Genomic DNA, 43,008 nt, shown 5'->3' on the forward strand with positions numbered 1-43,008 from the left:
ACATTTTATGATAGAGTGCCTTTTCTTTTTTGGCTAGAATATCGCTCAAATACCCTCGAGAAATATTTTACACTTACTTATTTCTCCTTAATTATTGCATTTCCGTGGATAACCTATACAAGTGAACTATTCACCGCTTCAAACTCTAAGGATTATTAAGCTTCAAGGTGTTAGAGATCACCTAAAAAAGCACCTTTAATTGTTTGGAAGAAAACGGGCTGAATATGTGCAACTGCAGGCTTGAAACGTGCGAGAACAAGTTCGAAATAACAAGAGAAGACTAAAGCAGACGACAGCAAACCCGAATTGTATAAGATATAGCGTTTTTCGAAACGAATCTAATCTATTTCACTTTTTCAGCAACCGCAAATCTTGAAGTGGGGGTCTATTAAAAATGAGATAACACACAAAAAAGCAGGTGGCTGCTGCTCCTGCTTTTTTGTATCGCAATCTCAGAAATTTTGAACGGAATGCGCCGCTAACTTTCCTTTAAAATTTCCTCCGTATGTTCCCCTAGTTTCGGTGCTGGTGTGCGAATTTCACCAGGTGTTTCCGATAATTTAATCGGGATGCCAATTTGTTTTATCTCACCTGCTAGTTGATGTTTCACCGTCTGAATCATGTCACGCGCCATCACTTGCGGGTTTTTTGTCATTTCTTCAAGGGTTAAAACGGGAGATACACATGCTCCTATATCCTCAAACACCTCCATCCATTCCGCTAGCGTTTTTTGATAGATAATCGTCTGGATCTCATACTTAAGACGATGCTGTTCATGCAACGACCCTAATGAGCGTGGAATAAAATCACTCCTCCCTATGCCCTCGCAAAATGCTTGCCAAAACTTTGGTTCAATGGACCCAACTGAGAGCATACGCGCGTCCTTCGTTTCATAAATAGCATAGGATGCGAGTCCCCCAGATAATACCTGCCTGCCTCGTCTGACCGGCTTATGGTTGAGCAAATAGTTTGGAAGGATCGTTTGCAACCACGAAATCACCCCATCCATCATGGAAATATCGACAAACTGCCCTTTTCCAGAAGTTTCTCGTTCAAACAAAGCTAATAAAATACCTATAGCAGCCGGCAGCCCGCCACCACCAATATCGGCTATTTGTACAGCTGGAACAATTGGTTTTCCGTCTTCTTCTCCCATTAAATTGAGAAGACCAGCATAACTTAAATAATTTATGTCATGGCCAGGATGGTCTTTATAGGGACCTGTTTGCCCGAAACCAGTCACCGCGCAATAAATCAAACGTGGATTAATTTTCTTCAGTGTTTTATAATCTAAACCAAGACGTTCCATAACCCCCGGACGAAATGATTCTACCACGACGTCAGCCTTCTCAACCATTTTTAAAAAGTTACTTTTTCCTTCTTCTGATTTCAAATCAAGGCAAACACTTTTCTTATTTCGATTAAGTGAATGAAAGAGTGCACTATCCTCATCCAATTTAGGCTCATACATTCTTGCATAATCACCGGTCTTTGGATCCTCTACTTTTATTACTTCTGCTCCAAAATCAGCAAGCAGCATCGTACAATACGGTCCCGGTAACAAACGAGTCAAATCAAGAATACGAATGGACGTTAACGGCATATTAGCACCTCCAGGGGATGAGTGTCCATCAAATTAAAAACAGCGTGTCATTCTTTGAAAATCAGGTAATAAACAAACACTATAGGCTAACGTTAATCGAGCCGTTCCACAATCGTTGCATTTGCCATACCATGACCTTCACACATGGTCTGCAGCCCGTATCGCCCGCCCGTTCGTTCCAATTCATACAGCATGGTTGTCATCAGACGCCCTCCACTCGCACCAAGTGGATGACCCAAGGCAATTGCGCCACCATTTGGATTCAATTTTTTCGGATCAGCGGCTGTTTCCACAAGCCATGCCATTGGAACGGAAGCAAATGCCTCGTTCACTTCAAAAATGTCAATATCATGAATCCTCAGTCCTGCCTTTTGCAACACTTTTTCTGTTGCAGGAATTGGGCCTGTTAGCATGAGTGTTGGGTCAGATCCTACAACGGTACGAGCAACCACTCTGAATCTTGGCCTTAATCCAAGTTCTTCAGCCCTTTTTCGGGACATCAGCAAAAGCGCAACAGCACCATCACTAATTTGACTGGCATTACCCGCTGTTATACTACCATCTTCCCGAAAAGCAGGTTTGAGTCCCCCAAGTTTCTCAAGACTCGTATTTTCCCTTGGACCTTCATCGTCTTTCACCTTTGTTTTCGTTCCATCTGGAAGCGATACCTCCAAAGGCATGATTTCCTTAACAAAGCGCCCTTCCTGACGAGCCGCAACAGCCTTTTTGTGACTTTCCAGTGAAAATTCATCCATTTGTTCCCGACTAAAACCCCATTTATCCGCAATCCGATCGGCGGATAAACCTTGATTGATGATTTCATACTTGGACGCTAATGCCTCACTAATCCTCACTCCCTGCATATTGGATCCCATTGGCACACGTGACATACTTTCAATTCCGCCGGCAACAACCACATCCATATCCCCGCTAATAATTGCCTGTGCAGCAAAATGAACTGCCTGCTGACTGGAACCGCATTGCCGATCAATGGTTGTTCCAGGGACCTCTACTGGATAACCAGCAATCAATGCTGCTTGCCTGGCAATATCAAAAGCTTGCTCGCCAACCTGTGATACACAACCGAAAATAACATCTTCCACCAATTCTGCTCCAATACCCGCTCGATGTACCACTTCCTCCAAAGGTTTTGCCGCCAATTCTTCTGCCCGAATTTGACTTAACACTCCGTTTCGTCTGCCAATCGGTGTCCTGACTGCCTCAACAATTACAGCTTCACGCATAGCTATCTCCCCTTCTGTTCATCTTGTCTCAATCCCTTATAATCATATTCACAGGCCCGATGGAATTGACGTCCAACAAAAACTCATATTAGTATATATACATCTATAATGCAGTTTCATTCTTCTTCCCGTTAACTTACAAGCTTGATAATCCCATATTTTTAGCAATGATCACTTTCATGATTTCATTCGAACCTGCATAAATCGATGATACTGCCACATCACGATATCTTCTTGCAATCTCATATTCTTCCATATAACCATAACCACCATGCAGTTGCATGCATTCCCCTGCCGCTTTTTTTGCAAGATCTGTGGTCCACCACTTTGCCATCGATACCTCTGTCACTACGTCTTTGCCTGCCACATGATCCTCGATCAGTCGGTCAACAAACGTCCGGCCAATTTGAATTTCTGTTTTTAGTTCTGCAAGTTTGAATTGTGTGTTTTGAAACTGACTGATACTTTGACCAAACGCTTTTCGTTGTTTCACATAATCAATTGTTAAGTCAAGCATTACTTCTGATGCAGTTATACTTTGAATAGCAACCATCAGTCGTTCCTGCTGCAATTTTGCCATCAAATAGTAAAAACCCTTCCCTTCTTCTCCTAATAAATTGCTAGCCGGAACACGAACATCCTCAAAAATTAGTTCACACGTATCACTTGCATGCTGGCCGACTTTTTGCAGCTTCTTATTCTTGGTAAATCCCGGCGTTCCTGCTTCTGCAACAATGAGGCTGATTCCCTTATGAGCAGGCTTTGCTTCTGGATCTGTTTTACAAACGGCAACAACTAAATCGGCAATGTAGCCATTGGTAATAAATGTCTTTTCACCATTAATAATATAGTCTTCGCCGTCTTTTATTGCAGTTGTTTTAACTGCTGCCAAATCCGATCCAACACCAGGTTCAGTCATGGCAATTGCCGAAATCAGGTCCCCGGTGATTGCACCAGGCAGCCAGGCATCCTTCTGTGCATTTGTACCATATGAGGCAATGTATGGCATGACGATATCAGTATGGAGACCAAATCCGACCATCCCCGTACCAAGCCGTTCAAATTCTTCACTAAGCACAACACTGTACCCAAAATCGGCTTGAAATCCACCATATTTTTCATCCGCCCACGGACATAAGTAACCCTGTTCTCCAGCCTTTTTCCAAAAAGATCTGGGAACCTGTTTCTCTTTTTCCCACTCGTCATAATGGGGAGACGCTTCCTTTTCAATAAATTTCCGTAATGAACGGCGGAATATGTCATGTTCTTCTTGCAAACAGAATCTATTCATAAAGTAAAGTACCCTCCTTCTTTAACTCGATCCGTCTACTTTAGTTGCCAATAAACAGATACACACTTCACAAGATAATCCGCTCGGTATGAAAACGGTGTCATTTTACTCGTCATTGCAAATGATGAAATCGAACTTCCCAATATGTACATATGTAGTAATTAATTATTACTCTATAAGTTTATTTTTTGAATGTCAAGTTAATTTTTAAAAGTCACGCATTAAAATGAAATATGACGGTTTTAACTTCCCTGCTTGCATTTTATTTTTGGACTATATATAATAAGAAATATTAAATAGCATTAGCAATGAAAAAGGCGCAGTACAATTACCTGCTGGATTCTAGAGAGCTTGTGGCTGGTGGAAACAAGTACCACGGTAAATTGGAATTGGACTTTGGAGCGAATTTGAATTTTAAAGTGATCTAACTGTTGTTTCAGTAAGATAATTAGGGTGGCACCGCGGTTCATTCGTCCCTTTTTGTAGGGGATTAATGAACTTTTTTTGTGTCCAACATGAAACTGTATCCACGTACAAATCTAACTTATGGAGTGAAACAAATGAATACAATATTTTCAGGTATCCAACCAAGTGGCACATTAACCATTGGAAATTATTTAGGCGCAATGCAACATTTCGTCAACATGCAAGAAGATAATCAGTGCTTCTATTGTATTGTCGACGAACATGCAATTACGGTTCCACAGGATCGTTTAAAACTGCGGCAAAATATCCGTTCCCTAGCTGCATTATATCTGGCGGCAGGTATTGACCCAAATAAAGCGACGTTATTTATACAATCTGAAGTGTCAGCTCATGCGGAGTTAGCATGGATTATGCAATCGATCAGTTATATTGGTGAATTGGAACGAATGACGCAATTTAAGGACAAAGCTGCAGGCAAGGAAGCGGTTTCTGCTGCGTTACTCACCTACCCGCCACTCATGGCTGCTGATATTTTACTATACCAGGCCAATTTAGTTCCGGTTGGCGAAGATCAAACCCAGCATCTGGAATTAACGCGTAATTTGGCACAGCGTTTTAACAATAAATATAATGACATTTTTACCCTGCCGCAAATCAGCGTGCCAAAAATTGGGGCCCGGATTATGTCATTACAGGAACCAACCAAGAAGATGAGTAAATCAGACAGCAATGAAAAAGCGTTTATTTCGATGCTGGATGCACCGAAAAAGATCGAGAAAAAAATAAAAAGTGCGGTAACCGATTCCGAGGGTGTCGTTGAATTTGATAAGGAAAATAAGCCAGGTATCTCTAACCTGTTAACTATTTTATCTGCTTGTTCGAGCGAGTCAATCGAAACATTGGAAACAAATTTTGCTGGAAAAGGTTATGGAGAATTCAAGCAAGCGGTTGCCGATGCAGTTGTTCAGATACTGCAGCCAATACAAGAGCGATATCATGCTTTAATCGATTCGGAGGAACTGGATGACATTTTGGACCGGGGAGCAGACCAGGCATCAAGAGTTGCCAACAAAACGTTAGTCAAAGCAAAACGAGCCGTGGGTCTAGGCCGAAAGCGAAAATAAAGTGAAACTTCATTCAGTGGAGATTTTCGACGCACTCAGACGTGCTAACGCAGGTGAAGGCATAAGGACGGGACCGTTTTAGCCCTTTCTCCCCCACTAAGACAGGAGAACAAAGGCTAAGAACGGGAACGTCTGAGTTGCAACGCATTGTGACCTGCATCGTGCAGGCTGAGAACAGAATCGGACCTTTGTCATGCAATTGACCCCACTTATCTATTTTAGTTTCACCTCAACATCTTGAAGTGGGGGCCTTACTTCCCGTTAAAACAAAGGCTAATGTATCCAAAGAAAGACACTTGACAATATTTAAGCCAAGTGTCTTTCTTCATTCTCCAACTTTCTACTTCTGCTTCGAAGTCTGTTCCTGATTTTGTTCCAATTCCCACATTTTTTCTAAAAACGGTTGTCCTTTAATCATTTTACCGCATAATTCTTCATGGGCTGCACTCCATCCATGCTTGACCCCTTCGTACAATGCCTGCCAAACTTTTTCTTCATCCATATACCGGATGTATGGGTATTTCTTTGGGTTCCATTCGGTTAGCCAGTATCGCAGCTCTTCTAAATTATTCGCGGTATGCAACTGGTCGAGTGCCATCATTAATAAGTGTTTTAATTGTCGCTCGCGTCTTGTTAACCCGTGTACAAGTTCCGGTGGCATCGATAACATATGATATTCTTTTTTGTGAAGACTGCCATCAAATTTGAATGATTGTTTTTTTGTATTTTCAACCATATCAAAAACAAGCTGCTCCTGTCTTGGTATCAATCTGCTTTTACGAATCGGAATTTGATATCCGATCGTATCCATTGCAATAATATCAGTTCCATCGGTCACAATGCACGCATAATCAAGCACGGTTCGTTCCTGTCCTTTGCGTATATACGCACGCTTATATATGGCGTCAAGCATCGGTTTAGGCAAATCATGCATATCATTTTCAATATAATTGTAGAGGTCATCTGTTATGTACAACAGCGGAACCTGATCAAGCAGTTCAATACCATCCTGTTTCCGCCATTCATGAAAATAACATACACTATAGCCGTTCTCTTCTCCCTCAAACCAATTTACCCACACATCGTGCAAATACAACATAAACAACCCTCGCTTTTCAACTACCATTTACCATACATTATGACCATCCTGCACAAAAAATATTCTGGGACTTTTCTTTCAATGTGTGTTTGGATAACGGTAAATTGCAATCGCCATCAGGATAAAACCAATCGGCAAAAAATAGCTCTCCGGTCTTCCTTTCAAGAAAATAAAGTAATCTATCCAGCCTAAACCAGCCGGTAAAAAGTTTGCGTACGCAATAATGGTTACTCCGCCTGAAACAGCCATTCCAAATCCTAATAAAAAAATAAACAAATAAAACATTTTAACCCCACCCTGCATGTCCATACCATTATATTTATTACATTCTATGCTTGTACCATAAAATACATGATAGGGTTGTCCTATTTTAGAATCAGTTCGGTTACAAATGCGACTGTCCTGTTTCTGCCTAGTAAACCACTCCGAATCACCCTTACATAACCAAAAAAAGACCAACCAACCTGGCTAGCCTTTTTCGTAATACCTATGATGACTTATTCGTATTTTTTAAATAACAATGCGACATTATGCCCGCCAAATCCGAGTGAGTTACTCATCACGACCTGCACATCCTGCTTTCGGGATTCATTTGGAACATAATCCAGATCACATTCTTCATCTGGTGTTTCATAATTCGTTGTTGCCGGGATGATACCATCATCAATTGATTTGACGGCGATAACTGATTCCAATCCGCCAGCAGCACCCAACAAATGCCCTGTCATCGATTTCGTGGATGATACAGCAAGCTTTCTTGCATGATCGCCAAAAACAGTTTTGATAGCGATTGTTTCATATTTATCATTTAGTTCCGTGCTTGTCCCATGGGCATTAATATAATCGACCTGTTCCGGTACTAGGCGAGCATCATCCAATGCCTGTTGCATGGCTCGCGAAGCCCCTTCTCCATCGAGAGCAGGCGCAGTAATATGATAGGCATCACCTGTTGCACCATAACCGACAATTTCCCCATAGATATGGGCGCCCCGCGCTTGTGCGGTTTCGATTGTTTCTAGTACCAATAAGCCAGACCCCTCTCCCATCACGAATCCATTGCGATTTTTATCGAATGGCCGGCTCGCGGTTTTGGGGTCTTCATTCAATGATAATGCTTTTGCGGAACAGAAACCGGCAAATGCCATATTAGAAATTGGTGCCTCCGTACCACCGGCAATAATATAGTCTGCTGCACCACGCTGAATCGCTTTAAATGCATCCCCGATCGAATTTGCACCGGACGCACAGGCTGTTGTTGTACATGAATTAATTCCTTTTGCCCCTAACTGGATTGAAACCTGACCAGCAGCCATATCCGGAATCATCATCGGTACAAAAAATGGACTAACACGTCGTGGGCCCTTCTCTAAAAATTTCTTATGCTGGTCTTCCCACGTCATCATGCCACCGATACCAGAACCGATCCATACACCAACACGATCGGCAATCGCATCATCGATTGTCAAATGTGCATCTTCCACCGCCATTTTCGCTGCAGCTACAGCATATTGTGTAAATGGATCCATTTTTCGGGAATCTTTTTTATCGATAAACTGCAATGGGTCAAAATCTTTTACTTCTGCTGCAACTTTGGCAGGAAACAGATCCCTATCAACTTTTGTGGTGAAATCAATACCAGACTTTCCTGCAACAACATTTTCCCATGTCGTTTTAGCATCGTTGCCCAAAGGGGAAACAACTCCCAAGCCGGTCACAACAACTCTTCTTTCCTCCATATATTTGTCCTCCTAATCCATTATACTTCTATTATTATAATTCATTTTGTACGTTTAGGAAATGACGATGCTTCGGTGTTTGCATGCGCATTCTCCTTTACAAATTCAAATCTGATGAATCGATTTATCTACCCCAGCGAAGTGCAACCGATCCCCATGTCAACCCTCCACCAAAACCTACTAACACTAATAAATCATTATCCTTGATTCGGCCGTTACCAGCTGCCTCTGATAACGCCATTGGAATGGATGCGGCAGAGGTATTCCCATATTTTTTAATAGTTTGAGCCATACGGTCTTCGGAAACCCCTAGACGTTCCCGGGCAGCTTCCATAATTCGGATATTTGCCTGATGCGGAATAAGATAATCCACGTCTTCTTTGGCTAAACCTGTTTTTTCAATGACACTTATTGCTGATCTTGGCATTTGTCTAACCGCAAACTTAAATACTTCCCGACCATTCTGGATTAAGTAGTCCTCTGGCTTCTGATACAAGTATTTACCGCCTGATCCATCCGCACCCAATTCGAATGATAGAATTCCTTTTCCCTCAGACACCTTACTAACGAGTGCGGCGCCAGCACCATCACCAAAAAGGACACATGTATTGCGATCCGTCCAATCCGTAATTTTAGATAGTTTCTCAACTCCAATAACTAATACATTTTTATATACATCTGTTTCAACAAATTGTTTGGCTGTAATGAGGGCATACATAAACCCGGAACAAGCCGCACTTACATCCATGGCTGCTGCTTTGGTCGCTCCCAGCCGGTCCTGCAAGCGACACGCCACCGATGGAAATGGTGTATCCGGTGTAACAGTTGCCACCAAAATCAGATCGAGTTCCTCCGCATTCAGGTCCGCATCTTTCAAGGCGTTTTCTGCCGCATAAAAAGCCATGTCCGACGTATCGATACTGTCATCCGCTATCCGGCGCTCCTCGATCCCGGTTCGTGTTCGAATCCATTCATCATTGGTATCTACAATTTTCTCCAAATCTTTGTTTGTAACAACTTTCGGCGGCACATAATGTCCAACCCCTACAATTCCCACGCTCATATTTCCATCCCCTTATATCAAATGTTAATATCAATTATTATGACTTGGTGCTAATTTTAAAGTATCTTTCGCCTGCTTGCAAGTAAAAAAGGAATTTGTGTTATTCTTTACTATTGTTCATTTGGCAGTAGTCCTGATTCTTTATAATTGGAAATTGCCTTTTTCATTTTCTGTTGAAAAGCCTGTGGAACATCCGGACTGAACTTGCCGAGGGAAATGGCGTCATCCTGAAAATCAAACGTTAAGATTTGTCCAGTCAGCTTTCCTTTATTAAATTTTTCAGCAATCCGTTCATATAACCTGTCTGCATGCTGGACAGTACTAGTTAATACGGTCCGCTCGTCAATATCTGAGCGGTCGGAAACATAACCAAACGCATAAATTCCGTCCTGGCTTGCCAATTCAATCATATCTTCACTAAAGGAATCACCTGCAGGATAAACAACATCCACGTCGTTTTGGCGCATTTCTTTATAGCTCATTAATGCGCTTTTATCATCATTCCAGTCGTTTACAAAATCAACATGTACTTCTGCATCCGGATTTTGGTATTTAGCCCCTTCATAAAATCCTTCCACCTCAGGCTGCCACTCATACGCTGCTACTATTCCAACCTGATTTGTTGCAGTCATCTTTGAGGCAATCATTCCCCCGAAATACCCCATAGCCTGCGCACTGAAATTTAAACTAGCCACATTTTCCGCATAATAACCACCGTTAAAATAAACAAATTGCACCTCTGGGTATTCACTTGAAATATCTACAAATACCTTTCCATATGTGCTGCTGTGCCCAAAAATGAGATTTACTCCCTTGTTGACCAATTCCTCAACAGCGCGTTTCACATCTTCTTCGGTTGTAATGTCTTCTTGATAATAGACATCGACATCATATTTGTCACGGATCGCCAACAGCCCTTTGTATCCTTTTTGGCCCCATCCTTGGTCATGGATAGATGTTTCAACCAGCATGCCAACTCGTTGAATGTTGCCATGATCAAAGTAATGTCCGCAGCCTGATAATAAAAAGATGAAACCTAATAGAATGAATACGTAGCTTTTCCTCACGACGTGCACTCCCGTCCAACATGAAACTTCACATTACAGTGGGGTTTTAGATGCACAGGACGTTATAGAGAAGGCGAGACATAGGGACGTAACGTTTTAGCCTGCCTTCCCCCACTGATAATAAGGAACATGGCTAAATTCTCAAGCCTAAGTTGCAACCGCCTCTGTGACCTGCACGATACAGTTAATGCTCATTTTATCTCTTTTGATTTTATCTAAGACTCACGAAGCCAGAGTCTTAATACCCGTTAAGGCGGGATAAAAGTAACAAGGATATGTTAATGATTTCCTATTATAATTGTAGCGTTTACAAGTCTTGTCGTAAACGTTATTTAAGATTACAGTTTTGTTACAATTGAAAAACATACAGCAAACAAGTCAAACAAGCATACACGATCGTTGTCTATGGGGATGAAGGATACATTGCCTTAAATCGATTATAGTGATCAGATACTGCTTTTACCTGCTTTTCAACAGGTCTACTGTCACGCAAGAAAATTATTTGTGCTGCGTGTTCCGTCGCCAATGTACGCTGCCTTTCAGATTTAATTTTGAACTGAGATGGTAAATGGCTGGAGTGCAGACATTGCATCAAGCATTGTATAAAATCACCGATATATACAGCTTCATTCGTAAACACTTCCGAATTGAAGGAAATAAAATTACCTTGATCATATATCCCTTGTTCATCCATAGGCATCCATTCTCCAAAGAGCATTGGAAGAATGATCGCAGTTCTATCTAAATTCGTTTTATCCTCGTGATTACGACACAGCTTGAACGATTTTTTAGTTTTTATATGTTGCATCGCTTCATCTGACTGATTAATAATCATTAGCTGGTAATTTTCTTTTCTGTCACTTTTGTCCCTTATCAATGAAAATGCATCATTTCTCCCCACCATCAAAGCAAAATGCTCGGCACTCGTTGTCATACATGTCGCTTCCCCATCCACTTGATAGCCATTTTCAAGCAAATGATTCACGATATGAAACCCAATCCAATGAAAGCAATTTGTAACAAGAACAGTCATACTAACTCCTCCTATTCCCTATTATTATATTACGTTTAAAAGCGCATATGTTTTAAAAAAGGCTAGTGGGAAAATGTTGACATTATCACGCTAAAACGCTTTTATTTTTCCCCCTACTTTGATAAACTAGGTACAGTAGAAGAAAAATGAGGTGTTTTCAATGCGGTTTTTTTGGACATTCATTTGGGCACTAGCAATCGGCAGTGTTATTTCATACATCCTCTCCGCCATGGCTGGTGATGCCTTTAATGTCGTTCACACACTTGTACTTTCCATCATTTTCACGATTATTATTTTTATTTTAGGTGAAGGTGTATTAAAAGAACAAACAAATTAATATCAAAAAGTCACATGTAAACCCTTGCCGTCCATAGATAGCAAGGGTTTTACGATGCGTAACATATTATGTTCATGGAACAAGTACTCCCGCTAATACCACGGCAATAAACTTAAGGCAGTCAGCCCAGCTAACGGCAATATTAATCGTCGGAACCGTCTTCGTGGACCTCCTGGATAACCGTAACCGCCGCCGGGGTATCCATAGCCACCTGGGTATCCGAAGCCCCCTCCTGGATATCCAAAGCCCCCGGGCTGACCATACCCAAATCCAACTTGCCGATTTTGCTGATGTTCATGCATTTGGTGCATATCCTGTTCGTGTTGCGCAAGTGGAACAGCTAAATAAACGTATTCCTCGTCCAACCCCGTTACAATGCCGTCCACTTTTGATCCATCTACCATTTCAGCAAGGACATACGAATGCATATGTTGTTTACAAGTCTCGTATACATGATGATAATCTTGTTTCATATTCATCCTCCTCTGCAACCAGATTATGCAGACGCCTATTCTTTAGTGACTTGGCCCGTTAAGGAATTCTAATATGGACAAGAGGACCCACTCATCTGCAATAGGAGGCATTGTTTATGGAAACTGTAGCTTCATTTTGGTTATTGGTCAAATATATCGTCTTAGGGGTTTTTCAAGGAATAACAGAACCTATTCCGATCTCTTCAAGTGGCCATTTGGTGATTTTACGGGAATTATTTGGTATCGAAATCAAGGGACTTTCTTTTGAAATCATCGTCAACTTCGGCTCGCTTATCGCTGTTCTGATCATCTATCGACATGATATCTATCGATTGGTGAGCCATTTTTTCCGTTATCTTATCTCTAAGGATCTGTCGGCAAAATCAGACTTCCAGTTTGTACTATTTTTAGGGCTTGCGACGATTCCAACTGGTGTGCTCGGACTGCTATTAGAGGACTATATCAGCAGCACGTTAAGTACGGTAACGATTGTTGGTATGACACTGCTGCTGACCGGGCTGGCACTATGGGTTATCCGAAATTTGCATGGCAATAAAAACGACGGTGAAATAACGATAAAGGACGCGCTAATTGTCGGACTAGCGCAAGCTGTTGCCTTAATTCCCGGGATCAGTCGTTCCGGAGCGACTATTGTAGCAGCCATGTTGCTTGGAATGAAACAAGAGACTGCACTTCGCTTTTCCTTTCTTTTATACATTCCTGTCAGCATCGGTGTCACCATCATGTCTGCTTCTGACATTATAAACGACCCTGACTTTGATATATTAATGATCCCGTACTTACTCGCATTTATGGCAGCAATTATTGGTTCTTATTTTGCCTTAAAATGGTTTATGAACATTATGCGCAACGGCAATTTAATCTACTTTTCCCTGTATTGCTTTATTATCGGAGCTATGGTGATCGCATTTCTCTAAAAAGCAGCCATTCTCTTTTTTGTTGTAATCTGCTATACTGAACAAAGGAAACGATTTTCCTAAAAGGTGGTTATTACTTATGCTGCAGGCATATCTTAAGCCCGATCTATCCGATGATTTAAAAGCCGTTCTTGACTCCGTTGACCATACGAAACCAATCAGAAAAGACACCTATTTATTTTCGGAAGGGCAAAACGCGGAGGAATTATATATCATAAAATCAGGCAGAATCCAAATCGGAAAACTATCACCCGACGGACGTGAACTTACGCTAAGAATCTGTAACAAAGGCGATATTATCGGGGAACTCTCTCTATACGACGAGGTAAAATATATTCTGAATGCTAAAGTGCTCGAAGACGGTGAAGTAGCCGTCATTAAAAAGGCATATTTAGAAGAAGAATTGATCAATAATGCTAGTCTTGCAATCGAGTTTATGAAGATTATGAGTGAATCTTACCGCCGGGACCAGACCCGATTCCGCGATCTCGTACTACATGGTAAGAAAGGCGCCCTCTATTCCACATTAATTCGATTATCAAACAGCTATGGCCGTAAACAGGAAAACGGAGATATTTATATTGATATCCTTCTAACCAATCAGGAACTGGCCAATTTCTGTGGTACGTCACGGGAAAGCGTCAACCGGTCTTTAAATGACCTGAAACGAAATCTTATTATCTCCATGAAAAAAGGGCATATTATTATCCATAATCTAAACTTTTTAAAAGAAGAAATAAACTGTGAAGACTGTCCAGTAGTCCTGTGCAGCATTCATTAATACACATTGGATGTAAGGCAGCCATCACAGCTACTCAAATAGAACGTAAAAGCTTCCGAAGAGGGAGCTTTTTATTTTGATTGTACGGCCCTGTTTTTTCGGTTTTTTCCGCGCATTACTTTAGGAATATACACGCAATATGGCTCCGATTCCATATAATCTCCGGTCACATTGTATGCCCTGGATCTGGATCCGCCACAAACAAAACGAAATTCACAAACGCCGCATTTCCCCTTATATTTATCCGGATTCCGCAAATTTTGAAATACCTCTGACTCCCGATAGATTGTTGCTAGTGGTGTTGTCCGGACATTGCCAGCTTTAATCGGCAATAAACCACTTGGGTAAACATCACCAGTGTGGGAGATAAAAACGAATCCGTTACCATCATTAACCCCTTTAGGCGCGCGTCCGAGTCCATCAATCTGGCCTGTTTTCCCTGACATCAATGCGTCTTCATACATAATATGATCGGCATCACTTTTCCCCTTATGCTCCCGCATTTTCCCCTGAATCACCACACGCCGGTAGTGCTGTGCTGCCGTTGTCTTGATATCAAATGGCACCCGCTTTGACAAATTATATAGCCATCGCAACACACGTTCATGCTCAGCTGGAGAAATCATATCTTCTTCTTTTCCACGTCCTGTTGGAACAAGAAAGAAGACACTCCATAGCACACAATCAAGCCGTTCGACCATTTCTGCCAGTTCATCCAAATAATCAACGTTGTAGCGTGAAATGACTGTGTTAATTTGTAATGGCATATCCAACTCATGTAAATAGTTAATAGCATTCATAGTTAAATCAAACGAACCGGATGTACCGCGAAAATGGTCATGAACTTCTGCACAATGTCCGTCAATACTAAACGCCCAACGCGCCAACCCAACATCTTTTGCTTTTTTCATTGCTTCTTTGGTCACATTAGGTGTCGCAGAAGGTGTCATGGAAACGCGAACACCTTTATTTACCGCATATTCTGCAATCTCAAAGACATCTGGCCGTTCCAGTGGATCACCACCTGTAAAAACAAGCATGGGATTATCCATATCATAAATATCATCAATCAATTTTTTTCCCTCAGCGAGTGTTAATTCCCTAGGATCACGATGATACTGAGCCTCAGCGCGGCAATGCAAACATTTTAATGCGCATGCGCGGGTTAATTCCCAAATTACGATAAAAGGATTTTCATTATAATCCTGTGAAAACATGGTACCAGCTCCAATCTTTTTCATGCTTCCCTTACTGTACTACTATTTTCCTGTAGGTGATGTGATGAAGTTCACATAATAAGCGGGATTGAAAAGACTCTTGTTGGATCAAGAGCCTTAATTATATCTTATTTTTTACCAATTGCCACTCGCCATATGCCAGGTCCTTCTTCCGTATATGCCCATGTAAATGTTTCCTCTCCCCGTTCAATCATTAACTGGTAGTGGAGCGGTTTTGGGTCATGATCATTGGAAAGCTCCATATATTCTCCGGACTTTAAATTATCAAACACCTCGAAAATTTTTGGATGACGGTTGCGTGGATCAATTTCCGGTGCATGGATTTTGGTTGTATACTCAATCTTATTCATTTACGTTACCTCCTGTAGTCTATTTTTTATACACTATTATCATAAAGGTTATTTACGATCATAGATGTGAGCCTTAACATCCTTTTGCTATGATCTTTATCACGCTATCAAAAACTGTTCACAATTGGCGATTATATCATTGATGTTACGTGTTAGAATGAAGGTATTGATACCTCCAGGAAATTCGTTAATAAAAGTGAAACTTCATTCAGTGGGGTTTTCGACGCACTCAGACGTGCTGGTGCAGGTGAAGGCATAAGGACGTGACGGTTTTAGCCTGCTCTTTCTCCCCCACTGGGACAGAAGAACAAAGGCTAAGAACCCAGGCGTCTGTTGCAACGCCTTTATGACCTGCATCGTACAGGCTGAAAACAGAATCGGGCCTTTGTCATGCCAGTTGCCCCCCACTTATCTTTTTTAGTTTCACCTCAAAATCTTGAAGTGGGGGTCGTACTTCCCGTTAAGACGGGATAAAAAGGAGTGTGGTAAAATATGAACAGTCAATCCATTAAAGAACTTCTGCAAAAGGTACCATTATTTAAGGATTTAACCGATTATGAAATGGAACCTATTGTAGAACTCGCCAAATCTCGTATGTATCGTCATGGGACACATATCTTTATGCAGGGAGATCCCCTGACAAATGTTTATTTTATCCATGAAGGAAAAGTTAAAATATATAAAACCGATTTCCATGGAAAAGAACAAATTGTCAATGTTTTGCAGCCTGATGACATGTTTCCGCATCAAGGATTTTTCAGGAAGGATGACTACCCCGCACATGCTGAAGTCCTTGAGGATGCAGTCCTGATCTATATTCCGATTCGCTCCTTTGAAAATTTTCTCATCACTCATCCGGAAATTTGTGTGAAGTTATTCAAGGTTCTTGGTGACAAAATTGTCGATTTGCAGAATAGACTAGAAGAAAAAATCCTGCATAATACGTATGAGCAAATAATTATGCTGTTGTTACGCCTTTCGCGACATTATGGAAGCCAGCTGGAAGATGATCAAATCAGAATTGATACCCACTTTACGAATCGGGAGCTTGCCAACATGATTGGCTCCAGCCGAGAAACAGTCAGTCGTACATTAACCCAGCTAAAAAAGCAGCAACTGCTGACATCAGACAAAACAGGACTATTCATCTTAAACACCGAGAAGCTGGAGGATGAATTGTTTTAATATGAATGCTCTCAAAACATATTAAAGAGATAGGAACATCACGGAAGCTTTACACACTAAAGACGTACCGTTACAAAATGGGAATTTAAACTGTTCCCTTTTCAAAAAAAAGTTCTTAGGACGCAGTTGATGAAAACTGCGACGTAAAATGAGATGGCGATTAAATTGCCACTACGGAAAAACACTACGCTTTTTAGCGGGCGGCTGGAGTCTCTGTGTTTTTACTTCGCTGGTACGATGTGTGCAAGTGTATAAATAGCCTAACCAGTCCGGGATCGCTACGGGCGGTGACTCCAGCGGGAAAGCGAAGACGATGAGACCCCGCAGTGAGCGTTCTTTGCGATCGAGGAGGCTCATCGCGAGCCCGCGGAAAGCATCCGACCGTAGCGATCCCGGACGGCGGCAGCGGCACTCGTATTTAAAAATCAACGTCCTTTTTATGTCACAGTATATCTATTTACTGTCGTTAAAAAGAAAATCCGAACGAATTCGAGTTCCTATTGATGAAACTTGAATGATCGTTCGAATTTCTCGATAGCTACAACATTATCGTCCTAGCCCTTTATTCATTTTCTATTTCTGTTACTTATTACTTCCCCATCCCCCGTAAAAATTGCAATAACATCGTGATGCTTTTATTAATTTCCGGATCCTTTAGAGCCTTCAGCAGATCCATTGGTCGTGTGCGCTCGGTCCGTTCATATATCCGTGCTTCATCCAGGCCACGGTTAATTTTTTCAGTAAAATATTGAATGTCATCCATTCTTAATTCACCAATTAGAAATACTGCTTTTCCCAGGTTTTCCAGGATCGAAGTATATTGATCTTTATTTAACTCACTCATGACATTTTCGATTGCCTCTTCTTTATGAACAATAAGCGCATTTACCATCTCCAGGATGCCTTGGTCATGAAGCGATGCCAATAGTTCGATCCCCTGCAAAATTGCATCTTTATTTGCACTGACTGCTTTGACAACATCTTCCAGTTGGCGTTCTTGCATAACGTCCTCTGGAACCTCCATACGATTGATGGATGTAATTGGGTTTGCCATTATTTCTTCACCACGCTTCCCGGAAAAGTATAATCCCGACGCTCCCATTTACGCTCAACATTGACACTAATTTGCGGTTGACGATTACCCTTTCGATGGTTATGGGATGGAATAGGACTCTTTCCTTTTTTCTTTAACACTTTCATTTTTACAGCGATTTCTTTATACGCGGGTGTATTGGTATCTTTATCAACCGTATTGTTTGTTAAATAGTTAACCGCCGATTTACCATTATCATTTAACGGTAAATATAACTCATTTTTGTGCACTCGATCCGTGATATGAGCCGTTACCGTTGCATGCCCTTCTCTTGAAATCAGTTTTACGGTAGCTCCCTCTTCCACACCACGCTCATTAGCCAATTCAGGTGATAGCTCTACAAACGAACCAGGTAATTCATGTGTTAGTCCCGCAGATTTATATGTCATGTTTCCTTCATGGAAATGCTCCAGCACTCGACCATTATTGACATGCAGATCGTATTCTTCATCTGGTGAGTAATCATAATTAAATTCTAATGGATAAAGTCTTGCCTTCTTATCGTCAAATGGAAAGCCGTCAACATACAGCAGTGGCGTATCAGTTCCATCCTTTTCGACCGGCCATTGCAGACTGTTATACCCTTCCAAACGGTCATAGGTTACACCAGCAAATAATGGTGCAAGTGCGGCCGCTTCATTCATAATTTCCGATGGATGAGCATAGTTCCAATCATAGCCCATTGCATTGGCAACCTCCATGATAATTTGCCAGTCCGGTTTCGTATCCCCAATTGGATTTAGTGATTGATAGAGTCGCTGAATTCGGCGTTCTGTGTTCGTAAACGTCCCTTCTTTTTCCAAACTTGGGACTGCTGGTAAAATGACATCAGCGTACTCAGCTGTTTTTGTTAAAAACAAGTCCTGAACAATGAAGAAGTCCAGCTTTTTAAACGCATCGGTGACATAGTTAATATTAGCATCTACTACTCCTGTATCCTCACCTAAAACATACAAGGCATTTAATGAGCCCTCATGAATCGCATTAATCATTTCGTGGTTATCTTTTCCCGGCTCACTAGGGATTTCCGTGTTCCAGGCCTGTTCATACCGATTACGAACGTTATCATCTGCTACTTCCTCATAACCTGGGAAAAAATTTGGCATACTTCCGAAATCGCTGCAGCCTTGGACATTATTGTGTCCGCGTAATGGATAGGCACCCGTTCCATTGCGCATATAGTTGCCGGTAATTAATAGCAAGTTGGAAATGGCTGTACTGGTATCACTGCCCAACGTATGCTGCGTTACGCCCATTGCCCAGCAGATTGCCAGTTTGTCAGCACGGACAATTTGCTCGGCAATTTCGATTAAATCAGCTTGCGAAATACCAGTTACCTCTTCTGCATATTCCAACGTAAATTTATCCAGACTTTGTTTATATTCCTCGAATTTATTGACCCACTGATCAATAAACTCCTTGGCCTCATAGCCTTGATCAATAATATATTTTGTAACAGCGGACAACCAGACAAGATCCGTACCGCTTTTTGGCCGGAAAAACCTGTCAGCACGCTGCCCCATTTCGTGTTTCCGCAGATCAAAAACGTACAGCTTTTGTCCGAATAATTTATGCGAACGTTTAATTCTGGAAGCAAGTACCGGATGGGATTCGGCGGTATTGGAGCCAATTACTATCACCATGTCTGCTTCAGCAATATCATCAATCGAACCGGAATCACCACCATGGCCAACGGTCCGGAACAATCCCTTTGTTGCTGGTGATTGACAATATCTGGAGCAGTTATCCACATTGTTTGTTCCAACAACCTGTCTGGCTAACTTTTGCATCAAGTAAGATTCCTCATTAGTCGCTTTAGACGAAGAAATGAACCCTAACGCATCCGGCCCATGTTCACGTTGGATTTCCCGGAAGCGATTGGCAATATAAGTTAATGCTTCGTCCCACTCCACTTCGGCAAAATGATCCTCTTTGCGAATTAAAGGCTTCGTTAAACGTTCTTCAGAATTAACATAATCCCAGCCAAACTTTCCTTTGACACAGGTAGATATGTGATTAGCTGGTGATTCTTGTTGCGGCTGGACTTTTAATATTTTACGATCCTTTGTCCAGACATCAAACGTACAACCGACACCGCAATAGGTGCAAACCGTCTTCGTTTTTTCAATTCGTTCCTCTCGCATCGATGCCTCTGTATCGGAAACGGCAAATAATGGTCCATAACCAGTTTCTGCTTTCTTAGTAACTTCAATCATGGAGCGTAGCAAGCCTGGCTTATGATCCGTCATGTAACCAGCTTCCCCCTCCATATTGGTTTCGATCAGCGCGTTACAGGGGCAAACCGTAGCACACTGTCCACAGCTCACACAGGATGATTGATCTATTGGCACATCGTTATCCCAAATAACCCGTGGTGACTCCCGATCCCAATCGATTAATAGGGTTTCATTTACCTGGACATCCTGACAGACTTCCACGCAACGCCCACATAGAATACATTGGTCAGGGTCATAGCGATAGAATTTGGAGGAATGGTCCACCTTATATGGTTTCGCTTGAAAGGGTCTTGACTGATGCTCCAGGCCAAAGTCGGCCATGGTATTATGAATCTCGCAATTTCCATTGTTATAATCACAAACCGTACAATATAGTTCATGTTTTTCCAGAATGCGATCTAATGCTTCCTTTTGTGCACTATGTACGACTTCGGCTGCGGTGTCTACTTCCATTGCCCCTTCAATCGTTGTTCCGCATGCACGAACGATTTCACCATTAACCTTTACCATACAGGTATCACAGGTTTGAATGGGGCCCAATGATTCATTATAACAAATCTGCGGTACAAATTCGTCAGTAGTATTAAGTAGATCCAGTAAGTTCTGCCCTGGATCGGCTAAGTATTCTGTACCATTAATCGTGACAATGACATGTTCTTGCACGTCGTTCCCCTCCCTATTTTGATTCACGTTGATCCAGCATATCCCCATATATGCGTTCTTCATGTGTATAGATATTGAGTTTACTTTCGCGAATAAAGCCGACTGCTGTAATCTTTAAATCGACAGCCAATTTCAGCGCTAAATCGGTTGGTGCTGACTTCGCTAACAGGATACCAATCCCCATCTTGGAAACTTTTAAAACAACCTCAGAGGAAATCCGTCCACTAAATAGGATACATTTATCCCTCAGGGTAAGATGGTGTTCCAGAATATATCCATATAGTTTGTCAAGGGCATTATGCCGGCCAATATCGATAAACGCACAAATGATTTCGGTGCCATTTGCTAGTGCAGCTTGATGTACCCCGCCAGTGCGTCCAAACGTATCAGCCGTTTCGTCAAATCTGCCCATTAAACCCACAATTTGTTTACTTGATAGATTCGGTGCGCTGATAATCGTCTTTGCCGTTTGGACATCCTGTTTTAGATAAAACTCTCTACTCTTCCCACAACAAGAACCAATCCAACGCTCAGTTCGCTCCGTAAATGTCACAGGAAATTCAAGTTCAATATAGGCAAACCCTGACGTTTCATCGAGGGAAAGCTGTTTTATCTGATCGAATGTACGAATAATTCCTTCTGAAGCTAAAAAGCCGATAACCAACTCACGTAAATGCGTTGGTGTGCATACAATTGTTGCATACTGTTCTCCATTTATCATGACGGTTATCGCTGTTTCCCTGGCGATTTCGTCTTCTTCCACAGTTTGCAGATGATGATGAAATTTCGTTGTTTTCCATGTTGTTGTACTATGCCCGCTCACACCCATCCCCCTTTCTTCTACAGATATACACATCCTTAAATAAGTTACTTGTTCAAGAGAAGGATAAAGAACCGTCACTATTACTTGCCATATGAATACTATGAGCAAATACAACTTGACCGCTAATATTCTGTCATAAATTTCTTATGAGCTGATGCGGTGTCATTCATTTTATCCCTCAACTTGAACATCATCTTAAATTCTATTTCAAGATGTTTCTTATCGTAATATTAGCGCTGCTCATAACCAATACCCGAAAATGATATATTTAAATCTTTCTGCTGTTCTCTTAATCGTTTCATATCAACCCTGATCCATAACGAAAGAAGTAAGGCAATAACAAATAAAATTCCAAAAATAATCATAGTTAAATTATAACTTTTACTCGTATCATAGATCAGCGACAATAATAATGGTCCGACAACGCCCCCCATTGCCCAGGCAGTTAAAATGTAGCCGTGGATGGCACCGAGTTGTTTCGTTCCAAAAATATCACCAATGTATGCAGGAACAGACGAAAACCCACCACCATAACAGGAGACAATAAGAAATACCAATACTTGAAATAAGATAACATTAAAGGATATCGGCAACAGAAAAAAGGCGATTACTTCAATTGCAAAGAAGGTAGTATATATGTTTGGGCGACCAATATAATCCGATAATGTTGCCCAGCCAATACGTCCACCACCATTAAATAACCCCATCACGCCAACCATGGCTGCTGCTGCGGCAGGTGTCATACCCGCAATTTGCTGCGCCATTGGGGAAGCAACAGAAATAATAGCAATGCCGCATGTAACATTTAAAAACAACATCATCCATAGTATCCAAAAGCGGCGAGTCTTAATTGCCTCATTTGCAGTAAGCTGGGACAAGTCTGATTTGACCTTTATGGCACCGTTTTGTTCCTTTTCATGAAAACCTTTAGGCGCCCATCCCGCCGGTGGTGGAGATAGATACAAGGATGCAAGGGTCATGACGATGAAATAAATAATTCCAAGTGTAAAAAATGTATTGGAAATTCCTACTATATCAATCAGTGAAGCGGCAGCCGGGCCACTGATTAAAGCGGCAAAGCCAAATCCCATAATTGCTAATCCAGTGGCAAGCCCCCGGTGATCTGGAAACCATTTAACCAATGTTGAAACAGGCGCAATATAACCGATCCCCAGGCCAATTCCACCAATAATCCCATAAAAGAAATATAATAAGGTTAATGATTCCATCGCTGTCGCAAGTCCTGATCCCGCTACACCAACACCAAAAAATAATGCAGCCAGCATCGCTGATTTCCTCGGACCATGCTTTTCAACAAATTTGCCCATAAATGCAGCGGCAAACCCTAAAATAAAAATTGCAATGCTAAATACCAGCGAGATTTGGGTTGTTTTCCAGCCGAATTGATCTGCCATCGGATTCGTAAATACACTCCAAGCATAAGCGGAACCAATACAAATGTGAACGCCAACACCACAAATAGCGATCAGCCAACGATTTTTCACCTTTTCCACCTCTAAGCCCCCTTATTTTTTTCGTGACTTTGAACATTTTGTGAACATATTTTAATATCAATTTAACACTCTGGTTTTTCCAAGTCAATTAAATAATTTGAATTTTTATAAAACTAATCTCTATATATAGGTAACATAATGGATTAAACGTAATTCATGTACGTCATTTTTAATTAATTGGCTTTCTTTTAAACATCTGTTAGGTATTACCTTAAAAAACCATGAAACGTGAACTTGTGACACAAATCACTACTTCGCTAATTGAAAATGATTATCATGTAGATAGATGGTTTACAATTTCACAGACGAGGTGATTCGAATGGATACAAATGACCCGATCGAATTGGATGTTCGTGAGGATCTCCGTTTAAAAAAGGAGCCTTTTGACAAAATCATGGGCACCGTGAAGCAACTGGAGGACGGGCAAGCCTTTATTTTACACGCTCCCTTTAATCCCGTTCCGTTGCATGCGATTTTAAAACGAAAAGGATTTACACATGAATCAGAAAGAATTGAGAAAAAACATTGGAAAGTCATATATACAAGAAAGGAGCATTCTGATAGTGGAAATTGATAATCGTGGCCTTGAACCACCAAAACCAATGATGCGGACTTTAAAGGCGCTTGATAAGATGAACAGCGGGGAATCTCTGGCAATTATAAATGACCGCCGCCCCATGTTTCTATACGAGGAATTAAATGATCGTGGTTATTTACACGAAACCGAACCACAGGAGGATGGAAGTTTCAAAATTCTCATTACAAAGACTGGTGATTAACAATGATGCCCAACATGAGCATGAAATCAAACACAACGATCAAATTACCATTATTATTTATTCTCTATGCATTGATTGCCTTTGTGCTGGCACAAATTATTCTGTTGTTTCAACATGAATTATTGGCCGCAGGAAGTTTTCGTGTTCCCGGCGTCTGGATGGGAGCACACTTTCTTCTTTTGGGATTTGCCGTAATGATTGCCATGGGCGCGATGTACCAGCTTGTTCCGGTTGCATTTCTTACTCCCATCTGGAACCAAACGTTTGGTTTTATTCAATTTGGCTTTACAGGGGCTGGTATTACTGCATTTGCATTGTTGCTTTATTGGAAGCCCGACAGCGCTATTTATGGTGGAGTTATCGCGATCATCGGGATTATCATGTTTATCATCCAGATGGGCGTAACCATTATGAAACAGCAGAAAAAAAATACGATGACCCTGTTTGTTCTAGGTGCCATTACTTGCTTTTTTCTGACGATCATTGCCGGATTTTTACTGGCATGGAACGTGGCGTTTGGCGGAATCGGTAACCACCAAAGCTTTTTGTACACCCACATTATCCTTGGCGTTGCCGGATGGTTTACATTATTGATTTTTGGGTTTTCCTATAAACTGGTACCCATGTTTAGTCTGTCTCACGGCTTTACGATGAAATGGGCAAAACTAGCTTTTTCCCTTTATATTGCAGGGATATTTGTCTTAATTGCTTCCAGCTGGATGGCTAGTTCAATTGGAATTAAAATGGGATGGTTTTTACTGCTGGCCGGTTTTATCGGCTTTTTTCTTGATATGCGAGAAATTTTGAATAAACGGATGAAGAAAAAATTAGATTGTCCATTTATGTTTTCGTTGTTAGCCATAGGGATTGGACTGGGGCTTCATTTTAGTGCATTTGTGCTTTATTTATTTGGGGTAACTAAACCCGTCATCTGGAGTTGGCTGATCTTTCTCTATGTGATGGGGTGGATCATCTTTAGCATCTTAGGCTATTTATATAAAATTGTACCATTTCTGTGGTGGACACATCGCTATTCGGAAAAAATCGGCAAGGAAAAAGTCCCCACATTAAAAGAGATGATCAATGAAAAGTTGGCCGTACTCCTATTTATCTTATTTATCATTAGCAGTCTGGGAGTATTGGTCGGAGGAGTGACGGGAATAAGTGATATCGTTCTATTATCCCAACTATTGCTTACGTTAACATCACTTGCTTATGCCGGATCCATTATTCGTGTGCTGTTTGTCTAATGACCAGAAAGGAGAGTTTAGTATGTCACTAGCATCTGAAGTCGGTGCTTCATTATTTGATGTTATTGATCCAGAGCTTGGTATCAATGTGATGGACTTAGGATTGATTTACGATATTGAGGTGGATGAGGATTCAAATGTAAGGATTATTATGACCCTTACCACACCAGGCTGTCCAATGCATGATAGTATTGCCAATGGTGTGAAATATCGGGTCAGCCAATTGAACGATGTAAAAGAAATTGATGTGGATCTCGTCTGGGAACCAGCCTGGTCACCAGCTAACATGAGTGATCGTGCCAAAGAAAGGCTTGGTTTTGCATGAAACGTGCACTTTTCTGATCCAGTTGCGCATGGGGCCAACGACTTCCGCCATAGTCAATAGACACTCCAAACGCCTTAGTTCGGGCGTTTTACGGTCTCTTGGCTATGGCTTTTGTCGTTAAACGGCCACGCTGCACTTTTCTGATCCAGTTGCACATGAGGCCAACGACTTCCGCCATAGTCAATAGACACTCCAAACGCTTTAGTTCGGGCGTTTTACGATCTCTTGGCTATGGCTTTTGTCGTTAAACGGCCACGCTGCACTTTTCTTATTAGCCGCCACTAACTGGTGGGATAAAAGCAACGATATCGCCGTTCGTAAGCCCTGCATCTTCTGTTGCGTATTCCTCATTAACGGCTATCATGGCATTATCAAGGCCATCCAGTTGATAATCGGCTGCCAATTGCGCTTTTAATTCTTTTACAGATCCAAGATTGTCCGCTTTTATGGAAAGTCTATCTTTCCCCAGTTTCTCCTGCAGTTGAGCAAAAAGCAACACATCAATCATTACGCATTTCCTCCTCTGTTGGCACCCGATCCCGATAAGAGGTTGTTTCTAACTGATCTCCTATCCATTTGGTACCGTCTTTCCAATGCTCCTTTTTCCAGATTGGGACAATTTGTTTAATCCGCTCGATAGCATACCTGCTTGCATCAAACGCATCATTACGATGTGGTGTAGAAACCGCAATCACAACCGCAATATCAGATATCTCCAATCGCCCTACCCGATGCACAATAGCTGTTTTGGCACCCGGCCATTTATTATCGATTTCATCACCAATTTGCCGCAACATTTTCTCAGCCATCGGGATATATGCTTGATATTCCAAATATAATGTTTGTTTCCCAGCAGTAAATTCCCGGACCGTCCCAATAAATGTATTAATCGCCCCCGCCTCAGCGCGAACGACCTTTTCGATACAATCATTTAACAAAATGGGCTGTTGTGTAAGCCAAAAGTTTTGCTCCATTTTAACACCCTTCATTTATAATCTTAGCAAGCATGTCTAGTTGTGTTTCAATATTTGGAATCAAAAAAACCGGATAATCTGCATCCGCTAACACGTCCTTATTCCATGATCCCACAGCGATAACAGCAGAAAGATTACGGACAAGCGATACATCCTCTTTGTTCTTTACTAAAACAATTTTAGGAAAGTTCTTATGTTTAAATCCTTCCATCAGCAGAATATCGATTCCTATGGATGCATATAATCGCACCATTTCATTCAGTTCAATATTGGGCAGGATCAATTCTGTATTTGCTGCTCCCTCTACAGCACTAATACTGGCACCTGCAGTAAAATGCCGATAGCTATCAGTGGATGTTGCCATCGCCGGTTCTCCTCCATGCCCGTGATGTTTCAACGCACCCACTTTAAACCCTTGTTTCGTAAGGTGTTGAATCAACTGCCCCATTACCGTTGTTTTACCCGTATTCTTATATCCGACAATTTGGCATATTTTCATGATACTGACCCTCAATTGTACAATATTTCTTCGATTAAAAAGGCTGATCCATCCGCATGAACCAACCTTATATTAACAAAAATTAATCTGGAATACCTAATGCAATTTTGGCATATCGTGACATTTTATCTTTGCCCCAAGGCGGATTCCATACGATGTTAACGTTAATTTCCTTTATTTCAGGGATATCTGCAAGCGCACGTTTAATGTCAGCTTCAATATGTGCAGATAACGGGCATCCCATTGCTGTCAATGTCATCGTCACATCACAAACACCCTCATCATTCAATTCAACACCATAAATGAGGCCAAGATTTACAATATCGATTCCCAATTCCGGGTCGATAACGTTTTCGAGTGCACCGATTATATTATCCTGTAACGCTTCATCCATTGTTCATACCTCCCTGTTTGTTCTTATTCCATTTAAACATATTTCATCTAATTTTGAAATGATTTACCTCACAGGTTGTACCTGCTCTTTTAAAGGTGGGACGTAAACCAGTTTTCTGCTGCCAAGATAGCGCTACGGCTTACTTTATGATCACGGTTGGTCTCTTTGATAAATTGAATATGGTCCGGTTTGGTATAGTTCTGTTTGACATCGTTATAAAAGGTGTATGCATGATCAAACGGAACTACTGAATCCTTATCCCCATGCCAGAACAGCAGTGGACGCTGGTTTAACTTTTCCGGATGGACGGATAAATCAATTACTTCCAGATCATGATATAACTTATCAATCGTTGCATCAGATATAGGCAGCTTTCCCGTTTTTTTAAACCCTTCGACTAATATTTTTGCATAAGTAGTAAGCATAGGTGATCCCATTAAAATGGCCGCGGTTTTGACCCATGGATATTGGGTGAGCGCTGCAGCTGTTGTTATGCCACCCATGCTTGTTCCGGCTATACCAATTCGATCATCAAACAACTTCCCTTGTTTTGTTAGATGATCGTGAATTTCGTTTAACTCTTTCACATTTTGCAGCACAATATCCCAAAAAGCGATTTGTCGTTTCATTGGTGAAATATTCTCTTCACGCTCGCCATGATATGCACTGTCGGGCAATATAACCCGGTAACCTTTTTCAGCTAATAAATAGGCCAGTGGTAAATTATGTTCCTTGGCACTGGTGAAGCCATGAAAATAGACAACAACCGGCAAGGCTTTTGTTTCATCTTTGACATCCACCACTTCCAACGCTGGAATATTGCTAAAATACGTATGTAGTACACCAATCATCCTTGAAGACCCTCTCTTTATAAAGAATGTTCAAAAAGGAGAATAAAAAGGACCAAGAAATTCGAGAAGGCACAGTGTCGAGCAGCTAGCTTCCACAGAACGTGAACGGTTTTAGTAGAACATCCTTTTTAGCTACATGAGCATAAGTAATGCTTCACTGAATTCGTATCGCGAGCCAAAAAAGTGGTTATCCTTTCCAAGCAGTGGTGAAACAAGCCAACGAGCTTTCACAGGACGTGACGTTTTTAGCGGAAGTTTCCCTGTCGAAGGTCATTTTTACCGTTTTTTTGAACATCCTTTTGTAGAATTAACCTTATACTATCTTAGTATTAGTATGTACGCTTTTGCAAACAACATGACTGCAGAATCACAGCTCTCATATCGAATATTATCCTTTACTTTATTAGAAAACACTTATAAACTATTGGCATACGAGGTGAAATTATGGAAAATAAACAGCATTTAATCGCATTGGATTTAGATGGTACGCTATTAACGGATGAAAAAGTCATCAGTCTGCAAACGAAACAAACGTTAATGCGTGCGCAAGAACAAGGCCATATCGTTGTCATTTCAACAGGCCGGCCACATCGGGCAAGTATTGGGTATTATAAGGAACTGAAGCTGAATACCCCAATGGTTAATTTTAATGGCGCTTTGATTCATCATCCTTATGATGACAAATGGAAAGCACTCCATAATCCCATGCCCAATCGGACCGCATTAAAAATTGTTGATGCCTGTTATCAAATAGGTGTTCATAATGTATTGGCAGAGGTGCAGGACAATGTTTATCTGGATCAATACGACGAAAGAATCCTGGGGATATTTTCAAAAACGCAAAACGATCCCCCGTTTAGCATTGGAAGTTTAAAAAATAAACTCCAGGACGACCCAACATCATTACTCATTCATCCACAGGAAAGTAATATAACCACCTTACGAAACCATTTGGATGATTATCATGCTGAGTTCATTGAACATCGCAAATGGGGAGCTCCCTGGAACATCATTGAAATTGTTAAAAAAGGCATGAATAAAGCAGTTGGATTACAAAAGGTTGCCCATTACTACCATATACCGGAAGAACGAATTATCGCATTTGGTGATGAAGACAATGATCTGGAAATGATTGACTATGCTGGTGTTGGAGTAGCTATGGGAAATGCCATCGATGAACTGAAATCCATTGCGAAACATGTCACAGATTCCAATGAACAAAACGGAATCGGCAACTTTTTGAACAATTATCTAAACCTGCAAAAACAACCAATGTAAAGCAGCCAGGCCAAAAGTGGTATAGTCTGTTTCCCGGCAATTTCCTTTTATATTTTTTCATTGTTGTATCCATACTATAAGTGAACGTTACCTAGCGTTCACTTATTTTGTTGGGAGGAATCATCATGGGGAAAAACAGCAAGTCGAGACGTTTTGTACAACATGGCTCAGACTCCGTTAAGAAACATGATGAACGGTTTCCTTATCGCTCGCGTCTTTCTGATGCAGAAGCAAAAGATGAGGAATCAGACGACCAAACAATAGGGGGATTATAAATTGGAAAATAATCTTTTTCAACAGGCCAAAGACGCGGTTAGTCGTCTAACGAATGCTCAAAACGCACCGAGTGAACAAGATAAACAAGCAGCACAACAAGCTATCCAACAAGCATGTACTAATTGCACTGCTGAGGAAAAGCAACAGCTCGAGCAACTTGAACAAACGCTGAAACAAAAAAATCAATTGAGCTAACCTTCGCAAATATACTTGGTATGTAGTCAATATCTAATTCATTTACAATAATGAAACAGTATCGCTACTACTAAGTGATCCCTCCGTGGTACTATACTGTGGAGGGATAATTGTGTTTATACCTTTTTTCCCTGTCCTATTTCTGCTAATATAGATGTAAGTAGGTAAATTGAGGAGGGATTACTTAAATGGGAGTACGAGCTGAAGCAACACCGAACCCAAATGCACTAAAATTTTCAACCGATAAATTGATTTTTCAAGGAAACAATAGTATTTCTGTAATGCCCGGTGATACAAGTGAACACGCAATTCTGAATGATCTTATGGACGTAGAAGGTGTTGATAATGTGTTTGGTTATCAACATTTTATTACCGTGAATAAACAGTTCGATGCAGAATGGGACGAACTGCAGCCCGAAATTGAAAAAGTTTTTGCGAAGTACGGATATAACTAAAAAATGCTTGGAGTCATGACCGGCTCCAAGCATTTTTTAGTGTGTTGCCAAATCAGATCATTCATTTATATCCACCGGTACATAATTTGGATTAATCCTTTTCCCCGCTTTATCTTTTACATAAAAAGTGAAAATAGGAACTTCGTCGCTAGAGACTTCATTTTCGGGCTGGTCTAAATCCAAGTCGAACGCTCCCCATCCGGTATCATCAGGATCCAGTGTCACCTTTGTTTCATTGATAATCACATCATCACCATATTTTAACACATAGAAAAATTCATCATTCGTTGTTGATGCCTTTCCTTTCACCTTGATTTTACCATCGGGAGTTTGAATATCAAGTTCGGTTAAATTGAGTGAAGCCGTTTCTTTGTCTACAGATGCCGCTTGTTCTTTCGTGCTTTTGGAGTCATTAGCCACATCCTCATCCTGCTTGTCTTGACTGCTGCAGCCCGCTAACAGTACGATCACTGCAATAAAAAATAAAAACTTTTTCATAATAGTCGCACCTAACCTTATATATTATTATTAATCATTGCGTCTAAAGAAACCGAAAATACCGGTCGTTTGTACAATATTGGTAAATGCGTTTGGATCTACTTCGGAAATGATCTGTTCTAAATCATATAGTTCATAACGTGTTATGACCAGGTACATCATATTTTTATTCTCTTTTGTATACGCACCTGTTGCTGGTAAAATGGTAATACCACGCACCATTTTCCGATGAATGGCCTGCTGCAATTCATCAGCTTTATGAGTTATAATCATGGCTGTCACTTTCTCATGACGTGTATGAATCGCATCAATGACCCGTGTTGTTACATAAAGTGTTACCATCGTATATAAAGCATTCTCCGGCTCGTAAAGGATTCCAGCAAGGGCAATGATAATTGCATTTAACAATAGGAAATAGCCGCCGATAGGTTTGTCTTTCATTCGGGACAGAACCATGGCCACAATATCCATCCCACCTGTAGATGCCCCCAGTTTCAAAGTGATTCCAACACCAATACCGGAAATAACACCGCCAAACACTGCGTTCAGAATAATATCATCGGAAAAATGTACAACAGGGAGCAGTTCGAGAAAAATGGTTGTACATAACACGGAAATGGCACTATAAATCGTAAATCCCTTGCCAACTTTAAACCAGCCCAAGATAGCAACAGGTATATTAAGTATGAATAACAAAATACCCGTACTGATTTTCAACCCAACAAAGTCATTAAACACACTGGAGAGTAACTGCGCTGCCCCGGTGAATCCGCTCGCATAGACGTTAGCCTCAATAAGAAAGAAGTTCAGTGCAATCGCGCCTAATAACGCACCGAATATCACTATAATAATTCGTTTTGCCTCCACTAAAAACATTTCGTACCTCCTTGCCCTTATGAACATTCGTCATTCACCATATTCATTAGCGCAGTAAAAAATATGCTTTGACTAAACATACCGTTAGCTATAAACTAATTACAATGATTATTTTATGAATGAAGGTGAAAACATGAATGTAAAAATTCTTACCGATTCTGCATGTGATCTATCAGAACAACATTATAACGAATATAACATAGAAATGGTACCGTTAACCGTTCATCTTGATGGAAAAGATTATGCAGATGGCAAAACGATTTCCCCGAAGAAGGTCTACGATGCCATGCGTGAGGGGAAAGCGCCAAAAACGTCCCAAGCATCCTTACAGTCGTTTAAAACTATTTTTACCTCCTGCGCCAAAACAAATCAAGCCTTAATTTACATAGCATTTTCTTCAGAATTATCTGGTACGTATCAAGCAGCGAAAATGGCGGAACAAGAGGTAAAAGAGGATTATCCTAATGCTTCAATTCATGTTATAGACTCGAAATGTGCCTCACTAGGCTTTGGACTGGTTGTTCTTCGTGCTGCCAAACTCGCAGGAGATGGTGCAAGCGCAGAAGACATTTTGGAAACAGTCACCTATCTCACCAGCCACATGGAGCATATTTTTACTGTTGACGATTTAGAATACTTGTACCGGGGCGGCCGTGTTAGTAAGACAGCTGCATTCGTCGGTTCGTTATTAAAAATCAAACCAATTCTGCATGTGGACGAGGGGAGTCTGGTACCACTTGAAAAACTACGTGGTTCCAAAAAGTTACTCCAACGCATGTTAGAAATCACAGAAAAACGAGGCGTTTATTTAGAAAATCAGGTGATCGGAATTGCCCACGGAGACGACTGGGAGCAAGCGAAGAATCTAGCGGCCGCCGTTAAGGAGAAATTCCATCCAAAAGATATTATTATCGAGATGGTTGGCTCGGTGATTGGCGCCCATTCCGGCCCAGGTACCCTGGCATTGTTTTTCTTGAATGATGAAAATAAAACCACCAAGGCTATCTAGTACAAGTGATAGCCTTTTCCTCAGGTGCTTTGTTTTAGCTCCGTTCTATTACAAAAGTACCGTTTACGCCATATAATTGTTATCGTTTTTTGACATTATCTTGAATTCTATTGCATCTTTGCTCCTATTTCGCGACAATAAGTAATAGTGACTGAGATAATAGGAGCGATTAGACATGCCGCGGCTTTTTGTACACTTTACATTCTTGTTATTTACCTTGACAGCATTATCCGGATTATGGATGCGACTACACCCTTTTTATCCGGGCAGCACATTCACCTACACAAATGTGATGCATGGCCATTCGCATCTGGCTATTTTGGGTTGGGCATTTATGGGAACCTTTCTTATCTTTTTAACACTCTTTTGGAAATCAATCAAACAAAAGAAGCAAGCTACGGTACTTACGGTCACCCTGTTTATCATGTCGGTTTTTATGTTTGCCTCCTTTATTTATCAAGGCTACGGGGTTATTTCGATTATCTTCTCTACCCTCCATATTTTGGTGGAATTCTGGGCCGCCTTGTTTATGTATCGGCAAACGAGACGAATGCAGCAAATACCTTACGTGGGCCGATTATTTATTAATGGTGCACTAATTGCGTTACTTATCTCGGCTATTGGACCGTTTTCACTTGGTTTTATTTCCGCCAGCGGGTTAAGAAACAATCCTATTTTTGATATGGCTATCTATTTTTATTTACATTTTCAGTACAATGGCTGGCTTTCTCTCATGTTGATTGGCTTATTTATTATTGTGCTCCACCGCAGGAAAATTCCTTTTCAGCATATGTGGGTAAAGATAGCGTTTTGGTTTTATTTTGTTGCTTTGTTCCCCGGATATCTTTTATCCATCTTATGGAGTGATATAGGGAACTCTGGCAGCATTCTGGCTGATATAGGAAGTATCGGGCAATGGATAGGTGTTGTCTGCCTTGTATTTGCCTTTAAGGAAATATGGGTCTATCTTTACAAGCAGGCCCATGAAATTACCATCGTTAGTTTATGGATAACTTTCTTCCTGCTCATTGTCAAGAGCACCATGGAGCTAGGATTAATTTCACCTACCATGGCCGATCTGGTATACCAGACAAGAAGTATCATTATCGGTTATTTGCATTTTACCCTGTTAGGTTTTATCAGCATTTTTATCTTGACACAATACCAGTTGACAAAAATAATTCATACAAAGAAAAAACAAATGCAATCAGGTATGATTATCTTTCTTATTGGTTTTTTCTTAAACGAGTTATTTTTGTTTGGTGACGGACTGGCCCGCTGGTGCGGACTAGGCCCCATTCCCTATGCACCTCAAGGATTGCTCGGGGTAAGTGTGCTGTTAGTAATTGGTATAGTAATGATGTGGCTGGCCTTTTTTAGACAAAAAAAGCTGCGCTTATGAATGTATCTGCACCCTCTTTCATATATTTTAAGATAAGAACGGACTGGACAAGTTATCAAAATAGATGAAGGAGGATGTTTATGCAACTGTATGAGCTGGCTCAAGCATATGAACATAATCGTGGGGTGGCTTATCAATCGATCAATCAGCTATTGGATTTTTATCAGCAGAAATATATTAGTGGGGATATTGATATTACAACCTATCAGGAAGTATTTCACGTGTTACACGAACAAGGCGCAACCTCTTCCCATGATTATGCTTTCCAGCAAATCTAAAAGACAAAATAGCAGATAGCATATATTTCCGTGCTATCTGTTATTTTTATCCACTTTATCCTTGGATTGGTTTATTTTTGTGCTGTTTCCGGCTTAACAGGACGACGCCCAGGATAAACACAACAAACACTGCAACAATCATGCCAATGAACAACCAATTTAACCCGGTATCCTCTTCTGCAACATAGACTTCCACCGATTCACGATCAATCCCAATCTTGTAGGTGCCATCATCATTTTTCCGTACAATGTTATCACCTAACAAGCCGGTAAGCTGCATGCCTTCAGGGACATCATCAACCGTGACTGCTTTCGTACTCGTATCATTATTGATCGCAATATACAGGCTTTCCTTACCATCCGAACGTTTAAAAACACTCATCGCCCCGTTCGATCCAGCGAGTTCAAAGTCCCCATCTTGTAAAGCCGGAAATCGGGATCTTAGGGAAGCCATTTTATTGAAAAAGTCCCCTAATTCCTGATCGCTTTGGTTAAACTCAACCAGCCGCTGCCCTTTTTCAATTGTTGGACTATCCATTGGAATCTCAGATCCCTGGTAAATCTCAGGAATTCCAGGCGTCGTATATAAATAGGCAAGCACTAATTTCCATGTTGTTGCCGGATTTCTCTCATTCTCCACGGTGTCCTGGGTAAACCGTTTGGTGAATTTATTATCAATCGTTAGCAAGTCACTTTTTTTACCCGATGCTTTCCAGTTACGATAAAGTTTCTCAACCGGGGTTCCAGCATGGCTGAATACATCAGTCATCAATTCCTGTCCGGTTGGATCCTCGATAAATGGTATGCCCGCATCATAGGCATCTTGTGTTAAATCTTCAGCACGTAACACACTTGCCGTCAAATAAATGTCAGGTTTCGTACGTTTGACATGATCAACAAATTCTTGCAGGAAAGCGGTTGGTATCTGGTCAACTGCATGTAGATGATACCCATCAATATCCGTTTCTTCAAGCCAATAATCACCAGCTTTCAACAGCATATCTTTTACTTCCTTATTTTCCAGGTTTAGCTGTACCGCTTGATCCAGCCACATCGCATCTTTTGCGTTGTTAGGCACTGTCTTATTCGGATCATTTGCAAAAGAATGGGTCGATGCAACATAATTTGGAACAAACTCCAATAGCACCTTCAAATCGCGTTTATGCGCCTCTTTGACAAGCGTTTGCAGATCGTTTATGCTGCCAAATTGGTCCTCCACTTTAAAAAAATCATCGATCCAATAGCCATGGTAACCACCTTTGGCATTTTCCATGATGGATGATAATGAAATCGTTGTAAAACCTAATCCCTTAATATAATCCAGCTTATCCGTTATTCCCTTGATATCTCCCCCGTGATAGGCCTGTGGATCATCCACATCGACTTGATCACCAAGCTGCTGATCGCCATTATTAAAACGATCTACAAAAATCGAATAAATCATTTCATCCTCTATCCCGTTCTCCTCTGCATGAATTGAACTTGTCCAGCAAAGAAAGAACGGGATGATCAATACAAATAAACCAACCTTTTTCATACCTTTTCCCCCAACTTTTTAAAATGCTATATCTTATTATTCTCTTTTTGCAATAAAACACAATAGCCTGGATAAGATTGTTGAAAATCTTTCATATAAAGTGAACCTTCATTCAGTGGGGGTTATCGACGCACAGGACGTGCTAGTGCAAGTGAAGGCATAAGGACGTGACGGTTTAGCCTGCCCTATCTGCCCCACTGAATGTTAGTTAAACAGAATCAGACCTTTACGGGCAGTTGACCCCCCACTTATCTTTTTTAGTTTCACCTCAAAATCTTGAAATGGGGGTCTTACTGTCCATTAAGGCAGGATAAATGAGGAGGCAAAACGAGACAAGACAAAACACCTTTGCTTCTGTACAAAAATAGAGCCCCGCTGCATTTATGTGTAAATACAGCGGGGCCCTTTCCTGCTTTTTTAGAAAAATCCTAGGTGCAAGCGGCCGAATCCTAATATGAAGGTAATCACCACCGCGATCACCAATTGAATCCACCAGCTTTTTGCAGCTTCTTTTCTTCCGCTTTTCAACCCAATCATTTCCATTGCAAAGATAGCCCAAATTCCGGCAAGCCCTTTAAAAATAGCTTCCCCCATTTGCGGAGTACTAAAATAATAGGCAAGCAGTGTACCGCCTGAATATAGAATAAGTAAGAAATCCAGCCTTAATATCATGTGAACGATTTTCGCACCTTTAGCTTTTCCCTGTTTATTTAGAACGACCACAACAATAAACAGGATAAACGCCAGTATCCATGATGTTACGTGTAAATGTGTACTCATTTAATTTCCTCCCAATCTTTCATGTTCAACCTATCATAAGCTATCATACCATGTCCAGGAAATTAATTCATTGGAAAGTAACTTGGACACCACTGGGCGATTCATGATTTCCAGTATTGCTTTCATTATCAGTTTCAACAATTTAAGAAAATCACATAAACTAAAACAAAAGGGGGACGAATGACGATGCCAGCAAAAGTTGGGGCAGTTAAAGTTGTAACCGTTGCTTCATCCAGTATTTTTAATATTGGTGACGTTTATGCCATGTGTCCGGAAAGCTCAGCAAAAACGTACGCTGGCGGTGGTTCCTTCAACACTGGCGATGGGATTCGGGTTAACTTAGGCAATTCTAATACGTATGTATATGACAGAGACATCGTCGACCAGGGAATTGTGTAGTGAATGGAGTGAGAACATGAACATTACCATTCATCAATCTATTAATATTAACCTAATCAAAATTGGTGCGATCACCAACTCTTCGGTATTACAAATCGGCAGTACGGGGAGCATCCAGGCACACTCTGATATTCATAATACAGGAGAATACACAGAACCAGCTGAAAAAGCGGAGGCACTCACAACCGAAAACACACCATTAATTCCGCTGAGTCATCCAGGCGGGTAGCACAAATCGATCGTCGGTTGCATAATCTAATCATAGGCCTTTGCCTAAGAGAACAACTATCATCGCTAATTGACTAACCAAGGCAGATAGGAGGAGATTTTCATAAACCAGAATGAATGGATGAATTACTTTTACGACCTCCATCAGCATATCCAAGAACAGGATCACAAAATCAAAAATTTGGAATCTCAGTTAAAGAAAATAGAGCAATCGTCACAAGACCACCAACACACGACGATCGAGAAAATTGAATATAATTTTGATCAGCTAAAAATCGAACGTTTGGATGGAACCCTGCATATCGGCCTCTCCCCTGGTGACTTAGCCAACATGGACCAATTAGGAATAAATCAGAGGAATACTGTTGAAAATAAACCACCGATGAAGCAGACATTACAAACCGACCTTAGGCAGCATATCTATCAAGAAGGTCCAAAAATCATTCAACATTTGGCTGATCAGTATCAGCATCCGGTCGATGAAAATTTCCGAAATGTCATGCTTGCCGATATCGAAAAACAGCTTCCACAACGAATCCAATATTACGAACAAGAAGCCAGAAACAACCAGCATTTAGCGAATGAAGATCAAGTAATGGCCTATGTGATGGATCGGATTAAACAAGAAATCCATCAATCACTTATTACCTATATGCAAGGAAATGGGGAAAAAGGAGAAGATCAATGAATCTAGAAGTTCATAATTGGAATCTATGTGTCGGTGATGTTCAAATTGATGCAGTTACCGGTTCCTCCGTATTTTTAATTGGCGATAATGATGAAATGAAACTATCCTCGTTCTTTGATACACCTCCAGAAGCATTTACGATTGGAACGGTCGTGCCGTTAGCGCCACAGGGATAAGGGGATAAATGACATATAGAAAAGAATAAAGGTGATGCCACATGCAAAAGCGAACAGCTGATGTAAAACAAATAACAGGTACTTCTGTTGCCTTTAGTTCCATCCTGGCAGTAGGTGACACCGAAATTGCGCAGCCACAAACAAAGATATCCGCTGTCCAGGAGCAGGGACCTTTTTTCACGGAGCAGGATCAAGTTAAATTTAGTAATTATCCGATCTATTCCATACCTGCCAAATGGATCAAAAGCCCAGTTCCGGTGCACCAGCAAATCATTCACCACAAACACTCCATTCAAGTAGAACGGGTTCGATTTAATGGTGTTTCCTCCTCTTCTATCTTGCAAGCAGGCAGTATCGGAAAACTAACAGCAGATGCACGGATTAAACATTTCCGAATTTTAGAACCGACTGTTAACCATCCAGCACAAGAGTCCTAGGCCATTCATATCTTATATGGAAGATGTTCAAAAGGTCCGATAATAAAAACACAATCGCTTTTCGTAAAAACAGACAAATGATATTTATCACCTTTTGAACCTATTTTTATGGTGACACAATACAAAGATCAGGAAGGTGGAAACATGCCGTCTATCGTAGGTCCATTAAAAGTAAACAGTATTGATGGTGGGGTAGTGAATTTTGGCGATTCTTTTTACCTCTCACCAAAAAGCACTGCAAAAACCGCCGCTGGTTCCGGTTCCCTGAATACAGGAGATTTTATTAATACAAACACCGGGTTTAGTTCAACAAATCCGGTCGATCCAGATTTGTTTGATCAACTAATATCAGCAAATGCGTAAAGCGTTCGTCCTCCGCCTGTCCTGTAGCGGGGGATGAACGCTATTTATATGCCGACTGATCGGTAAACAATAATTGGATACCATAAATTATCATGCACGCTGCCATGGCAGCAGATCCCCAGCCAAGTGTTTTTTGATCCACTTCCAGATAATTATTGCATAGCTGTTCATCAACACCAATATACAGGATAGCCATTATCAGAAACACAAGCATGATAAATACATATAATACCCCTTTTCCAAAGGTATGAAGCTTTTTCCAACTATCACGTAACGCTACCCCGGCCAAGAACGGTAAACTAATAAACTTAAATATCTCCACGCCATATAAGGTAATCGCTTCATCCATTGCCCGCGGAAGCATCCAGTAGCTCCAAATAATTATGAAAAGTAATAGACCCGGTACGCCATTCGGATTCCATTTGTCGAAGAAGCTGGGAAGTTGCAGCTGAAAAAAGCGGGCCATCAGGAAACCAGAAATAACAAGCATAGGCATTTGCATATGCATATGCACAATCATAATCGATTCAAGCAAATGAGAAACGGGGGGCAGAATTAGAAAGACAAACAACAAAAGACCATAAGCAGACTGTTTCATTGACTATTCACCCACTCTTTATTAAGAATGTCTGTCACCTTATCAGCCGCATCCCCGATTTGCGTAAAATCCATTACCTCCAGCAAATGTCCCTCGCGTCCAATGAGATAAAAAGCGGAGTTGTGTGTAAAATTGCCGTTCCCGTCTGGAATAACGATAACTCCTAATTGTTTAAGCATATTATCCAGTTCTTCTTGATCATTAACACGGACCATGCGCCATGTGCTGCCATCACTATCAAACGCATTTTCATAATTTGCTAATGTTTTCGGTGTATCACGTTCTGGGTCAAAGCTGATACTTAAAAACAGAATATCCTCCCCGATATATTTTTCCGGGATTAAATCATATACTTCCCCCATGTTTTTTTCTAATATTGGACAAACATCTGTACAGCTAGTATACATAAACGTAATAAAGACATATTTCCCATTCGCGAGTTCATTGAATGTATATGATTCTTCGCTTGAGTCCTCCAGCGTAACAGCAGGGAACTCAGGCTTATCCTTTATTAATTCATAGGTCCGGGCACTTTCAGCAGTAAAAGCATGGAAACCGTCTGTGCCAACATAAAAGAGTACCACCCCAAAGATCAGTACGACCGTCATAGCAATCCAAGTGTGTCTTTTTGAATTCATATGATCACTCCCTAAAGCACAATCCAGAAGTCAGAACCGAAACTGTCTATTCATCCAGCATCTGTCCTCTGACTTCTGGTATCCGACCTCTGACTTTCAGGTTACCACGTCTTTATCGGTGGCGATCCTGGAGGTGCATTCACAATGAAGTCCACGATTGGAACGGCATACGCCATTGCAACAACCATCAGCATTAAGATAATCCAAAGACTCCAGCGTTCGGTCCACATCGGTGTTGGCAATGCATCATCTTCTGCTTCACCAATTGGGAATTCTGTCTCTCCTTTTGGTGCAAAGAACATCATGTTAAATACAGCATAGACCTGAATAATAATGCCAATTAGCAGTAACGTTGCGCCAATTCCCATGACATATTCATATGGAATCCAGCTCTGTGCAGTTGCATGATCACCATAGGTAGTAAAGGAAGTACGGCGTGGATCACCTAGCAATCCGACTAAATGCTGGGAACCAGACATTAAAATCATACCTGCCGTCCAGATAATCGTTTGAATGACACCCAACTTATTCATCTGTGGTGTTAACTTCCGTTTGGAAATATGCGGAATGAGCCAGTAACAAATTCCGAAAAATGTGAGTACTGCTGTAACCCCTACCGTTATATGGAAGTGTCCAACCACCCATAATGTGTTGTGAATAACCTGGTTCATCTGGTTACTTGTATTAATCAAACCACCCGCTCCACCAGGAATAAATGCTATCATCGCGATCATTGGTGCCAAAAAGCGCACATCGCCCCATGGCAATTTTGTAAACCAGCCAAGTAACCCTTTTCCGCCACGACGTCTTCCGGCACGCTCAAACACAGCGAACATAGCAAACGCGGTCATTAATGAAGGAAAGGCAATCGAAATACTCATAAAGACATGCAAGAATTTAACCGACTCCGAGATACCTGGATCAATAATTTGATGGTGAAATCCACCAGGTATATTCAAGATAACGAGTAAAATAACAACTAATCTAGCTAATTTATCACTAAACACTCGCCCGCCGATAACCTTTGGAATAACGACATACCATGCAGATGTTGCAACAAGGTACCACACGTTAACAAGTGTATGACCGAAGCTCCAAAACAAGGTCCGGCTAATCATGACATTAATTGTTTCTTTCCAACCTAACGACCATGGGATTAGTGTTAATACCTCGATCGTCACCCCAATACTGCCGAAAAACCATAATACAAATACACCCATTGCAAAAAAGGCCATTAATGGAGTTGTTTGCCCGCGATGTTGTTTCCGCCAGTGTGTGTAGTTGATAAAAACACCAAAAGCACAAGCCCAAATACCTAACATGGCAAAGACTAAGCCGATATAAAAGACTGGTGATGCCGCAAGTGGCGGGTAAAATGTATATAATACCGACGCTTCATTCATCACAATTGTTGTAACAACCAGGGCCACACCGATCAATATTAAACCAAACCCTATCCATGCCAATTTCCTGACAACTGGCAGAAGTCCACCAAGTGAATGCGAAACCCCTGCATATAAATAACCAATTGTGAAACTGGCTGTAAACACAAGGATCAGTAATATCCCATGTGCAGTTAATACTTGATAATAATTCAACCATGCTGGCAACTGCAATAGACCACTGCGTTCAAGGCCTTGGATAAGCCCTAGAATCCCGCCAATTAAGAGGACAATAAATGATACCGATAAATAGGCTTTAGATATACGTGCGTCAAGCGGATTAACCCCTAGCACCTTATTTGTTTTCCGCCAAACTGTATCTTTACTTGCAAGTTCCATCATGCTTCCCCTCCTTTACTTCACCGTTATAGTTGTAGACATTTGCTGGTGACCAACCCCGCAATATTCATTACAAAGCACCAGATAATCTCCTGGTTCTTTGAATGTATGCGAAATCCGTTGAATATGACCAGGCATGACCATGGCATTGATATTCGTTCCCGCTACCTGAAAGCCATGCGTAACATCCTTGGACGTCATCGTGAAATGAACTTTTGCGCCGGCGGGTACTTCAATATTACTTGGATTGAAACCAAATGCCTGCAAAGTCATGACCACTTCATACTCATTTTTCCCGATTTCTTTTACCCCTGGATCGTTAAATGGGGCTGTTTGATCCACTTGTTGCGGGTCAATGGTTTCCTTATCACTTGGCGGTCCCATTCCTAACGCAAATGCTTGATAGCCGACAATGACCATAAACATGATTAGAATTCCTGCACTTAAGGTAAGCCAAATTTCCTCAAATTTGTGCATGTTTATTCCCCCCTATACTCTTACCATATATAACCAAAATATTGCTACCCACATGATGACGATGACAGCGGCGACACCCCCAACCGCCACTAACGTACCTAATAATGATGATTTGCTTGGATCTTCCTCAGGTTTGTATATCTTTTCTTTGGTCGTTTCCATTTCCACCCCTCCTCGTATAATAAGTTTCAGAAATTGATTTTCTTGCTCTTTGACAATTAAATAATACTTCTTCACTACTTATTAGAA

Annotated in this window: 52 protein-coding genes and 1 other annotated feature; of the genes, 22 read left to right on the forward strand and 30 right to left on the reverse strand. The window is 41.1% G+C overall.

The genetic code is table 11. The features are described 5' to 3' along the window. Positions 1-478: 478 nt before the first annotated feature. The 3 genes from WMZ97_RS19605 to WMZ97_RS19615 form a co-directional block, all read right to left on the reverse strand. Entirely contained in the window at positions 479-1,603 is a 1,125-nt protein-coding gene (locus WMZ97_RS19605; protein WP_343273791.1) for a CaiB/BaiF CoA transferase family protein, read from the reverse strand. Between the two features lie 92 nt (positions 1,604-1,695). Continuing rightward, a complete protein-coding gene (locus WMZ97_RS19610) occupies positions 1,696-2,847 on the reverse strand; it encodes a thiolase family protein (RefSeq protein WP_343273792.1) in 1,152 nt (383 codons plus the stop codon). 136 nt (positions 2,848-2,983) lie between these two features. Beyond that, complete coding sequence (locus WMZ97_RS19615; protein ID WP_343273793.1) at positions 2,984-4,138, reverse strand: acyl-CoA dehydrogenase family protein; 1,155 nt, start codon at positions 4,136-4,138, stop codon at positions 2,984-2,986. A 299-nt stretch (positions 4,139-4,437) separates the two neighbouring features. Then, positions 4,438-4,619 (forward strand) — a binding site (T-box leader). A 79-nt stretch (positions 4,620-4,698) separates the two neighbouring features. Here WMZ97_RS19615 and trpS point away from each other — a divergent pair. Further along, positions 4,699-5,688 carry a tryptophan--tRNA ligase gene (gene trpS, locus WMZ97_RS19620; RefSeq protein ID WP_343273794.1) on the forward strand — a complete coding sequence of 330 codons (990 nt, stop codon included), beginning with the start codon at positions 4,699-4,701 and terminating at the stop codon, positions 5,686-5,688. 340 nt (positions 5,689-6,028) lie between these two features. Here the strand turns inward: trpS and WMZ97_RS19625 are convergent, their stop codons facing one another. From WMZ97_RS19625 to WMZ97_RS19650, 6 genes are all read right to left on the reverse strand, one after another. Then, positions 6,029-6,787: a YjbA family protein gene (locus WMZ97_RS19625; protein ID WP_343273795.1), complete on the reverse strand. Its 759-nt coding sequence runs from the start codon at positions 6,785-6,787 to the stop codon at positions 6,029-6,031. A gap of 78 nt (positions 6,788-6,865) precedes the next feature. Continuing rightward, a complete protein-coding gene (locus WMZ97_RS19630) occupies positions 6,866-7,072 on the reverse strand; it encodes a hypothetical protein (RefSeq protein WP_343273796.1) in 207 nt (68 codons plus the stop codon). Between the two features lie 212 nt (positions 7,073-7,284). Continuing rightward, positions 7,285-8,523 (reverse strand): beta-ketoacyl-ACP synthase II, encoded by a 1,239-nt coding sequence (gene fabF / locus WMZ97_RS19635; RefSeq protein WP_343273797.1) that lies wholly within the window; start codon positions 8,521-8,523, stop codon positions 7,285-7,287. A 124-nt stretch (positions 8,524-8,647) separates the two neighbouring features. Further along, a complete protein-coding gene (locus WMZ97_RS19640; protein ID WP_343273798.1) occupies positions 8,648-9,586 on the reverse strand; it encodes a beta-ketoacyl-ACP synthase III in 939 nt (312 codons plus the stop codon). A 110-nt stretch (positions 9,587-9,696) separates the two neighbouring features. Further along, positions 9,697-10,653, reverse strand: coding sequence for a BMP family ABC transporter substrate-binding protein (locus WMZ97_RS19645; protein WP_343273799.1), 957 nt, complete (start codon positions 10,651-10,653; stop codon positions 9,697-9,699). 403 nt (positions 10,654-11,056) lie between these two features. Then, a complete protein-coding gene (locus WMZ97_RS19650; RefSeq protein WP_343273800.1) occupies positions 11,057-11,686 on the reverse strand; it encodes a hypothetical protein in 630 nt (209 codons plus the stop codon). A gap of 160 nt (positions 11,687-11,846) precedes the next feature. Here WMZ97_RS19650 and WMZ97_RS19655 point away from each other — a divergent pair, with 160 nt between their 5' ends. Then, on the forward strand, positions 11,847-12,023 hold the full coding sequence (locus WMZ97_RS19655) for a DUF2929 family protein (protein ID WP_343273801.1): 177 nt from the start codon (positions 11,847-11,849) through the stop codon (positions 12,021-12,023). Between the two features lie 92 nt (positions 12,024-12,115). Here the strand turns inward: WMZ97_RS19655 and WMZ97_RS19660 are convergent, their stop codons facing one another. Beyond that, a complete protein-coding gene (locus tag WMZ97_RS19660) occupies positions 12,116-12,502 on the reverse strand; it encodes a hypothetical protein (protein ID WP_405027726.1) in 387 nt (128 codons plus the stop codon). Positions 12,503-12,612: 110 nt separating this feature from the next. On the opposite strand from WMZ97_RS19660, the gene WMZ97_RS19665 reads away from it, so the two are divergent. Beyond that, entirely contained in the window at positions 12,613-13,434 is an 822-nt protein-coding gene (locus tag WMZ97_RS19665; protein WP_343273803.1) for an undecaprenyl-diphosphate phosphatase, read from the forward strand. A 79-nt stretch (positions 13,435-13,513) separates the two neighbouring features. After that, positions 13,514-14,215, forward strand: coding sequence for a Crp/Fnr family transcriptional regulator (locus tag WMZ97_RS19670; protein ID WP_405027727.1), 702 nt, complete (start codon positions 13,514-13,516; stop codon positions 14,213-14,215). Positions 14,216-14,286: 71 nt separating this feature from the next. Here WMZ97_RS19670 and WMZ97_RS19675 read toward each other — a convergent pair whose 3' ends face one another. Together WMZ97_RS19675 and WMZ97_RS19680 are read right to left on the reverse strand one after the other, a co-directional pair. Beyond that, positions 14,287-15,432 carry a TIGR04053 family radical SAM/SPASM domain-containing protein gene (locus WMZ97_RS19675; protein WP_343273841.1) on the reverse strand — a complete coding sequence of 382 codons (1,146 nt, stop codon included), beginning with the start codon at positions 15,430-15,432 and terminating at the stop codon, positions 14,287-14,289. A 128-nt stretch (positions 15,433-15,560) separates the two neighbouring features. Next, positions 15,561-15,803, reverse strand: a complete 243-nt coding sequence (locus tag WMZ97_RS19680; RefSeq protein WP_343273804.1) for a DUF2249 domain-containing protein — start codon at positions 15,801-15,803, stop codon at positions 15,561-15,563. A 492-nt stretch (positions 15,804-16,295) separates the two neighbouring features. Here WMZ97_RS19680 and WMZ97_RS19685 point away from each other — a divergent pair, with 492 nt between their 5' ends. Continuing rightward, positions 16,296-16,988, forward strand: a complete 693-nt coding sequence (locus WMZ97_RS19685; protein WP_343273805.1) for a Crp/Fnr family transcriptional regulator — start codon at positions 16,296-16,298, stop codon at positions 16,986-16,988. A 589-nt stretch (positions 16,989-17,577) separates the two neighbouring features. On the opposite strand, the gene WMZ97_RS19690 is transcribed toward WMZ97_RS19685, so the two are convergent. The 4 genes from WMZ97_RS19690 to WMZ97_RS19705 all read right to left on the reverse strand — a co-directional run bounded on the left by WMZ97_RS19690 (position 17,578) and on the right by WMZ97_RS19705 (position 23,318). Further along, positions 17,578-18,042 (reverse strand): DUF1641 domain-containing protein, encoded by a 465-nt coding sequence (locus WMZ97_RS19690; protein ID WP_343273806.1) that lies wholly within the window; start codon positions 18,040-18,042, stop codon positions 17,578-17,580. After that, positions 18,042-20,981 carry a formate dehydrogenase subunit alpha gene (gene fdhF / locus WMZ97_RS19695; protein ID WP_343273807.1) on the reverse strand — a complete coding sequence of 980 codons (2,940 nt, stop codon included), beginning with the start codon at positions 20,979-20,981 and terminating at the stop codon, positions 18,042-18,044. The genes WMZ97_RS19690 and fdhF overlap by 1 nt, the downstream gene beginning before the upstream one ends. Positions 20,982-20,994: 13 nt before the next feature. After that, complete coding sequence (gene fdhD, locus WMZ97_RS19700; protein ID WP_343273808.1) at positions 20,995-21,804, reverse strand: formate dehydrogenase accessory sulfurtransferase FdhD; 810 nt, start codon at positions 21,802-21,804, stop codon at positions 20,995-20,997. 230 nt (positions 21,805-22,034) lie between these two features. Beyond that, a complete protein-coding gene (locus WMZ97_RS19705) occupies positions 22,035-23,318 on the reverse strand; it encodes an L-lactate MFS transporter (RefSeq protein WP_343273809.1) in 1,284 nt (427 codons plus the stop codon). 319 nt (positions 23,319-23,637) lie between these two features. On the opposite strand from WMZ97_RS19705, the gene WMZ97_RS19710 reads away from it, so the two are divergent. The 4 genes from WMZ97_RS19710 to WMZ97_RS19725 are packed head-to-tail and all read left to right on the forward strand — an operon-like array spanning position 23,638 to position 25,672. Then, positions 23,638-23,892 carry a DUF2249 domain-containing protein gene (locus WMZ97_RS19710; protein ID WP_343273810.1) on the forward strand — a complete coding sequence of 85 codons (255 nt, stop codon included), beginning with the start codon at positions 23,638-23,640 and terminating at the stop codon, positions 23,890-23,892. A 28-nt stretch (positions 23,893-23,920) separates the two neighbouring features. Next, positions 23,921-24,097 carry a DUF2249 domain-containing protein gene (locus WMZ97_RS19715; protein ID WP_405027728.1) on the forward strand — a complete coding sequence of 59 codons (177 nt, stop codon included), beginning with the start codon at positions 23,921-23,923 and terminating at the stop codon, positions 24,095-24,097. Positions 24,098-24,111: 14 nt separating this feature from the next. Then, positions 24,112-25,347: a hypothetical protein gene (locus WMZ97_RS19720; RefSeq protein ID WP_343273812.1), complete on the forward strand. Its 1,236-nt coding sequence runs from the start codon at positions 24,112-24,114 to the stop codon at positions 25,345-25,347. A gap of 22 nt (positions 25,348-25,369) precedes the next feature. Further along, positions 25,370-25,672 carry a metal-sulfur cluster assembly factor gene (locus tag WMZ97_RS19725; protein ID WP_343273813.1) on the forward strand — a complete coding sequence of 101 codons (303 nt, stop codon included), beginning with the start codon at positions 25,370-25,372 and terminating at the stop codon, positions 25,670-25,672. A 271-nt stretch (positions 25,673-25,943) separates the two neighbouring features. Here the strand turns inward: WMZ97_RS19725 and moaD are convergent, their stop codons facing one another. From moaD to WMZ97_RS19750, 5 genes are all read right to left on the reverse strand, one after another. Then, a complete protein-coding gene (moaD, locus tag WMZ97_RS19730) occupies positions 25,944-26,180 on the reverse strand; it encodes a molybdopterin converting factor subunit 1 (RefSeq protein WP_343273814.1) in 237 nt (78 codons plus the stop codon). Next, positions 26,173-26,646, reverse strand: coding sequence for a molybdenum cofactor biosynthesis protein MoaE (locus WMZ97_RS19735; RefSeq protein WP_343273815.1), 474 nt, complete (start codon positions 26,644-26,646; stop codon positions 26,173-26,175). The genes moaD and WMZ97_RS19735 overlap by 8 nt, the downstream gene beginning before the upstream one ends. A gap of 1 nt (position 26,647) precedes the next feature. Next, positions 26,648-27,145 carry a molybdopterin-guanine dinucleotide biosynthesis protein B gene (mobB, locus tag WMZ97_RS19740; protein WP_343273816.1) on the reverse strand — a complete coding sequence of 166 codons (498 nt, stop codon included), beginning with the start codon at positions 27,143-27,145 and terminating at the stop codon, positions 26,648-26,650. 82 nt (positions 27,146-27,227) lie between these two features. Then, positions 27,228-27,539 carry a metal-sulfur cluster assembly factor gene (locus tag WMZ97_RS19745; RefSeq protein ID WP_343273817.1) on the reverse strand — a complete coding sequence of 104 codons (312 nt, stop codon included), beginning with the start codon at positions 27,537-27,539 and terminating at the stop codon, positions 27,228-27,230. Between the two features lie 89 nt (positions 27,540-27,628). Next, positions 27,629-28,390: an alpha/beta fold hydrolase gene (locus WMZ97_RS19750; RefSeq protein ID WP_343273818.1), complete on the reverse strand. Its 762-nt coding sequence runs from the start codon at positions 28,388-28,390 to the stop codon at positions 27,629-27,631. Positions 28,391-28,834: 444 nt separating this feature from the next. On the opposite strand from WMZ97_RS19750, the gene WMZ97_RS19755 reads away from it, so the two are divergent. From WMZ97_RS19755 to WMZ97_RS19770, 4 genes are all read left to right on the forward strand, one after another. Next, a complete protein-coding gene (locus tag WMZ97_RS19755; protein WP_343273819.1) occupies positions 28,835-29,668 on the forward strand; it encodes a Cof-type HAD-IIB family hydrolase in 834 nt (277 codons plus the stop codon). Positions 29,669-29,793: 125 nt separating this feature from the next. Continuing rightward, the gene (locus tag WMZ97_RS19760) at positions 29,794-29,943 is read left to right on the forward strand and encodes a hypothetical protein (protein WP_343273820.1); all 150 of its coding nucleotides are present in this window, start codon (positions 29,794-29,796) and stop codon (positions 29,941-29,943) included. A 1-nt stretch (position 29,944) separates the two neighbouring features. Further along, positions 29,945-30,139 carry a DUF3813 family protein gene (locus WMZ97_RS19765; protein WP_343273821.1) on the forward strand — a complete coding sequence of 65 codons (195 nt, stop codon included), beginning with the start codon at positions 29,945-29,947 and terminating at the stop codon, positions 30,137-30,139. A 188-nt stretch (positions 30,140-30,327) separates the two neighbouring features. Beyond that, on the forward strand, positions 30,328-30,594 hold the full coding sequence (locus WMZ97_RS19770) for a NifU N-terminal domain-containing protein (protein ID WP_343273822.1): 267 nt from the start codon (positions 30,328-30,330) through the stop codon (positions 30,592-30,594). A gap of 57 nt (positions 30,595-30,651) precedes the next feature. Here the strand turns inward: WMZ97_RS19770 and WMZ97_RS19775 are convergent, their stop codons facing one another. After that, a complete protein-coding gene (locus WMZ97_RS19775) occupies positions 30,652-31,092 on the reverse strand; it encodes a hypothetical protein (RefSeq protein WP_343273823.1) in 441 nt (146 codons plus the stop codon). Between the two features lie 30 nt (positions 31,093-31,122). Further along, entirely contained in the window at positions 31,123-31,968 is an 846-nt protein-coding gene (locus WMZ97_RS19780; RefSeq protein ID WP_343273824.1) for a YitT family protein, read from the reverse strand. A 133-nt stretch (positions 31,969-32,101) separates the two neighbouring features. On the opposite strand from WMZ97_RS19780, the gene WMZ97_RS19785 reads away from it, so the two are divergent. The 3 genes from WMZ97_RS19785 (at position 32,102) to yppF (ending at position 34,657) form a co-directional block, all read left to right on the forward strand. Beyond that, complete coding sequence (locus tag WMZ97_RS19785; RefSeq protein ID WP_343273825.1) at positions 32,102-32,977, forward strand: DegV family protein; 876 nt, start codon at positions 32,102-32,104, stop codon at positions 32,975-32,977. A gap of 175 nt (positions 32,978-33,152) precedes the next feature. Continuing rightward, positions 33,153-34,379, forward strand: coding sequence for a hypothetical protein (locus tag WMZ97_RS19790; protein WP_343273826.1), 1,227 nt, complete (start codon positions 33,153-33,155; stop codon positions 34,377-34,379). A gap of 80 nt (positions 34,380-34,459) precedes the next feature. Further along, a complete protein-coding gene (gene yppF, locus WMZ97_RS19795; RefSeq protein ID WP_343273827.1) occupies positions 34,460-34,657 on the forward strand; it encodes a YppF family protein in 198 nt (65 codons plus the stop codon). Between the two features lie 55 nt (positions 34,658-34,712). On the opposite strand, the gene WMZ97_RS19800 is transcribed toward yppF, so the two are convergent. Further along, positions 34,713-36,194 carry an alpha-amylase family glycosyl hydrolase gene (locus WMZ97_RS19800; RefSeq protein WP_343273828.1) on the reverse strand — a complete coding sequence of 494 codons (1,482 nt, stop codon included), beginning with the start codon at positions 36,192-36,194 and terminating at the stop codon, positions 34,713-34,715. Positions 36,195-36,611: 417 nt separating this feature from the next. Beyond that, a complete protein-coding gene (locus tag WMZ97_RS19805) occupies positions 36,612-36,974 on the reverse strand; it encodes a YisL family protein (RefSeq protein ID WP_343273829.1) in 363 nt (120 codons plus the stop codon). Between the two features lie 186 nt (positions 36,975-37,160). Here WMZ97_RS19805 and WMZ97_RS19810 point away from each other — a divergent pair, with 186 nt between their 5' ends. The 6 genes from WMZ97_RS19810 to WMZ97_RS19835 all read left to right on the forward strand — a co-directional run bounded on the left by WMZ97_RS19810 (position 37,161) and on the right by WMZ97_RS19835 (position 39,265). Then, positions 37,161-37,373 carry a spore germination protein gene (locus WMZ97_RS19810; RefSeq protein ID WP_343273830.1) on the forward strand — a complete coding sequence of 71 codons (213 nt, stop codon included), beginning with the start codon at positions 37,161-37,163 and terminating at the stop codon, positions 37,371-37,373. 16 nt (positions 37,374-37,389) lie between these two features. Then, complete coding sequence (locus tag WMZ97_RS19815) at positions 37,390-37,602, forward strand: spore germination protein GerPB (protein ID WP_343273831.1); 213 nt, start codon at positions 37,390-37,392, stop codon at positions 37,600-37,602. Between the two features lie 120 nt (positions 37,603-37,722). After that, the gene (gene gerPC, locus WMZ97_RS19820; protein WP_343273832.1) at positions 37,723-38,289 is read left to right on the forward strand and encodes a spore germination protein GerPC; all 567 of its coding nucleotides are present in this window, start codon (positions 37,723-37,725) and stop codon (positions 38,287-38,289) included. Continuing rightward, entirely contained in the window at positions 38,286-38,465 is a 180-nt protein-coding gene (locus WMZ97_RS19825; protein ID WP_343273833.1) for a spore gernimation protein GerPD, read from the forward strand. The genes gerPC and WMZ97_RS19825 overlap by 4 nt, the downstream gene beginning before the upstream one ends. Before the next feature lie 41 nt (positions 38,466-38,506). After that, on the forward strand, positions 38,507-38,902 hold the full coding sequence (locus tag WMZ97_RS19830; protein WP_343273834.1) for a spore germination protein GerPE: 396 nt from the start codon (positions 38,507-38,509) through the stop codon (positions 38,900-38,902). A 144-nt stretch (positions 38,903-39,046) separates the two neighbouring features. Beyond that, complete coding sequence (locus tag WMZ97_RS19835; RefSeq protein ID WP_343273835.1) at positions 39,047-39,265, forward strand: spore germination protein; 219 nt, start codon at positions 39,047-39,049, stop codon at positions 39,263-39,265. Positions 39,266-39,305: 40 nt separating this feature from the next. On the opposite strand, the gene WMZ97_RS19840 is transcribed toward WMZ97_RS19835, so the two are convergent. The 5 genes from WMZ97_RS19840 to WMZ97_RS19860 form a co-directional block, all read right to left on the reverse strand. Continuing rightward, complete coding sequence (locus tag WMZ97_RS19840; RefSeq protein WP_343273836.1) at positions 39,306-39,863, reverse strand: hypothetical protein; 558 nt, start codon at positions 39,861-39,863, stop codon at positions 39,306-39,308. Next, entirely contained in the window at positions 39,860-40,501 is a 642-nt protein-coding gene (locus WMZ97_RS19845) for an SCO family protein (protein WP_343273837.1), read from the reverse strand. The genes WMZ97_RS19840 and WMZ97_RS19845 overlap by 4 nt, the downstream gene beginning before the upstream one ends. Before the next feature lie 101 nt (positions 40,502-40,602). Then, positions 40,603-42,282: a cbb3-type cytochrome c oxidase subunit I gene (locus WMZ97_RS19850; protein WP_343273842.1), complete on the reverse strand. Its 1,680-nt coding sequence runs from the start codon at positions 42,280-42,282 to the stop codon at positions 40,603-40,605. Between the two features lie 15 nt (positions 42,283-42,297). Then, positions 42,298-42,759, reverse strand: coding sequence for a cytochrome c oxidase subunit II (locus WMZ97_RS19855; RefSeq protein ID WP_343273838.1), 462 nt, complete (start codon positions 42,757-42,759; stop codon positions 42,298-42,300). A gap of 12 nt (positions 42,760-42,771) precedes the next feature. Further along, positions 42,772-42,921 carry a cytochrome C oxidase subunit II gene (locus WMZ97_RS19860; RefSeq protein WP_343273839.1) on the reverse strand — a complete coding sequence of 50 codons (150 nt, stop codon included), beginning with the start codon at positions 42,919-42,921 and terminating at the stop codon, positions 42,772-42,774. Positions 42,922-43,008: the final 87 nt, after the last annotated feature.

Origin of the sequence: Lentibacillus songyuanensis (assembly GCF_039548255.1) — a bacterium.
In the GTDB taxonomy this organism is placed as follows: Bacteria; Bacillota; Bacilli; order Bacillales; family Amphibacillaceae; genus Lentibacillus_C; species Lentibacillus_C songyuanensis.

What these genes read in the sequence shown, in the direction of transcription:
- WMZ97_RS19815 (WP_343273831.1), top strand. Translation starts at nt 37,390, where the DNA reads ATGAACATTACCATTCATCAATCTATTAATATTAACCTAATCAAAATT.
- WMZ97_RS19615 (WP_343273793.1), bottom strand. Translation starts at nt 4,138, where the DNA reads ATGAATAGATTCTGTTTGCAAGAAGAACATGACATATTCCGCCGTTCA.
- trpS (WP_343273794.1), top strand. Translation starts at nt 4,699, where the DNA reads ATGAATACAATATTTTCAGGTATCCAACCAAGTGGCACATTAACCATT.
- WMZ97_RS19665 (WP_343273803.1), top strand. Translation starts at nt 12,613, where the DNA reads ATGGAAACTGTAGCTTCATTTTGGTTATTGGTCAAATATATCGTCTTA.
- WMZ97_RS19710 (WP_343273810.1), top strand. Translation starts at nt 23,638, where the DNA reads ATGGATACAAATGACCCGATCGAATTGGATGTTCGTGAGGATCTCCGT.
- fabF (WP_343273797.1), bottom strand. Translation starts at nt 8,523, where the DNA reads ATGGAGGAAAGAAGAGTTGTTGTGACCGGCTTGGGAGTTGTTTCCCCT.
- WMZ97_RS19845 (WP_343273837.1), bottom strand. Translation starts at nt 40,501, where the DNA reads ATGAATTCAAAAAGACACACTTGGATTGCTATGACGGTCGTACTGATC.
- WMZ97_RS19610 (WP_343273792.1), bottom strand. Translation starts at nt 2,847, where the DNA reads ATGCGTGAAGCTGTAATTGTTGAGGCAGTCAGGACACCGATTGGCAGA.
- WMZ97_RS19855 (WP_343273838.1), bottom strand. Translation starts at nt 42,759, where the DNA reads ATGCACAAATTTGAGGAAATTTGGCTTACCTTAAGTGCAGGAATTCTA.
- WMZ97_RS19830 (WP_343273834.1), top strand. Translation starts at nt 38,507, where the DNA reads ATGCAAAAGCGAACAGCTGATGTAAAACAAATAACAGGTACTTCTGTT.
- WMZ97_RS19775 (WP_343273823.1), bottom strand. Translation starts at nt 31,092, where the DNA reads ATGAAAAAGTTTTTATTTTTTATTGCAGTGATCGTACTGTTAGCGGGC.
- WMZ97_RS19805 (WP_343273829.1), bottom strand. Translation starts at nt 36,974, where the DNA reads ATGAGTACACATTTACACGTAACATCATGGATACTGGCGTTTATCCTG.
- WMZ97_RS19715 (WP_405027728.1), top strand. Translation starts at nt 23,921, where the DNA reads ATGATGCGGACTTTAAAGGCGCTTGATAAGATGAACAGCGGGGAATCT.
- WMZ97_RS19835 (WP_343273835.1), top strand. Translation starts at nt 39,047, where the DNA reads ATGCCGTCTATCGTAGGTCCATTAAAAGTAAACAGTATTGATGGTGGG.
- WMZ97_RS19770 (WP_343273822.1), top strand. Translation starts at nt 30,328, where the DNA reads ATGGGAGTACGAGCTGAAGCAACACCGAACCCAAATGCACTAAAATTT.
- WMZ97_RS19785 (WP_343273825.1), top strand. Translation starts at nt 32,102, where the DNA reads ATGAATGTAAAAATTCTTACCGATTCTGCATGTGATCTATCAGAACAA.
- WMZ97_RS19625 (WP_343273795.1), bottom strand. Translation starts at nt 6,787, where the DNA reads ATGTTGTATTTGCACGATGTGTGGGTAAATTGGTTTGAGGGAGAAGAG.
- WMZ97_RS19725 (WP_343273813.1), top strand. Translation starts at nt 25,370, where the DNA reads ATGTCACTAGCATCTGAAGTCGGTGCTTCATTATTTGATGTTATTGAT.
- WMZ97_RS19810 (WP_343273830.1), top strand. Translation starts at nt 37,161, where the DNA reads ATGCCAGCAAAAGTTGGGGCAGTTAAAGTTGTAACCGTTGCTTCATCC.
- WMZ97_RS19605 (WP_343273791.1), bottom strand. Translation starts at nt 1,603, where the DNA reads ATGCCGTTAACGTCCATTCGTATTCTTGATTTGACTCGTTTGTTACCG.
- gerPC (WP_343273832.1), top strand. Translation starts at nt 37,723, where the DNA reads ATGAATTACTTTTACGACCTCCATCAGCATATCCAAGAACAGGATCAC.
- WMZ97_RS19840 (WP_343273836.1), bottom strand. Translation starts at nt 39,863, where the DNA reads ATGAAACAGTCTGCTTATGGTCTTTTGTTGTTTGTCTTTCTAATTCTG.
- WMZ97_RS19670 (WP_405027727.1), top strand. Translation starts at nt 13,514, where the DNA reads ATGCTGCAGGCATATCTTAAGCCCGATCTATCCGATGATTTAAAAGCC.
- WMZ97_RS19655 (WP_343273801.1), top strand. Translation starts at nt 11,847, where the DNA reads ATGCGGTTTTTTTGGACATTCATTTGGGCACTAGCAATCGGCAGTGTT.
- WMZ97_RS19685 (WP_343273805.1), top strand. Translation starts at nt 16,296, where the DNA reads ATGAACAGTCAATCCATTAAAGAACTTCTGCAAAAGGTACCATTATTT.
- WMZ97_RS19790 (WP_343273826.1), top strand. Translation starts at nt 33,153, where the DNA reads ATGCCGCGGCTTTTTGTACACTTTACATTCTTGTTATTTACCTTGACA.
- WMZ97_RS19825 (WP_343273833.1), top strand. Translation starts at nt 38,286, where the DNA reads ATGAATCTAGAAGTTCATAATTGGAATCTATGTGTCGGTGATGTTCAA.
- WMZ97_RS19780 (WP_343273824.1), bottom strand. Translation starts at nt 31,968, where the DNA reads ATGTTTTTAGTGGAGGCAAAACGAATTATTATAGTGATATTCGGTGCG.
- WMZ97_RS19675 (WP_343273841.1), bottom strand. Translation starts at nt 15,432, where the DNA reads ATGTTTTCACAGGATTATAATGAAAATCCTTTTATCGTAATTTGGGAA.
- WMZ97_RS19690 (WP_343273806.1), bottom strand. Translation starts at nt 18,042, where the DNA reads ATGGCAAACCCAATTACATCCATCAATCGTATGGAGGTTCCAGAGGAC.
- WMZ97_RS19800 (WP_343273828.1), bottom strand. Translation starts at nt 36,194, where the DNA reads ATGAAAAAGGTTGGTTTATTTGTATTGATCATCCCGTTCTTTCTTTGC.
- WMZ97_RS19630 (WP_343273796.1), bottom strand. Translation starts at nt 7,072, where the DNA reads ATGTTTTATTTGTTTATTTTTTTATTAGGATTTGGAATGGCTGTTTCA.
- WMZ97_RS19720 (WP_343273812.1), top strand. Translation starts at nt 24,112, where the DNA reads ATGAGCATGAAATCAAACACAACGATCAAATTACCATTATTATTTATT.
- WMZ97_RS19680 (WP_343273804.1), bottom strand. Translation starts at nt 15,803, where the DNA reads ATGAATAAGATTGAGTATACAACCAAAATCCATGCACCGGAAATTGAT.
- mobB (WP_343273816.1), bottom strand. Translation starts at nt 27,145, where the DNA reads ATGAAAATATGCCAAATTGTCGGATATAAGAATACGGGTAAAACAACG.
- WMZ97_RS19750 (WP_343273818.1), bottom strand. Translation starts at nt 28,390, where the DNA reads ATGATTGGTGTACTACATACGTATTTTAGCAATATTCCAGCGTTGGAA.
- WMZ97_RS19760 (WP_343273820.1), top strand. Translation starts at nt 29,794, where the DNA reads ATGGGGAAAAACAGCAAGTCGAGACGTTTTGTACAACATGGCTCAGAC.
- WMZ97_RS19650 (WP_343273800.1), bottom strand. Translation starts at nt 11,686, where the DNA reads ATGACTGTTCTTGTTACAAATTGCTTTCATTGGATTGGGTTTCATATC.
- WMZ97_RS19745 (WP_343273817.1), bottom strand. Translation starts at nt 27,539, where the DNA reads ATGGATGAAGCGTTACAGGATAATATAATCGGTGCACTCGAAAACGTT.
- WMZ97_RS19660 (WP_405027726.1), bottom strand. Translation starts at nt 12,502, where the DNA reads ATGAATATGAAACAAGATTATCATCATGTATACGAGACTTGTAAACAA.
- WMZ97_RS19860 (WP_343273839.1), bottom strand. Translation starts at nt 42,921, where the DNA reads ATGGAAACGACCAAAGAAAAGATATACAAACCTGAGGAAGATCCAAGC.
- WMZ97_RS19640 (WP_343273798.1), bottom strand. Translation starts at nt 9,586, where the DNA reads ATGAGCGTGGGAATTGTAGGGGTTGGACATTATGTGCCGCCGAAAGTT.
- yppF (WP_343273827.1), top strand. Translation starts at nt 34,460, where the DNA reads ATGCAACTGTATGAGCTGGCTCAAGCATATGAACATAATCGTGGGGTG.
- WMZ97_RS19755 (WP_343273819.1), top strand. Translation starts at nt 28,835, where the DNA reads ATGGAAAATAAACAGCATTTAATCGCATTGGATTTAGATGGTACGCTA.
- moaD (WP_343273814.1), bottom strand. Translation starts at nt 26,180, where the DNA reads ATGATTGATGTGTTGCTTTTTGCTCAACTGCAGGAGAAACTGGGGAAA.
- WMZ97_RS19735 (WP_343273815.1), bottom strand. Translation starts at nt 26,646, where the DNA reads ATGGAGCAAAACTTTTGGCTTACACAACAGCCCATTTTGTTAAATGAT.
- WMZ97_RS19850 (WP_343273842.1), bottom strand. Translation starts at nt 42,282, where the DNA reads ATGGAACTTGCAAGTAAAGATACAGTTTGGCGGAAAACAAATAAGGTG.